The 57,118-nt window shown below is 74.8% G+C and carries 50 protein-coding genes and 1 pseudogene (1 of these 51 cut by a window edge); 23 read left to right on the forward strand and 28 right to left on the reverse strand.

From position 1 onward, the window contains the following. Window positions 1–128 precede the first annotated feature (128 nt). Window positions 129–473, reverse strand: a complete 345-nt coding sequence (locus ACI794_RS18475; RefSeq protein ID WP_456603520.1) for an oxidoreductase — start codon at window positions 471–473, stop codon at window positions 129–131. A gap of 152 nt (window positions 474–625) precedes the next feature. On the opposite strand from ACI794_RS18475, the gene lpdA reads away from it, so the two are divergent. The 3 genes from lpdA (at window position 626) to ACI794_RS18490 (ending at window position 4,899) form a co-directional block, all read left to right on the forward strand. Next, window positions 626–2,005: a dihydrolipoyl dehydrogenase gene (gene lpdA, locus ACI794_RS18480; protein WP_456603519.1), complete on the forward strand. Its 1,380-nt coding sequence runs from the start codon at window positions 626–628 to the stop codon at window positions 2,003–2,005. Window positions 2,006–2,053: 48 nt separating this feature from the next. Continuing rightward, a complete protein-coding gene (gene sucB / locus ACI794_RS18485) occupies window positions 2,054–3,907 on the forward strand; it encodes a 2-oxoglutarate dehydrogenase, E2 component, dihydrolipoamide succinyltransferase (protein ID WP_456603518.1) in 1,854 nt (617 codons plus the stop codon). An 86-nt stretch (window positions 3,908–3,993) separates the two neighbouring features. Then, the gene (locus ACI794_RS18490; RefSeq protein WP_456603517.1) at window positions 3,994–4,899 is read left to right on the forward strand and encodes a TIGR01777 family oxidoreductase; all 906 of its coding nucleotides are present in this window, start codon (window positions 3,994–3,996) and stop codon (window positions 4,897–4,899) included. Window positions 4,900–4,915: 16 nt separating this feature from the next. On the opposite strand, the gene ACI794_RS18495 is transcribed toward ACI794_RS18490, so the two are convergent. Next, window positions 4,916–6,526 (reverse strand): protein kinase domain-containing protein, encoded by a 1,611-nt coding sequence (locus tag ACI794_RS18495; RefSeq protein ID WP_456603516.1) that lies wholly within the window; start codon window positions 6,524–6,526, stop codon window positions 4,916–4,918. Window positions 6,527–6,619: 93 nt separating this feature from the next. Here ACI794_RS18495 and ACI794_RS18500 point away from each other — a divergent pair, with 93 nt between their 5' ends. The 4 genes from ACI794_RS18500 to ACI794_RS18515 all read left to right on the forward strand — a co-directional run bounded on the left by ACI794_RS18500 (window position 6,620) and on the right by ACI794_RS18515 (window position 9,996). Continuing rightward, on the forward strand, window positions 6,620–7,867 hold the full coding sequence (locus ACI794_RS18500) for an NAD(P)/FAD-dependent oxidoreductase (RefSeq protein WP_456603515.1): 1,248 nt from the start codon (window positions 6,620–6,622) through the stop codon (window positions 7,865–7,867). Then, window positions 7,867–8,601: a Type 1 glutamine amidotransferase-like domain-containing protein gene (locus ACI794_RS18505; RefSeq protein WP_456603514.1), complete on the forward strand. Its 735-nt coding sequence runs from the start codon at window positions 7,867–7,869 to the stop codon at window positions 8,599–8,601. Before ACI794_RS18500 ends, ACI794_RS18505 begins: the two co-directional genes overlap by 1 nt. 75 nt (window positions 8,602–8,676) lie before the next feature. Continuing rightward, window positions 8,677–9,330 (forward strand): lipoyl(octanoyl) transferase LipB, encoded by a 654-nt coding sequence (gene lipB, locus ACI794_RS18510; protein WP_456581842.1) that lies wholly within the window; start codon window positions 8,677–8,679, stop codon window positions 9,328–9,330. 72 nt (window positions 9,331–9,402) lie between these two features. Further along, window positions 9,403–9,996 carry a carboxymuconolactone decarboxylase family protein gene (locus ACI794_RS18515; RefSeq protein ID WP_456603513.1) on the forward strand — a complete coding sequence of 198 codons (594 nt, stop codon included), beginning with the start codon at window positions 9,403–9,405 and terminating at the stop codon, window positions 9,994–9,996. A gap of 49 nt (window positions 9,997–10,045) precedes the next feature. Here ACI794_RS18515 and leuS read toward each other — a convergent pair whose 3' ends face one another. Beyond that, window positions 10,046–12,988 (reverse strand): leucine--tRNA ligase, encoded by a 2,943-nt coding sequence (gene leuS, locus ACI794_RS18520; RefSeq protein WP_456617085.1) that lies wholly within the window; start codon window positions 12,986–12,988, stop codon window positions 10,046–10,048. Window positions 12,989–13,201: 213 nt separating this feature from the next. Here leuS and ACI794_RS18525 point away from each other — a divergent pair, with 213 nt between their 5' ends. Then, on the forward strand, window positions 13,202–15,526 hold the full coding sequence (locus ACI794_RS18525; protein ID WP_456617086.1) for a putative bifunctional diguanylate cyclase/phosphodiesterase: 2,325 nt from the start codon (window positions 13,202–13,204) through the stop codon (window positions 15,524–15,526). Window positions 15,527–15,532: 6 nt separating this feature from the next. Here the strand turns inward: ACI794_RS18525 and ACI794_RS18530 are convergent, their stop codons facing one another. After that, a complete protein-coding gene (locus tag ACI794_RS18530) occupies window positions 15,533–16,225 on the reverse strand; it encodes a winged helix-turn-helix transcriptional regulator (RefSeq protein WP_456603510.1) in 693 nt (230 codons plus the stop codon). Between the two features lie 180 nt (window positions 16,226–16,405). Here ACI794_RS18530 and ACI794_RS18535 point away from each other — a divergent pair, with 180 nt between their 5' ends. Then, window positions 16,406–17,464, forward strand: a complete 1,059-nt coding sequence (locus ACI794_RS18535; RefSeq protein WP_456603509.1) for a class I SAM-dependent methyltransferase — start codon at window positions 16,406–16,408, stop codon at window positions 17,462–17,464. A gap of 18 nt (window positions 17,465–17,482) precedes the next feature. Here ACI794_RS18535 and ACI794_RS18540 read toward each other — a convergent pair whose 3' ends face one another. Next, window positions 17,483–18,412: an LLM class F420-dependent oxidoreductase gene (locus tag ACI794_RS18540; protein ID WP_456603508.1), complete on the reverse strand. Its 930-nt coding sequence runs from the start codon at window positions 18,410–18,412 to the stop codon at window positions 17,483–17,485. 114 nt (window positions 18,413–18,526) lie between these two features. On the opposite strand from ACI794_RS18540, the gene ACI794_RS18545 reads away from it, so the two are divergent. The 3 genes from ACI794_RS18545 to ACI794_RS18555 all read left to right on the forward strand — a co-directional run bounded on the left by ACI794_RS18545 (window position 18,527) and on the right by ACI794_RS18555 (window position 21,632). After that, window positions 18,527–19,630, forward strand: a complete 1,104-nt coding sequence (locus ACI794_RS18545; protein WP_456617087.1) for a hypothetical protein — start codon at window positions 18,527–18,529, stop codon at window positions 19,628–19,630. An 83-nt stretch (window positions 19,631–19,713) separates the two neighbouring features. Next, on the forward strand, window positions 19,714–20,700 hold the full coding sequence (lipA, locus tag ACI794_RS18550) for a lipoyl synthase (RefSeq protein WP_456617088.1): 987 nt from the start codon (window positions 19,714–19,716) through the stop codon (window positions 20,698–20,700). Window positions 20,701–20,783: 83 nt separating this feature from the next. Next, complete coding sequence (locus ACI794_RS18555; RefSeq protein WP_456603505.1) at window positions 20,784–21,632, forward strand: DUF4191 domain-containing protein; 849 nt, start codon at window positions 20,784–20,786, stop codon at window positions 21,630–21,632. Window positions 21,633–21,826: 194 nt separating this feature from the next. On the opposite strand, the gene ACI794_RS18560 is transcribed toward ACI794_RS18555, so the two are convergent. Next, a complete protein-coding gene (locus tag ACI794_RS18560; protein WP_456603504.1) occupies window positions 21,827–22,246 on the reverse strand; it encodes an RDD family protein in 420 nt (139 codons plus the stop codon). Window positions 22,247–22,432: 186 nt separating this feature from the next. On the opposite strand from ACI794_RS18560, the gene glnA (ACI794_RS18565) reads away from it, so the two are divergent. Continuing rightward, window positions 22,433–23,866 carry a type I glutamate--ammonia ligase gene (glnA, locus tag ACI794_RS18565; RefSeq protein WP_456603503.1) on the forward strand — a complete coding sequence of 478 codons (1,434 nt, stop codon included), beginning with the start codon at window positions 22,433–22,435 and terminating at the stop codon, window positions 23,864–23,866. 114 nt (window positions 23,867–23,980) lie between these two features. Here the strand turns inward: glnA (ACI794_RS18565) and ACI794_RS18570 are convergent, their stop codons facing one another. Continuing rightward, on the reverse strand, window positions 23,981–24,451 hold the full coding sequence (locus ACI794_RS18570; protein ID WP_456603502.1) for an anthrone oxygenase family protein: 471 nt from the start codon (window positions 24,449–24,451) through the stop codon (window positions 23,981–23,983). A gap of 273 nt (window positions 24,452–24,724) precedes the next feature. Between ACI794_RS18570 and ACI794_RS18575 the strand changes: the two genes are divergently transcribed. Beyond that, the gene (locus ACI794_RS18575) at window positions 24,725–26,824 is read left to right on the forward strand and encodes a cutinase family protein (protein ID WP_456617089.1); all 2,100 of its coding nucleotides are present in this window, start codon (window positions 24,725–24,727) and stop codon (window positions 26,822–26,824) included. Between the two features lie 12 nt (window positions 26,825–26,836). Here ACI794_RS18575 and ACI794_RS18580 read toward each other — a convergent pair whose 3' ends face one another. Both ACI794_RS18580 and ACI794_RS18585 read right to left on the reverse strand, forming a co-directional pair. Further along, complete coding sequence (locus tag ACI794_RS18580; RefSeq protein WP_456617090.1) at window positions 26,837–27,241, reverse strand: DUF1353 domain-containing protein; 405 nt, start codon at window positions 27,239–27,241, stop codon at window positions 26,837–26,839. A gap of 165 nt (window positions 27,242–27,406) precedes the next feature. Further along, a complete protein-coding gene (locus ACI794_RS18585; protein WP_456617091.1) occupies window positions 27,407–28,249 on the reverse strand; it encodes an SDR family NAD(P)-dependent oxidoreductase in 843 nt (280 codons plus the stop codon). 75 nt (window positions 28,250–28,324) lie between these two features. Here ACI794_RS18585 and ACI794_RS18590 point away from each other — a divergent pair, with 75 nt between their 5' ends. Beyond that, entirely contained in the window at window positions 28,325–29,338 is a 1,014-nt protein-coding gene (locus ACI794_RS18590; protein ID WP_456603498.1) for an iron-containing redox enzyme family protein, read from the forward strand. Window positions 29,339–29,350: 12 nt separating this feature from the next. On the opposite strand, the gene ACI794_RS18595 is transcribed toward ACI794_RS18590, so the two are convergent. From ACI794_RS18595 to ACI794_RS18625, 7 genes are all read right to left on the reverse strand, one after another. Further along, window positions 29,351–30,244, reverse strand: a complete 894-nt coding sequence (locus ACI794_RS18595; protein WP_456603497.1) for a bile acid:sodium symporter family protein — start codon at window positions 30,242–30,244, stop codon at window positions 29,351–29,353. A gap of 103 nt (window positions 30,245–30,347) precedes the next feature. Continuing rightward, window positions 30,348–30,671: a CDGSH iron-sulfur domain-containing protein gene (locus tag ACI794_RS18600; protein WP_456603496.1), complete on the reverse strand. Its 324-nt coding sequence runs from the start codon at window positions 30,669–30,671 to the stop codon at window positions 30,348–30,350. A 57-nt stretch (window positions 30,672–30,728) separates the two neighbouring features. Then, complete coding sequence (locus tag ACI794_RS18605) at window positions 30,729–31,802, reverse strand: AMIN-like domain-containing (lipo)protein (protein WP_456603495.1); 1,074 nt, start codon at window positions 31,800–31,802, stop codon at window positions 30,729–30,731. A 93-nt stretch (window positions 31,803–31,895) separates the two neighbouring features. Continuing rightward, window positions 31,896–35,009: a bifunctional [glutamine synthetase] adenylyltransferase/[glutamine synthetase]-adenylyl-L-tyrosine phosphorylase gene (locus ACI794_RS18610; RefSeq protein WP_456603494.1), complete on the reverse strand. Its 3,114-nt coding sequence runs from the start codon at window positions 35,007–35,009 to the stop codon at window positions 31,896–31,898. Then, on the reverse strand, window positions 35,006–35,737 hold the full coding sequence (locus ACI794_RS18615) for a type 1 glutamine amidotransferase (RefSeq protein ID WP_456603493.1): 732 nt from the start codon (window positions 35,735–35,737) through the stop codon (window positions 35,006–35,008). The genes ACI794_RS18610 and ACI794_RS18615 overlap by 4 nt, the downstream gene beginning before the upstream one ends. 98 nt (window positions 35,738–35,835) lie before the next feature. After that, a complete protein-coding gene (gene glnA, locus ACI794_RS18620) occupies window positions 35,836–37,176 on the reverse strand; it encodes a type I glutamate--ammonia ligase (protein ID WP_456581864.1) in 1,341 nt (446 codons plus the stop codon). 123 nt (window positions 37,177–37,299) lie between these two features. Beyond that, window positions 37,300–37,734: a MarR family winged helix-turn-helix transcriptional regulator gene (locus ACI794_RS18625; RefSeq protein WP_456603492.1), complete on the reverse strand. Its 435-nt coding sequence runs from the start codon at window positions 37,732–37,734 to the stop codon at window positions 37,300–37,302. Between the two features lie 151 nt (window positions 37,735–37,885). Here ACI794_RS18625 and ACI794_RS18630 point away from each other — a divergent pair, with 151 nt between their 5' ends. The 3 genes from ACI794_RS18630 (at window position 37,886) to panB (ending at window position 41,554) form a co-directional block, all read left to right on the forward strand. Further along, a complete protein-coding gene (locus ACI794_RS18630; protein WP_456603491.1) occupies window positions 37,886–38,749 on the forward strand; it encodes a universal stress protein in 864 nt (287 codons plus the stop codon). Between the two features lie 142 nt (window positions 38,750–38,891). Further along, the gene (locus tag ACI794_RS18635; protein WP_456603490.1) at window positions 38,892–40,727 is read left to right on the forward strand and encodes an NAD+ synthase; all 1,836 of its coding nucleotides are present in this window, start codon (window positions 38,892–38,894) and stop codon (window positions 40,725–40,727) included. Next, window positions 40,724–41,554 (forward strand): 3-methyl-2-oxobutanoate hydroxymethyltransferase, encoded by an 831-nt coding sequence (panB, locus tag ACI794_RS18640; RefSeq protein WP_456603489.1) that lies wholly within the window; start codon window positions 40,724–40,726, stop codon window positions 41,552–41,554. Before ACI794_RS18635 ends, panB begins: the two co-directional genes overlap by 4 nt. A gap of 91 nt (window positions 41,555–41,645) precedes the next feature. Here panB and ACI794_RS18645 read toward each other — a convergent pair. From ACI794_RS18645 to ACI794_RS18660, 4 genes and pseudogenes are all read right to left on the reverse strand, one after another. After that, window positions 41,646–41,903 (reverse strand): annotated as a pseudogene (locus tag ACI794_RS18645) (DUF2784 domain-containing protein); the annotation flags it as partial. Between the two features lie 39 nt (window positions 41,904–41,942). Beyond that, window positions 41,943–42,689, reverse strand: coding sequence for a helical backbone metal receptor (locus tag ACI794_RS18650; protein ID WP_456603488.1), 747 nt, complete (start codon window positions 42,687–42,689; stop codon window positions 41,943–41,945). An 83-nt stretch (window positions 42,690–42,772) separates the two neighbouring features. Then, complete coding sequence (gene npdG / locus ACI794_RS18655; protein ID WP_456603487.1) at window positions 42,773–43,468, reverse strand: NADPH-dependent F420 reductase; 696 nt, start codon at window positions 43,466–43,468, stop codon at window positions 42,773–42,775. Window positions 43,469–43,528: 60 nt separating this feature from the next. Next, window positions 43,529–43,723 carry a hypothetical protein gene (locus ACI794_RS18660; protein WP_456581872.1) on the reverse strand — a complete coding sequence of 65 codons (195 nt, stop codon included), beginning with the start codon at window positions 43,721–43,723 and terminating at the stop codon, window positions 43,529–43,531. 173 nt (window positions 43,724–43,896) lie between these two features. On the opposite strand from ACI794_RS18660, the gene ACI794_RS18665 reads away from it, so the two are divergent. Together ACI794_RS18665 and ACI794_RS18670 are read left to right on the forward strand one after the other, a co-directional pair. Then, window positions 43,897–45,018, forward strand: coding sequence for a diguanylate cyclase (locus ACI794_RS18665; protein ID WP_456603486.1), 1,122 nt, complete (start codon window positions 43,897–43,899; stop codon window positions 45,016–45,018). 57 nt (window positions 45,019–45,075) lie between these two features. Next, on the forward strand, window positions 45,076–46,374 hold the full coding sequence (locus ACI794_RS18670; protein ID WP_456603485.1) for a M24 family metallopeptidase: 1,299 nt from the start codon (window positions 45,076–45,078) through the stop codon (window positions 46,372–46,374). Window positions 46,375–46,417: 43 nt separating this feature from the next. Here ACI794_RS18670 and ACI794_RS18675 read toward each other — a convergent pair whose 3' ends face one another. Beyond that, window positions 46,418–46,846, reverse strand: coding sequence for a ChaB family protein (locus ACI794_RS18675; protein WP_456581875.1), 429 nt, complete (start codon window positions 46,844–46,846; stop codon window positions 46,418–46,420). Window positions 46,847–47,005: 159 nt separating this feature from the next. Here ACI794_RS18675 and ACI794_RS18680 point away from each other — a divergent pair, with 159 nt between their 5' ends. Beyond that, entirely contained in the window at window positions 47,006–47,554 is a 549-nt protein-coding gene (locus ACI794_RS18680) for a DUF4240 domain-containing protein (RefSeq protein ID WP_456581876.1), read from the forward strand. Window positions 47,555–47,561: 7 nt separating this feature from the next. On the opposite strand, the gene ACI794_RS18685 is transcribed toward ACI794_RS18680, so the two are convergent. From ACI794_RS18685 to ACI794_RS18700, 4 genes are read right to left on the reverse strand one after another with little or no spacing between them, the layout of a single operon-like run. Then, entirely contained in the window at window positions 47,562–47,945 is a 384-nt protein-coding gene (locus ACI794_RS18685; RefSeq protein ID WP_456603484.1) for an acyl-CoA thioesterase, read from the reverse strand. A gap of 1 nt (window position 47,946) precedes the next feature. Beyond that, on the reverse strand, window positions 47,947–48,177 hold the full coding sequence (locus tag ACI794_RS18690; RefSeq protein WP_456581878.1) for a hypothetical protein: 231 nt from the start codon (window positions 48,175–48,177) through the stop codon (window positions 47,947–47,949). A 1-nt stretch (window position 48,178) separates the two neighbouring features. Continuing rightward, a complete protein-coding gene (locus ACI794_RS18695; protein ID WP_456581879.1) occupies window positions 48,179–48,436 on the reverse strand; it encodes a DUF2795 domain-containing protein in 258 nt (85 codons plus the stop codon). Window positions 48,437–48,480: 44 nt separating this feature from the next. Then, window positions 48,481–49,614 carry a baeRF2 domain-containing protein gene (locus tag ACI794_RS18700; RefSeq protein ID WP_456603483.1) on the reverse strand — a complete coding sequence of 378 codons (1,134 nt, stop codon included), beginning with the start codon at window positions 49,612–49,614 and terminating at the stop codon, window positions 48,481–48,483. A 174-nt stretch (window positions 49,615–49,788) separates the two neighbouring features. Between ACI794_RS18700 and ACI794_RS18705 the strand changes: the two genes are divergently transcribed. Beyond that, window positions 49,789–50,133, forward strand: coding sequence for a hypothetical protein (locus ACI794_RS18705; protein ID WP_236825644.1), 345 nt, complete (start codon window positions 49,789–49,791; stop codon window positions 50,131–50,133). Window positions 50,134–50,377: 244 nt separating this feature from the next. Here ACI794_RS18705 and ACI794_RS18710 read toward each other — a convergent pair whose 3' ends face one another. After that, entirely contained in the window at window positions 50,378–52,165 is a 1,788-nt protein-coding gene (locus ACI794_RS18710) for a bifunctional metallophosphatase/5'-nucleotidase (RefSeq protein ID WP_456617092.1), read from the reverse strand. A gap of 198 nt (window positions 52,166–52,363) precedes the next feature. Here ACI794_RS18710 and ACI794_RS18715 point away from each other — a divergent pair, with 198 nt between their 5' ends. After that, window positions 52,364–54,982, forward strand: a complete 2,619-nt coding sequence (locus tag ACI794_RS18715; RefSeq protein ID WP_456617093.1) for an ExeM/NucH family extracellular endonuclease — start codon at window positions 52,364–52,366, stop codon at window positions 54,980–54,982. A 66-nt stretch (window positions 54,983–55,048) separates the two neighbouring features. Here the strand turns inward: ACI794_RS18715 and malQ are convergent, their stop codons facing one another. Both malQ and hrpB read right to left on the reverse strand, forming a co-directional pair. Continuing rightward, window positions 55,049–56,878 carry a 4-alpha-glucanotransferase gene (malQ, locus tag ACI794_RS18720; protein WP_456583080.1) on the reverse strand — a complete coding sequence of 610 codons (1,830 nt, stop codon included), beginning with the start codon at window positions 56,876–56,878 and terminating at the stop codon, window positions 55,049–55,051. Between the two features lie 37 nt (window positions 56,879–56,915). Then, window positions 56,916–57,118: the 3' end of an ATP-dependent helicase HrpB gene (hrpB, locus tag ACI794_RS18725; RefSeq protein ID WP_456603248.1), read on the reverse strand. Its footprint extends 2,299 nt past the window's final position; the window shows 203 of its 2,502 coding nt (coding positions 2,300–2,502); its start codon lies beyond the right edge, outside the window — the gene reads right to left on this strand; its stop codon occupies window positions 56,916–56,918.

Here is a 57,118-nt window from a genome sequence, read left to right on the forward strand (position 1 = left end):
ACGGGCATTAGCGTGGGACAACGAGACCTCCGGGCGGTTGGTGAGGCGTCAGCACCCACACCTTCGCTCGGAGGTCTCCTGCTTGATCAGTTAGGCGGCGCCGTCAACAACGCCCGTGGTCATTACACCTAGAGCCGGTCGCGCTTCTGGCGGGCGCTGTAGTCGCGCATACGCTGCGGGTAGCCGGTCACCTGGGCGTCGTACACCGGGATCGACAGCTCCTGGGACAGCCGGCGGGCCACGTCGGGGCCGCCGATGCGCCGCCGGGTCCACTCCCCGTCGGCCGCGACGAGCACGATGGTCGCCTCGGTGACCGCCGTCCGCGGCTCCACGAAACCCTCGACGCCCCGCCGGCTGGCCACGAACTCCTCCAGGTGCCGCAGGTCGCCCCGCTGTGACGCGCGGTCGAGCGTCGGGCGGCCGGCGCCCCCCGCAGGACCCCGTCGTCCGCGCCACCGGTCGAACAACCCCATGCACCTTCTCCGTCCTCCCGGGGTCGCGTGATCACCGCGACGCTCGCGAGGGCAACGGTGGTCCGGGCCAGGTCGTTCCCGGAGTGGCAGGATGTGCAGCAGCCCCCGCCCGCTCGAGCGGGGACGCCGCCCGTCGCATTCGAGGAGCATCCGTGAGCGCACCCACCTCCCCCGCCGACCTGGTCATCCTCGGCGGTGGCTCGGGCGGATACGCCGCCGCGTTCCGCGCCTCGGAGCTTGGCCTGAACGTCGTCCTCATCGAGAAGGACAAGGTCGGCGGCACCTGCCTGCACCGCGGGTGCATCCCGACCAAGGCCCTGCTCCACGCCGGCGAGGTCGCCGACCTGGCCCGTGAGGGCGAGCAGTTCGGCGTCAAGACGTCGCTGGCGGGCATCGACATGGACGGCGTCAACAGCTACAAGGACGGCGTCATCTCCAAGCTTTACAAGGGGCTGCAGGGCCTGGTGAAGGCCCGCAAGATCACCTACGTGGAGGGCGAGGGCCGGCTCACCTCGCCGACCACCGTCGAGGTGAACGGTGAGACCTACGAGGGCAAGCACGTGCTGCTGGCCACCGGCTCCTACCCCCGCTCGCTGCCGGGCCTGGAGATCGACGGCACGAAGGTCATCACCAGCGACCACGCGCTCAACCTCGACCGCGTCCCCAGCTCCGCGATCATCCTGGGCGGCGGTGTCATCGGCTGCGAGTTCGCCAGTGCCTGGAAGTCCTTCGGCGTCGACGTCACGATCGTCGAGGCCCTGCCCCACCTGGTGCCGCTGGAGGACGAGGCCGCCTCGAAGCTGCTGGAGCGCGCGTTCCGCCGCCGGAAGATCGCCTTCGAGCTGGGCAGCCGCTTCTCCGGCGTGCAGTCCACCGAGAACGGCGTCAAGGTCTCGCTGGAGAACGGCAAGGAGATCGAGGCCGAGCTGCTGCTGGTCGCCGTCGGCCGCGGGCCGGTCAGCTCCGGCATCGGCTACGAGGAGGTGGGCGTCGCCATGGAGCGCGGCTACGTCCTCGTCGACGAGTACATGCAGACCAACATCCCGACCGTCTCGGCCGTCGGCGACCTGGTGCCCACCCTGCAGCTGGCGCACGTCGGCTTCGGCGAGGGCATCCTCGTCGCCGAGCGGGTCGCCGGGCTCGAGCCCGCGCCGATCGACTACGCCGGCGTCCCGCGCATCACCTACTCCGACCCCGAGGTCGCCTCGGTGGGCCTCACCGAGGCCCAGGCCAAGGAGCGCTACGGCGAGGTCAAGACGCTCACCTACGACCTCGCGGGCAACGGCCGCAGCCAGATCCTGAAGACGACGGGCGCGGTCAAGCTCGTGCAGGCGCCGGACGGGCCGGTCGTGGGCATCCACATGGTCGGCAGCCGCGTCGGCGAGCTCATCGCCGAGGCCCAGCTGATCTACAACTGGGAGGCCGAGGCCGACGACGTCGCCAGCCTCATCCACCCGCACCCGACGCAGAGCGAGGCGCTCGGCGAGGCCCACCTGGCCCTCGCCGGCAAGCCCCTGCACGTGCACGGCTGATCCCCGCTCTACCCCCACCCACCCAGCGCCAGAAGGAGCACCGCCCCGATGCCGACCTCCGTCACCATGCCCGCCCTGGGCGAGAGCGTCACCGAGGGCACGGTCACCCGCTGGCTCAAGCAGGAGGGGGACCAGGTCGAGGTCGACGAGCCCCTCCTCGAGGTGTCGACCGACAAGGTCGACACCGAGATCCCCTCCCCGGCCGCCGGTGTGCTCACCAAGATCCTCGTGGCCGAGGACGAGACGGTCGACGTCGGCGCGGAGCTCGCGGTGATCGGTGGTGGCGACGGGGACGAGGGCGCGGGCAGCCCCCCGGCCTCGGCGGAGGACGCGGACACCAGCCCGCAGACCCCCGACCAGCAGGTCGAGGACGCCGGCACCGAACCGGAGCAGCCCGCCGCCGAGCCCGAGCCGCAGGAGGCGCAGACCTCGGAGTCCGGCTCGGGGGGCGGCTCCGGCGGTGGCGACGGGACGCCGGTCACCATGCCGGCCCTGGGCGAGAGCGTCACCGAGGGCACGGTCACCCGCTGGCTCAAGGCCGTCGGCGACGAGGTGACCGCGGACGAGCCGCTGCTCGAGGTCTCCACCGACAAGGTCGACACCGAGATCCCCTCCCCCGTCAGCGGCACGCTGCTGGAGATCACGGTCGGGGAGGACGAGACCGTCGACGTCGGCGCGCAGCTCGCGGTGATCGGCAGCGGCGCGTCCGGCGGCGGCAGCGCCGCCCCGCAGCAGGAGGCCCCCGAGCAGGAGGCGCCCGAGCAGGAGGCCCCGAAGCAGGCGGCGCCGGCGGAGCCCGAGCCGCAGGCAGCCCCCAAGGCCAAGCAGGCCGACCCGGCCAGCGAGCAGCCCGGCGGCGACTACGGCGCGAGCGGCGCCCTGCCGTCGGACTCGCCGACCTCCGCCCCCGCCCCCCAGGTGGCCCCGCAGGCACCGGCCCCGTCGGGCGACGGCGGTGGTGGGCAGTACGTGACCCCGCTGGTGCGCCGCCTGGCCGCCGAGCACGGCGTCGACCTGAACGCGGTGTCCGGCACCGGCGTGGGTGGTCGGATCCGCAAGCAGGACGTCCTCGCGGCAGCCGAGAAGCCCGCCCCGGCGGCTCCCGCGCAGCCCGCGGCGTCGGCGCCGTCCGGCGGCGCGCGCACCCCGTCCCCGGCCGCGACCCCGGACACCTCCGTCCGCGGCCGCACCGAGAAGCTCTCCCGCCTGCGCGGCGTGATCGCCCGCCGCATGGTGGAGTCGCTGCAGGTCAGCGCCCAGCTGACCACGGTCGTCGAGGCCGACGTCACCCGCATCGCGCAGCTGCGCCAGCAGGCGAAGAAGGACTTCGAGGCCCGCGAGGGCGTCAAGCTCTCGTTCCTGCCGTTCTTCGCCAAGGCAGCGGTCGAGGCGCTCAAGCAGCACCCGTCGGTGAACTCCTCGATCGACCTCGAGGCCGGCACCGTCACCTACCACGACAGCGAGAACCTCGGCGTCGCCGTCGACACCGAGCGCGGGCTGCTCGTGCCGGTGATCCACGAGGCGGGCGACCTCAGCCTCGGCGGGATCGCGCGCAAGATCAGCGACCTGGCCGAGCGCACCCGCACCAACAAGGTGACGCCGGACGAGCTCGGTGGTGGGACGTTCACGCTGACCAACACCGGCAGCCGCGGCGCCCTCTTCGACACCCCGATCATCAACCAGCCGCAGGTGGCGATCCTGGGCACCGGCTCGGTCGTGAAGCGGCCGGTCGTGGTGCAGGACGCCGAGCTGGGCGAGGTCATCGCGGTGCGGTCGATGGTCTACCTCGCGCTGACCTACGACCACCGGATCGTCGACGGCGCCGACGCCGCCCGCTTCCTCACCACGGTGCGCGAGCGCCTGGAGGCCGGTCAGTTCCACGGCGAGCTCGGCCTCGGCTGAGGGAGCCCGGCCACCCACCGCTCGCCGGCTCGCGGCGGGTCCCCTGCACGGGGGCCCGCCGCTGCCCGCACCCACCAGGAGGGTCCGTGAAGGTCGCCGTCTCCGGCGCGTCCGGGATGATCGGCAGCGCCCTGCTGCCCGTGCTGCGAGCGGACGGCCACGAGGTGGTCCAGCTGGTGCGCCGCACCCCTCGGACCGCCGACGAGCACCGCTGGGACCCGCAGCACCGGCGCATCGACCCCGGCGTCCTCCGCGACGTCGACGCGGTCGTCAACCTCTCCGGCGTGGGGGTGGGTGACCGGCGCTGGAGCGAGCGGCACAAGCAGGCGGTGCTCAGCAGCCGGGTGGACAGCACCGCCACGCTGAGCGAGGCGCTGGCCGAGGCCGCCACCGCCGACCCCGACCGGCCCCGGGCGCTCCTGAACGGATCCGCGGTCGGCTGGTACGGCGACACCGGCGACCGCGTGGTCGACGAGTCCGACCCGCCCGGCGACGACTTCCTGGCCCGCGTCTGCGTGGCCTGGGAGGGAGCGACCGCCCCCGCCGCCGACGCCGGGGTGCGCGTGACCACCCTCCGCACCGGCCTGGTGCTCGGCCGAGGCGGCCTCCTCGCGCGGATGCTGCCGATCTTCCGCGCCGGCCTGGGCGGGCGGCTGGGCTCCGGGCGGCAGTACGTCCCCTGGATCAGCCAGGCCGACGAGGTCGCCGCCATCCTCTTCCTGCTCACCCACCCGGTCGCCGGCCCGGTGAACCTCTGCGGCCCGGAGCCCGTCACCAATGCGGAGTTCACCGCGGCGCTGGGCCGGGTGCTGCACCGGCCCACGGCGCTGCCGGTGCCCGGCCCGGCGCTGTGGGTGGTGCTCGGCGAGTTCGCCCAGGTCGGCGTCCTGGCCGGCCAGCGGGCGGTGCCCCGCGCGCTCACCGAGGCCGGGTTCCGGTTCACCCACACGGACGTCGACGCCGCGGTGCGGGCCGCGGTGGCCCGGGACTGAGCCTCCGCCGCCGAGGTCAGGCCACGCGCTCCGCGCGGTCGATCCGCCAGCCCTCCGGTGTGCGGACGAGGACCATCCGCACCTGGGCCTCGCCCCGGCCGGCGACCGTCCGCCCCGCCGGGCCACCCGGGTCGTCGGCGGACACCACGCGGTAGCCCGGCCAGCGGTCGGTGAGCAGCAACTCGGCCCGGTCGGCCGACGCCTCGACGACGGCGACGTCCACCACCTCCGGGGCGAACCCGCTGAGCGCCTCCTCCGCACCGGCCAGGCCACGCGCGTACTCCTGGTCCGCCGCCAGGAGAGGGCTGCCCGGCAGGTGGACGGACTGCAGCCGGTCCGGCGCACCGCTGAGCCCCTCGGCACGCCGGGCGTAGAGCTCGGCCACCAGCGCCCGCCACCCCTCCGGGGACGTGGGCGCCGCGGCCCCACCGGCCGACGGGGCCGGGAGGACGGACGCCACTCCCGGAGGCGAGGTCGGCGTCGCGGTCGGAGCCGGGGTGCGGGACCCGGCCGGCGTCCCGGCGGCGGTGGAGCCCGGCGCCTCGGCGCCACCCCAGCGCGCGCCCAGCCAGGCGGTGACCGCGAGCGCCGCCACCACCAGCGCGGTGACGAGCAGCCCGCGGGCCACGCGAGCCGAGCCGGCCGCCGCACGCACCGACCACCGCCGCCGCGCCGGCGGCACCACCTCCGCCGGGCCGGGTCCAGGGCGTCGCCCCGGCACCACGTGCGTCAGGGCGGCCGACCCGTCCGGGCGGCCGTGGCCGCCCGGGGAGGCGGTGCTCAGCGCCACGGGCTCCGCTCGGCAGGCGTGCCGCAGGTCGAGGGCGAACTCCGCCGCGGTGCCGCGCTCGTGCGGGTCGGCCGCCAGCCCGCGGGCGATCACCTCGACCAGCCGCGGCGGCGCGCCCGGGGCGAGCTCCGCCAGATCGGGGAGGTGACCGGCGGCGGCCACCGCGAGCGTGCCGGTGGGGGTGGCGGCGTTCCACGGGGCGATGGCGGTCAGGGCGTGGAACGCGGCGGCGGCGACGCCGAAGACGTCCGAGGCGGGACCGGGGGCGCCACCCCGGGCCACCGCCGGGTCGACGTAGGCCGGGGTCACCTCCGCCGCCGCCGTCTCGCCCAGCACCCGGGCCACCCCGAGGTCGGTGAGCACCGGCCGCCCCTCGGCGGTGAAGACGATGTTCCCCGGAGCGAGGTCCCCGTGCACCACGCCGTGGTCGTGGGCGTGCGCCAGGGCCGCGGCGACCGGCGCGATCGCGGTGACGACCTCGCCGGGGCGCAGCCGGCCACGTCGGGCCAGCAGCGCGGCGAGGCTCCCGCCGGGCAGCAGCTCGAGCACCAGCGCCACCCGGGCGACCCCGCCCCGGCGCGGCTGGTGCACCACCTCGATCAGCCGGACCAGGTGCGGGTGGTCGAGCTCGCCCAGGAGCGCCGCCTCGCGCGCCTGACGGGCAGGGTCCCCGGCGACGAGCACCTTCACCGCCACCGGGTCGCCGCCCTCGCGCGGGACCGCCTGCCAGACCTCCCCCGACGCACCGCGGCCCAGCAGGGCCTGCAGGACGTAGCCCGGCACGGCCGGGGGCGGCGGTGAGCCCGGCGCGGCGGGCGGGGGGACGGGGATCGGCACGAGGGAGCACGCTAGGGGCACCCGGCCCGCCGGCGCTCCCGTCGTCCACAGGCCTGGGCCACGCGGACCTCCGGTGCCCGCTACCGTCGGGCGGTGTCCACGTCGCCACGGGCCGAGGTCCTCGTCGTCGGAGCCGGCCTGGCCGGGCTCTCCGCCGCCACCCGGCTGGCCGCCGCCGGTCTGGACGTGCACGTCCTGGAGGCCGGGGGCCACACCGGCGGGCGGCTCGCGACCGAGCGCATCGACGGCTTCCTGGTCGACCGCGGCTTCCAGGTGTTCAACACCGGCTACCCGCGCGCGGCCGACCTCGATCTCGCCGCCCTGGATCTCGGGTGGTTCGAGCGTGGCGCGGTCATCCGCGTCGACGGGCGGGCGCACCGGGTGGTCGACCCCCGCCGGCAGCCGACCGCCGTCGTCGGCACGGCTGTGGCACCGCTGGGCTCGGTCCGTGAGAAGGCGGCCCTGGTCGCCTACTCCCTGCGCGCCGGCTACTCCCCCGTCGACCGCCTGCTCCGCGCCCCGGAGACCACGGCGGAGGCGGCGCTGCGCGCGGCCGGCGTGGGCGACGCGGCGCTGGACCGCTTCCTCCGCCCGTTCCTCGCCGGTGTGCTGCTGGAGCATGAGCTCGCCACCTCCAGCCGATACCTCGGCCTGTTGTGGCGCAGCTTCGTCCGGGGGGCGACCGGCCTGCCCGCCGCGGGCATGCAGGCGGTCGGCGAGCAGCTGGCCGGGCGTCTGGACGCCGGGCGGGTGCACCTGCACACCGCGGTGCGGTCGGTCTCCCCCGGATCCGCGGCCACCGACGAGGGAACCTGGTCGGCCGACGCCGTCGTCGTCGCCACCGACCCGGCGACGGCGTCGCGGCTGCTGCCCGGCGTCGAGGCGGACGCGCCCCGGGAGGTGACCACCCACCTGCACGTGCTGCCCGGCTCGCCGTGGCCCACGCCGCTGATCGTCCTGGGGCAGCCGCGCGGCCGGCTGGTCAACACCGCCGTGGTCTCCGACGCCCAGCCCCGCTACAGCCCGGACGGCCGCGCACTGGTGGCCAGCTCCACCCTCGACCGCACCCGGGAGGAGGAGGTGCGCGGCGAGATCGCCGCCGCGCACGGCGTCGCCCGCTCGGACCTCGAGCACCTGACGTCGGTCACCGTGCCGGGTGCCCAGCCGGCCGCGCTCCCGCCCCTGCAGCTGCGCCGGCCCGTCGACCTCGGCAACGGGCTGTTCGTGTGCGGGGACCACCGGGACACCCCGTCCATCCAGGGCGCGATGGCCAGCGGCGCCCGGGCGGCCCGCGCCGTGCTCCGCCGCCTGCGCCCGGCCGGAACGGGAGGAGCCGCCTGATGCCCGCGACCGCGCCGACGATCCTCGCCACCAGCATGGGTTTCGCCCCGCGCGGCCGCGGCCCCGCCGACTGGCGGCCCGGACCGGTGTTCGACCTCGCCGTCGAGCTCGCCGGCGCCCCCGAGCGCCCGAGGCTCTGCTACCTGGGCACCGCCACCGGCGACGACCCGGCCCGCGTCGCCGCCGTCTACGGCGCCTTCGCCGGCAGCCGGGTCCAGGCCAGCCACCTCAGCCTCTTCCCGATGCCCACGGTGCCCGACCTGCGGGCGCACCTGCTCGCGCAGGACGTCGTGTGGGTCGGGGGCGGGAGCGTCGCCAACCTGCTGGCCGTCTGGCGGGTGCACGGGCTGGACGAGGTTCTCCGCGAGGCGTGGGAGGCCGGCGTCGTGCTCTCCGGCGTCTCGGCGGGATCGCTCTGCTGGCACGTGGGCGGCACCACCGACTCCTACGGCCCCGATCTCCGGCCGGTCACGAACGGGCTCGGGTTGATCCCGACCAGCAACGGCGTGCACCACGACTCCGAGGCGCAGCGGCGCCCGCTGTACCACCGGCTGGTCGCCGACGGCACGCTCCCCGGTGGGCACGCCACCGACGACGGCGCCGGGCTGGTCTACCGGGGCACCGCGCTGGTGGAGGCGGTCAGCGACCGCCCCGGCGCCGCCGCCTACCGGGTGGAGCGCGGCCCCGACGGCACCGCGGTCGAGACCCGCCTCGAGCCGCGCCGCCTGGCGTGACCGGCCCCGTCCAGGGGCTCGTCGCGAGCGCGCGAGCGATGAGGAGGACGGGGTCCTTTCTATAGGCTGGCGGCCGTGAGCGAGCTGCGGATCATCCGGGCGGGCACCGTTCCCTACGAGGAGGCGTGGGCGCAGCAGCGCGAGCTGCACGCCCGGCGGGTCGCCGGCGAGGCTCCCGACACGCTCCTCCTGCTCGAGCACCCGCCGGTCTACACCGCCGGCAAGCGCACCGAGCCCCACGAGCGACCGTTCGACGGCACGCCGGTCATCGACGTCGACCGCGGCGGGAAGATCACCTGGCACGGGCCCGGCCAGCTGGTCGGCTACCCGATCGTCGCGCTGGCCGACCCGGTCGACGTGGTCGCCTACGTCCGGCGGCTGGAGGGCGCGCTGATCGAGGTGTGCGCCGGGTTCGGGCTGGAGACGGTCCGCGTGGAGGGCCGCAGCGGCGTCTGGGTGGCGGCGGACGGGGCTCGCCCCGAGCGCAAGGTGGCGGCGATCGGCGTCCGCGTCGCCCGCGGCGTGACGATGCACGGCTTCGCCCTCAACTGCGACCCCGACATGACCGCGTTCGCCAACATGATCCCGTGCGGCATCCCCGATGCGGGGGTCACCTCGCTGTCGGCCGAACTGGGCCGAGACGTCACGACGGCCGAGGCGATCGCGCCGGTCGAGGAGGCGATGCGCGCCGTCCTCACCATCGGCGCGACGACGACCGCGGCACGCTAGCCCGTCCGCCGGAACCGCGCCCGCGGGAAATCTCAGCGCTAAGGTAGTCCTCCCGCCGGGAGGAGAACCGAGATGCCCAGGATCGAGCCGTTGCCGCGCGAGTCGCTGCCGGAGTACGAGGAGACCTTCCGTGCCGTGGAGGCCGCGCTGGGGGTCCTGCCCAACAGCACGCTGACCATGGCCCGGCGGCCCGACATCATGGAGGCGTTCGCCCGCCTCAATGCGGTGGTCATGGCCGAGGGCACGGTCGGAGGCGTGCTCAAGCAGTTGGTCGCGACCGTCGTCTCCGGTGCCGCCGGCTGCGCGTACTGCCAGGCACACACCTCGCACGTGGCGGAGCAGCGGGGTGCCGACGCGGAGAAGCTGGCCGCGGTCTGGGACTTCGAGGCCAGCCCGCTCTTCACCGACGCCGAGCGGGCCGCCCTGCGCGTTGCCCGTGGCGCGGGCCTGACGCCGAACGCCGTGACCGACCAGGAGATGACCGACCTGCGCCGGCACTTCGACGACGACCAGATCGTCGAGATCGTCGCGGTCATCGCCAACTTCGGCTTCCTCAACCGGTGGAACGACACCATGGCCACGCAGCTGGAGCGCTCGCCGCTGGCCTGGGCCACCGACCGCCTGCAGGACGCGGGGTGGGAGGCCGGCAAGCACGCCGGCTCCTGAGGACCCCGCCGGGCTGAGGTGCTGCCGCACCTCGGCCCGGCGCGGGTCCTCAGCCCAGCACGAAGTTGACCAGCCGGCCCGGGACGGCGACGACGCGGCGGATCGTCGCCCCGTCCAGGTAGCCGGCGATCTTCTCGTCCGCCCGCGCGGCCGCCTCGAGCGCGGCGGCGTCGGCGTCCGCGGGCACCGACACCTGCGACCGCACCCTGCCGTTGACCTGGACGGCGACCTGCACCGTGTCCTCGACCAGCCACCGCTCGTCGGCCACCGGGAAGGGCGTCCACGCCGAGGACGAGTCGTGGCCCAGCCGCGACCACAGCTCCTCGGCCAGGTGCGGCGCCAGCGGGGCCACCATCAGCACCAGCGGCTCGGCGACCGAGCGCGGCACCGGCCGGTCGGCCCCGAAGGCCTGCGTGAGGTGGTTGGTCAGCTCGGTGATGCGGGCGATGGCGATGTTGAACCGCAGCGTGGCGTAGCCGTCGCGGACGCCGTCGATCGCCCGGTGCAGCGCCCGCAGCGTCTCCTCGGCCGGCTCGACGTCGGCGGCCCGGACCGCGCCGGTCCCCTCGTCGACGACGACCCGCCAGATGCGCTGCAGCAGGCGCTGGGAACCGACGACCGCTTTGGTCTCCCACGGCCGCGACTGCTCCAGCGGGCCGGTGGACATCTCGTAGACCCGGAAGGTGTCGGCGCCGTAGGCGCCGATCATCTCGTCCGGCGTCACCATGTTCTTGAGGCTCTTGCCGATCTTCCCGTACTCGCGGTTGACCGGCTTGCCCTCGTAGAAGAACCGCCCGTCCTTCTCCTCGACGTCGGCCGCGGGTACGTAGAAACCCCGCTCGTCGGTGTAGGCGTAGGCCGAGATGTAGCCCTGGTTGACCAGCCGCCGGAACGGCTCCTCGCTGGAGACGTGGCCCAGGTCGAACAGGACCTTGTGCCAGAAGCGGGCGTACAGCAGGTGCAGCACGGCGTGCTCGACCCCGCCGACGTAGAGGTCCACGCCGCCGGTGTCGCCCGCGCCGCGCGGACCCATCCAGTACCGCTCCAGCTCCGGGTCGACCATGCGCTCGTCGTCGCCCGGGTCCAGGTACCGCAGGTAGTACCAGCAGGAGCCCGCCCAGTTGGGCATCGTGTTGGTCTCGCGGCGGTACTTCTTCAGGCCGTCGCCCAGGTCCAGCTCGACCGTCGTCCACTCCGTGGCCCGCGACAGCGGCGGCTCGGGCGCGGAGTCGGCGTCGTCGTCGTCGAACGTCTTGGGCGAGTAGTCGTCGACCTCGGGCAGCAGCACGGGCAGCATCGACTCGGGAACCGCGACCGGGCGGTCGTCCTCGTCGTAGAGGATCGGGAACGGCTCGCCCCAGTAGCGCTGCCGGCTGAACAGCCAGTCGCGCAGCTTGTAGGTGGTGGTCGCCTCGCCGGAGCCCTTCTCCACCAGCCACGCGGTGATGCGCGCGATCGCCTCGGCCTTGTCCAGCCCGTCCAGCGAGATCTCGTCGTTCGCCGAGTTGATCATCCGGCCGGGGCCCGTGTACGCCCGGCTGTCGGCGTCGAAGCCCTCGGGCCGCTCGACGGTCGGCACGATCTCCAGGCCGAACGTCCGCGCGAACTCCCAGTCGCGCTGGTCCTCCCCCGGCACGGCCATGATCGCGCCGGTGCCGTAGCCGGTGAGCACGTAGTCGGCGATGAACACCGGCAGCTCGCGGCCGTTCACCGGGTTGACCGCGGTGGCGCCCAGCCAGACGCCGGTCTTCTCGCGGCCGGCGTCCTGGCGGTCCAGCTCCGACCGACGCGAGGCCTGCCGCTGGTACTCCCGCACCGCCTCGGCCGGGTTCGCCGCACCGCCGGTCCAGCGCGGGTCGGTGCCGTCGGGCCAGGCCGCGGCGGTCAGCGACCCGACCAGCGGGTGCTCGGGGGCCAGCACCATGTACGTCGCGCCGAACAGGGTGTCGGGCCGGGTGGTGAAGACCTCGATCGTCTCGGCCCCCGCGGCGAACCGGATCCGCGCGCCCGTCGAGCGGCCGATCCAGTTGCGCTGCATCAGCTTCAGCGAGTCCGGCCAGTCCAGCCGGTCCAGGTCGGCCAGCAGGCGGTCGGCGTAGGCGGTGATCCGCATCATCCACTGCTTCAGGGGGCGCCGGAAGACGGGGAAGTTGCCGCGCTCCGACCGGCCGTCGGGCGTGACCTCCTCGTTCGACAGCACGGTGCCCAGGCCCGGGCACCAGTTGACCGGCGCCTCGTGCAGGTAGGCGAGCCGGTGCGCGTCGACGACGGCACCCTTCTGCACCTCGTCCAGCTCGGCCCAGGGGCGGCCGGAGGGGTTGGTGCCCTCCGCCGGCTCGCGGGTGCCGGCCTCGAGCTCGGCGACCAGCTCCTCGATCCGCCGCGCCCTGCCCGCCTCCGCGTCGAACCAGGAGCCGAAGATCTGCAGGAAGATCCACTGGGTCCACTTGTAGTAGCCCGGGTCGATCGTCGCGAAGGTGCGGCGCTGGTCGTGGTCGACGCCCAGCCGGCGCAGCTGCGCCGAAATCGCCGCGATGTTGGCCTCGGTGGTGATCCGCGGGTGCTGCCCGGTCTGGACGGCGTACTGCTCGGCGGGCAGGCCGAAGGCGTCGTAGCCCATGGGGTGCAGCACGTTGTCGCCGTCCATGCGGCGGAACCGGCTGGTGACGTCGGTGCCCAGGTAGCCCAGGGGGTGGCCGACGTGAAGCCCCGCCCCCGAGGGGTACGGGAACATGTCCATCGCGAAGAACTTGGGCCGGTCGGCGACCCGCTCGAAGCCCGCGCTCAGCCGGCCGACCGGGTTCGGCGTGTGGAAGGTGCCCTCGGACTCCCACCGGTCCTGCCAGGCCAGCTCGATCTGCTGGGCCAGCGCCGGGGTGTACCGGTGCGGCGGCACGCCGTCGCCCGTGGCCTCGGTGGCGGGGCTGTCGGTCTGGCTCATCGTCTCGTGCTCCCGGATCGTGGTGCGCGGTGCGGTACCGGTGGTGGGCAACAAAAAACCCCTCTCGCAGGAGGGGTCGCCGTGCTGTCCGAGGGGTCTCAGGTCAGCACGGCCGGCGAAGCAGGAGCCGCCCGGTCACACCCCTGAGCTTATCGCGGTGCGGCGCGGGCACCGCCCACGGGCGGCGGCGCCGGCCTCCCCCCATCGGGCCACAGCGGACGGTTTCGTCTCGACGTGCCTCCCCGCGGGGCCGATGACGGTCTCGTGCACCCCCTCGACGCGTCGGCCGGCCGTGACAGCCCACCCGCGACCGGTGGGCTGCTGCTCGCCTGCCTCGGAGCGCTGGTGGCCTACGCCTTCGGCGCGTTCGACCGCCCGTCCGGCACCACGGCCTCCGTCGTCCACGACCTCGTCCTCTACACCGCCGTCTACGTGCTGGGTGCGGCGGTCTGCCGGCGGGCCGCGCGGCGTCGCGGACGGGACCGGCTGATGTGGCAGGCGCTCGCCGTGGCCTTCGGGTGCACCGCGGCGAGCACGCTGCTCTACGTCCTCGTGCTCGTCCCCGTGCTCGGCGAGGTCCCGACCTGGCTGCGGGTGATCCTCTGGGCGCCGGCCTACCCGGCGATGGCGGTGGGCCTGGTCGGGCTGGTCCGGTCACGGGTCACCGTGATCCACCCGAGCATGTGGTTCGACGCGCTGACGGGGGCCTGCGGCGCGGTCGTCTTCGCCGTCACCCTGCTGCCCTCGATCGCGGTCGGCCCGGTCGACGGCCCCCTCGCGGTCGTGCAGCTGTACCCGGTCACCGACACCGTCCTGCTGGCCGCCGTGTCCGCGGTCTGCGCCGTCATGGGTATCCGCCGGGACTGGCCGATGGTCCTGATCGTGGCCGGGCTGCTGTGCACCCTCACCGCCGACGCGCTCTACGTGCAGCAGGCGCTGCTCGGGGACGTCACCCCGGGCGGCTCGCTCACCCTCGTCTGGCTGACGGGTGCGGCCTTCACCGCCGTGGCCGCCCACGTCGCCGGCCGCACCGCCCGCATCGAGCCGGCGCACGCGGACCCGCTGGCGCGGCTGAGCTGGCGGGTGGCCTTCGTCCCCCTCGGCGCCGGCGTGATGAGCGTCGCGGTGCTGGTCGCCACGTGGGGTTCACCCGGTCTCGGCGTCGCGGGCTGGGCCGCCGTCACCTGCCTCCTGGCCCTCCTCGCGCGGACGGCGATGTCGGTGCAGGAGCTCCGCGGCCTGCACGAGATCCGCGCCCAGGCACGCACCGACGAGCTGACCGGGCTGCCCAACCGGCGGGACCTGCTCGAGCGGGCGCGGACCGCGCTGCGACCGGGCACGAACCGGCCGGTCGCGCTGCTGCTGCTCGACCTGGACGGGTTCAAGGAGGTCAACGACAGCCTGGGGCACGCCGCCGGTGACGACCTGCTGCGCATGATCGGCCCCCGCCTGTGGCCGCACCTGGGCCCCGACGACCTGCTCGCCCGGCTGGGCGGGGACGAGTTCGCCGTCCTCCTGCCGGGCTGCGGTCTGGACGACGCGGTCGCCCGCGCCGACCTGCTGCGGGCCCGGGTGCTCGAGCCGTTCGTGGTCGACGGGGTCCGGCTGCACGTCGGCGTCAGCATCGGCATCGCCACCGGCCCCGTGCCCGCGGCCACGGTGACCGAGCTGCTGCGCTGCGCCGACGTGGCGATGTACGCGGCGAAGAACGCCCGCGAGGGCGTGCGCAGCTACGTCCCCGACCCGGCGAGCGGCTCGGGCGACCGGCTCCGCACGATGGAGGACCTCCGCACCGCGCTCGACGAGGGGCAGCTCGTGGTCCACCTGCAGCCGCAGGTCTCCCTCGACGGCGGGCACGTCGTCGGCGTCGAGGCGCTGGTGCGGTGGCAGCACCCCTCGCGCGGGCTGCTCTCCCCCAGCGTCGTGCTGCCCGCCGCGGAGCAGGCGGGCCTCATGCGGCCGCTGACCGACGCCGTCCTCGGCCTCGCCCTCGACGCCGCCGCCCGCTGGTGGCGGGACCTCCCCGTGCCGGTGTCGGTGAACCTCTCCGCCGCCAACGTCAGCGACCCGGACCTGCCTGCCAGCGTGTGCACCCTGCTCCGGACCCACGGCCTGCCGCCGCAGGCGCTCACCGTCGAACTCGTCGAGGACACCCTCATGGCCGATCCCGACCGGGGGCGCACCGTGCTGGGCGAGCTCCGGCGGCTGGGCATCCGCACCTCGATCGACGACTACGGCACCGGCTACAGCTCGCTGGCCTACCTGCGCCACCTGCCGGCCGACGAGCTGAAGCTGGACCGCAGCCTCACCTACGACGTGGGCCGCGACCACCGGGCGACGGCGATCGTCCGGCACACCGTGGCGCTCGCCCACGACCTGGGGCTCACCCTCGTCGCCGAGGGGGTGGAGGACGACGAGACGCGCGCGGTGCTCGCCTCGCTCGGCTGCGACGTCGCCCAGGGGTACGCGATCGCCCGACCCATGCCGATCGACGACCTCCTCGCGTGGCTCGGGACGTCGGAGCCCCGGCGGCCGGCGGTGCCGGCCCCGCGGGGACCGGTGGGCATGCGCTTCCCCCAGGCCCGCTGACCTCGGTCACACGCCGGCCGGGACCCGGACGGGGCGCGGGGTCCGGGCGGTCGCGGAGAGCGTGAGCCAGCGTGGGAGGGCCCGGCACGCCTGCGGCTCCCCGCTGAGCACCAGGTCCCCGGAGCGGAGCGCCTCGGACCACCCGACGTCGCCCCGCCACACCTCGGTGAGGGTCCGGAGCGCGGTCTCCACCGTCACCCGGACCGGGAACCCCGGGTCGACGTCGCAGACGTCGACCCCGTCGGTGGCGATCACCAGCCACCAGCGCCCCGACGTCGCCAGCTCCGGGAAGCGGAAGAAGATCACCGTGCGGCCGTCCGGCACCGCCTCGGTGTCGACGTTGCGGTGGATGTCCCAGAGCAGCAGGTGCGGGTCCAGGTCGGCGTCGCCCAGCTCGGGGATCCAGCGGATGCCCCAGCGGCCGAGCGCGTCCACGATCGGCTCCAGCTCCCGGCCGGACTCGGTGAGCCGGTAGGTGACCCGGTTGCCGTCCTCCCACCGCTCCACCACACCGGCGCGGACCAGCGTGTGCAGCCGCTTGGACAGCAGCGCCGGCGACATGCGGGGCAGGCCCCGGCGGAGGGCGTTGAAGTGCCGGCTGCCCAGCATGAGCTCGCGGACGACGAGGAGCGTCCACCGCTCGTCGAGCAGTTCCATGGCCTTGGCGACCGGGCAGAACTGGCCGTACTGCGAGGGCATGACGGGTCCCTCCCGACGTCCCCGTGCGGGATCACCGTAGGACCGACCACGGCTTCCCGGAAGGGCCGGAGGCCCGCGGTACAGAGCGAGTACCGGGGCGGTTCAGATCCAGCACTGGAGCGGGCGCGCGGGACGGCGGGACGGTGACGGGGCCACCGACCCATCCGCGAGGAGGCCCCCATGACCACCACCGCCCCCACCCCCACGACCCCCGTCCCGAGCCCCGCGACCCCCACGCTGGCCGAGACCGCCCCCGCCGTCCTCTCGCTGATCGCCGGCTACGTCGGCCACCGCACCGTGGCGATCGGGCTGCGCGCCGGGCTGCTGGGCCGGCTCGCGGAGCACCCGGGATCCACCGCCGACGAGCTCGCCGAGGCGCTTGACCTCGACGCCTTCTACGTCTCCGTCTGGTGCCGCGCCGCCGTGGGCGCCGGGATCCTCGAGCGCACGGGGTCCGGCTTCCGGCTGGCACCGCACATGGCCACGCTGCTGCTCGACACCGGTTCCCCGGCCTTCGTCGGCGGCGTGTTCGGCGTCCTGGAGGCGCACGAGGTCTTCGGGCGGTTCGAGCAGGCCTTCGCCACCGGCGAGCGCATGTGGTGGGAGGACACCAGCCCGGAGTGGATCGCCGCCGTCTCCGGCACCGGGACGCCCTTCTACACGAGGCTGGTCCCCGGCGGGCTCGACCGCGTCCCCGGCGTCGCCGACGCGCTGGCGGCGGGCTGCCGGGTCGTCGACACCGCCTGCGGCGCGGGGGTCGGCCTGGTGCGGCTGGCCAGCACCTACCCGGCGTGCACCGTCGTCGGGGTCGACGGCGACCGGCACTCGATCGACCTCGCCCGGGCCCGCCTGGACGCGGCCGGGCTCGGCGACCGTGTCGAACTGGTGCACAGCGCCCTCGAGGACATGGAGCTCGAGACGCCGGCGCGCGTCGTCGTCAACAACATCTCGATGCACGAGTGCCGCGACATCGACCGGGTGACCGAGAACGTGAAGGCCGCGCTCGAACCCGGGGGCTGGTTCGTCATCTCCGACTTCCCGTTCCCCGACACCGACGAGGGGCTGCGCAGCGTGCCCGGGCGGATCATGAGCGGCATCCAGTTCTTCGAGGCGCAGATCGACGACCAGCTGCTCCCCCGCAGCGCCTACGACGAGCTGCTGACCCGCCACGGGTTCACCGACCCGGGCTCGGTCCAGCTGACCCCGATGCACGCGCTCACCTACGGCCGCCGCCCGTAGCCCGCGCCCGGTGGCGCCTCAGCCAAGCTGGGGCGCCACCTCGGCCGCCACGAGGTCCAGGTGGTCGAGGTCGGCGAGGTCCAGCACCTGCAGGTACACCCGCTGGGCACCGGCCTCGGCGTACCGCCCCAGGACGTCGACCGCCTCGGCCGGGCTGCCGGCGACGCCGTTCTCGCGCAGCTCCGCCACGTCGCGGCCGATCGCCGCGGCGCGGCGGGCGAGCTCGGCGTCGTCGCGGCCGACGCAGAGCACCAGCGCCGAGCTGCACACCAGGGACGACGGGTCGCGGCCGGCCTCCTCGCAGGCCTCGCGGACGCCGGCGAACAGCCGCGCGTTCTCCGCGGCGGGCATGAAGGGGACGTTGAACTCCTGCGCGTACCGGGCGGCCAGCCGGGGCGTGCGCCGCGCCCCCCTCCCCCCGACGAGGATCGGCACGCCACCCTCCTGCACCGGCTTGGGCAGCGCCGGGGAGCCGGACAGCTGGTAGTGCCGCCCGTCGAAGTCGAAGGTCTCCCCCACCGGCGTGCGCCACAGCCCGGTGATGACGGCGAGCTGCTCCTCGTACCGGTCGAACCGCTCCCCCAGCGACGGGAAGGGGATGCCGTAGGCGGTGTGCTCGGCCTCGAACCAGCCCGAGCCGAGCCCGAGCTCCACCCGTCCGCCGCTCATCGCGTCGACCTGCGCGACCGAGATCGCCAGCGGGCCGGGGAGCCGGAAGGTGCCCGCGGTCATCAGCGTGCCCAGCCGGATCCGGCTGGTCTCGCGGGCGAGCCCGGCCAGCGTGATCCAGGCGTCCGTGGGCCCCGGGAGCCCGTCACCCCCCATGGTCAGGTAGTGGTCGGAACGGAAGAAGGCGTCGAAGCCGGTCTCCTCCGTGCGCCGGGCGACGGCCAGCAGGTCGTCGTACGTGGCGCCCATCTGCGGCTCGGTGAAGATGCGCAACTGCACCGCCGGACCGTAACCAGCACCGCGCCCGGTCGCTCATCCGGCCGCGCCTCGGGGTGTGCGCACGGCCGGGACCGGGCAGGATGACCGCCAGACGTCAACTCGGAGGTGCAGCACGTGTTCCGGAAGAAGACGCGCGGCGAGATCATCAGCGCCGAAGTGCAGGAGGGCCTGACCCACCTGGGGGCGGCGGTGACCGAAGCAGGTCGCGCCGCCGCTGAACAACTCGCTCCACGCGTGGAGGCCGCCCAGCGGGCCGTGGCGCCGAAGGTGGCCGCGGCGGCCGCCGTCGCCGCCCCCGCCGTCGCCTCCGCGCGCGACACGCTCGGTCCGCGGGTGGATGCGGCGCGGGACGCCCTCGGGCCCCGCGTGGACGCGGCGTGGGACGCCTTCGGGCCCCGCATGGACGCGGCCCGCGAGGCGGCGGCGCCCAGGGTCGCCGCCTCCCTCGCGGCGGCCCAGCTGGCGGCCAACCGGGCCGCGACCGACCTCGGCCCACGGGTGGAGGCGGCGCAGAAGGCGCTCAGGGAGGACGTCGGCCCGCGGCTGACCGCCGCCCAGGCGGCGGCGCTCGGCTACGCCACCCCGCGCGTCCTCGCGGCCCGCGAGGCGGTGTCGCCGGCGCTGGAGAGCGCGCGCGGCACGCTGCTCGCGGGCGTGGACAGCGCGCGCAGCGAGCTCGAGGCACGCCGCGCCGAGCTGGCCGCCTCGGCCGCCGAGTCCACCCGCAAGGCGCGGAAGGCGGCGAAGAAGGCGCGGAAGAACGCCGGCAAGAAGCGGCGCGATTTCGAGAAGGCGGCCCTGGCCACCGCGACCACCGTCAAGCGGCGCACGGGCGTGGAGCCCGAGCCCCGCCGGTGGCCCTGGGTGTTGGCGCTCCTGGCCGCGGGTACGGCGGCCTTCGTCCTCCTCCGGCGCAGCAAGCAGGAGTCGTGGACACCCGCTCCGGCCGGTGACGGCCCGGTGCCCAGCTACCGAGAGGACCCCGTGCCCAGCTCCCCGAGTTCCAGCGACTCCGGCAAGACCGTCTCCGACGCCCAGTTCACCGCCGGCGACTCCGCGCCCAGCGAGTCCGACATGGGCGTCCGTGACGCGCAGCTCGTGGAGGGCGACGACGCCGGCAGCACCACGACCCACTCGGGTCCGCCGGAGCCCTTCACCAGCGGCGGCGGTGCCCAGGGTGAGGGCCCGACCGCAGGGCCCGACGACAAGCAGGTCTGACCGCCCGACGACGGTCCCCCGACGCAGCCCCCGCCGCCTCGCGCGACGGGGGCTGCGTCGTCTGCACGAGTACGGTGGGGATCATGAGCGAGGCGCCGGCGAGGAACCCTGAGCAGCCCCCCGTCCAGGACTCCCGGATCGAGCCGGCCGGCCGCAGGATGCTGCGCCTCGAGGTGCGCAACAGCCAGGTGCCGATCGAGCGCAAGCCCGAGTGGATCAAGACCCGGCTGAAGACCGGGCCCGAGTACACCGAGCTCAAGTCGCTCGTCCGCCGCGAGGGCCTGCACACGGTGTGCGAGGAGGCCGGGTGCCCCAACATCTACGAGTGCTGGGAGGACCGGGAGGCGACCTTCCTCATCGGCGGTGACCAGTGCACCCGCCGGTGCGACTTCTGCCAGATCGACACCGGCAAGCCCGCCGACTTCGACGCCGACGAGCCGCGGCGCGTGGCCGAGAGCGTCGCCACCATGGGGCTGAAGTACGCCACCGTCACCGGCGTCGCCCGCGACGACCTGCCGGACGGCGGCGCGTGGCTGTACGCCGAGACGGTGCGCCAGATCCACGCCCAGCTCCCCGGCTGCGGCGTCGAACTGCTCATCCCCGACTTCAACGCCGACCCCGACCAGCTCGCCGAGGTCTTCTCCTCCCGGCCCGAGGTGCTCGCCCACAACGTCGAGACCGTCCCGCGGATCTTCAAGCGCATCCGCCCCGGCTTCCGGTTCGAGCGCTCGCTGGCGGTCATCACCGCTGCGCGCGAGGCCGGGCTGGTCACCAAGTCCAACCTGATCCTCGGCATGGGTGAGGAGCCCGAGGAGGTCGTCGAGACGATGCGCGCCCTGCACGAGGCGGGGTGCGACCTGCTCACGATCACCCAGTACCTGCGCCCCTCGCCGCGGCACCACCCCGTCGTCCGCTGGGTCAAGCCCGACGAGTTCGTGCAGTTCCAGAAGGACGCCGAGGAGATCGGCTTCCCGGGTGTGCTCGCCGGCCCGCTGGTGCGCAGCTCCTACCGCGCCGGCCGGCTCTACCAGCAGGCGGTCGAGGCGCGGAAGCTCGCTCCGCAGGCCTGACCTCGGGCCCCGCTCCGCCGCAGCGGCCCGCCACGAGCATGCGCGTGGCGGGGGACGGCTGGTCCTTTCACTATCCTGGGGCCATGGCGCGCAGCAAGTCCTCTGACCCCACGGCCCCGGGCGGCGACGCCGGGCGCACCCCGAAGGACGGTGGCCGGGCCTCTGGCGCCACCGCCGCGAGCGCCGGCAAGGCCGGCAAGCGCGGCAAGGCCCCGAAGCTCGACAAGAACGGCCAGCCCAAGGTCGGGCGCTTCAAGAAGATGCGCAGCCAGGTCAGCATGATCAAGCAGGCCTACACGCTGACGCGGCGCAACGACCCGAAGCTGCCCTGGATCATGCTGATCTGGTTCGTCTCCGTGGCGGCCGTAGTCGAGCTGATCGGCATCCTGCTCAGCGCTCCGTTCCTGTTCCTCCCGCTCGCGCTCCTCCTCGGTGGCCTCGCGGCGCTGATCGTCTTCGGGCGCCGCGCCCAGCGCTCGGCCTACACCCAGGTCGAGGGGCAGCCGGGTGCGGCCGCCTGGGTGCTGGAGGGCATGCGCGGCGACTGGCGGGTCTCCTCCGGTGTGGCCGGCACGCCGCAGCTCGACGCCGTCCACCGGGTGCTCGGCCGGCCGGGCATCGTGCTCGTCGGCGAGGGGGCGCCCGGGCGGGTGCGCGGGCTGATCGCGCAGGAGAAGAAGAAGATCGCCCGCGTCGTCGGCGACACCCCGATCTACGACGTGATGATCGGCGAGGACGAGGGGCAGGTGCCCCTGAAGAAGCTCAGCAGCCACGTGATGAAGCTGCCGCGCAACCTCAGCGCCGCCGAGGTCAACGCCCTCGGCCGGCGGATGAGCGCGCTGGGCGGCCCGCGCATGCCCGTCCCCGGTGGCCCGCTCCCGGGCGGTCGGCAGATGTCGGTCAGCCAGCGCCAGGTCCGCCGCCGCGGCTGACCAGCCCGCCCAGGAGGGCCCCGTCCGAGCCGGACGGGGCCCTTCTCCGTCCGGCACCCCGACGAGCCCGCCGCGCAGCCCTGCCCCGCTGGCCATGATCAACGTCCCTGATCGTGCAGCGTCCTCCCTCACCGTGGGCGCTCGGGGAGGACGCCCGATGATCAGGGGAGCTGATCATCGGGCGGGGAGGGGGCCTAGTCGAGGACGACGGCGGTGCCGGTGAGCCGGTCGTGCAGCCCGCGGCCGTTGCCGTCCACCACGAGGGCCGGCACCAGCAGCATGAGCAGGGCGGTGCGGACGACGGCGCGCCACGGCGCGAGGCGGGCGCCGGGGATCGGGTGGGCCAGCCGCATGCCGAGCACCCGGTGGCCCGGGGTCTGGCCGAAGAGGACCAGCGTGACGACGGTGAGGACGCCGAACACCAGCAGGCTCCAGTTGCCCGGGGCGGCGGGCGCGGTGAACGCCCAGGCGATCAGCGCCGAGGCGACCGCGTCGACCAGGTAGCCGCCCACGCGCCGGGTGAACGGGGCCAGCGACCCCGGCCCGGTCGCCGGCAACCCCAGGGACGCGCCCTGGGCGGGAGCCTGAGAGGGTTGACCGGCATCACTGACCATGACCGCCAGCGTAGTAAGGGACCGCCCTCCCCCACGCCTCGCTCCGCTCGGCGCGGGCCGCTGGAGGGTGGCCGCACCCGCGACACGCCCAGCGCGTTGTTACCGCCCCGAAACACTCGGGACACGGCGGGGCAACTCCCCGCTCGTAGCGTGCCGTTCGGCAGTCAGCCCACACCCGGAGGATCGATGTTCACCAGTCCCGACGAGGTCGCCGCCTACATCCGCGACAACGACGTCGAGTTCGTCGACGTCCGCTTCTGCGACCTGCCCGGCGTCATGCAGCACTTCACCATCCCCGCATCGACGTTCGGTGAGGACACGTTCAGCGAGGGCCTGGGCTTCGACGGCTCCTCGATCCGCGGGTTCCAGGCGATCAACGAGTCGGACATGCTGCTGCTGCCCGACGCCAACAGCGCGTTCGTCGACCCGTTCCGCAAGCACAAGACGCTGAACGTCAACTTCTTCATCCACGACCCGATCACGCGCGAGGCCTACAGCCGCGACCCGCGGAACGTGGCGAAGAAGGCCGAGGCCTACCTGGCCGCGAGCGGCATCGCCGACACCGCGTACTTCGGCCCCGAGGCGGAGTTCTACGTCTTCGACTCGGTGCGGTACGACACCTCGATCAACGAGGGCTACTACCACATCGACTCGGAGGAGGGCTCCTGGCGCTCGGGGGCCGGCACCGAGCTCGACGGCAGCCCCAACCGCGGCTACAAGGCCCGCCCCAAGGGCGGCTACTTCCCGGTCGAGCCCTACGACCAGCAGAGCGACCTGCGCGCCGACATGATGAAGAACCTCATCAGCGCCGGGCTGGAGCTCGAGCGGGGACACCACGAGGTGGGCACCGGCGGCCAGGCCGAGATCAACTACAAGTTCGACACGCTGCTGCGCTCGGCCGACAGCCTGATGCTGTTCAAGTACATCATCAAGAACACCGCCTGGGCCGCCGGCAAGACCGCCACCTTCATGCCCAAGCCGCTCTTCGGTGACAACGGCTCGGGCATGCACTGCCACCAGAGCCTCTGGAAGGACGGGCAGCCGCTCTTCCACGCCGAGACCGGCTACGCGGGGCTCTCCGACATGGCCCGCCACTACATCGGCGGTCTCCTGTCCCACGCCCCGTCGCTGCTGGCCTTCACCAACCCGACGGTGAACAGCTACCACCGCCTGGTGCCCGGCTACGAGGCCCCGATCAACCTCGTCTACTCGGCCCGCAACCGCTCGGCCTGCCTCCGCATCCCGATCTCCGGCGACAGCCCGAAGGCCAAGCGCATCGAGTTCCGCGTGCCCGACCCGTCGGCCAACCCCTACCTCGCCTTCTCGGCGATGATGATGGCCGGCCTCGACGGCATCAAGAACAAGATCGAGCCGCCGGCGCCGATCGACAAGGACCTCTACGAGCTGCCGCCCGAGGAGGCCCTGGGCATCGAGAAGGTGCCCGCGTCGCTGGACGCCGCGCTGGACAACCTCGAGACCGACCACGAGTACCTCATCGACGGCGGGGTGTTCACCCCCGACCTGATCGAGACGTGGATCGAGTACAAGCGGGAGTTCGAGATCGACCCGATCCGCCTGCGCCCGCACCCGCACGAGTTCGCGATGTACTACGACATCTGATCGGAGGGGGCGGCACCGCCCCTGACCTGCTCGTCGCGCGGCCCCCGCCAGGATCTCCCGGCGGGGGCCGCGCTGCCTCCGGCGCCGGCCTGCACGTACCGGCCGGCGAGCCGATCACTCCGCGGCCAGGGCCGCGGCAGCAGCTGCCGTCCCGGTTGACAGCAGCGCGAGGCGCACCCTGTGGAGCGCGTGCCACCTGTCGCGCAGGGCCACCCAGTCGTCGGGCACCCGCTGTTCGGCGACCGAGCCGTCCCAGGTGCTCAGCCGACGGTTCACCGGCTGGATCCCGCCGGCCCACACACCGAAGGCGGCCACGTCCGCGGCGAGCGCCACGGCGCCGGGCAGCCGTCTCCCGGGCTCCCGGCGCGCGAACCAGGACGCGAGGGCCAGCGCTGCCATCGCCGAGACCTCCGGCACCCCGGCGCCCACCCGGTAGGGCCCGAGGACGCGGGTGTGGAAGTGCATCAGCCGCTCAGCGGGCAGCTCCCGCTTCCCCGGCTCCTGCAGGGCGTGACCGTAGCTGAGCCCGGCCTCCACGGCCGTGGCGGTCAGGCCGGCGAGCAGTGCGACACGCAGCTTCCTCATGGAGTACCTCCGATCCGGGTCGTCACGGTGCCGGTGGGCTGCGACACCACCGGCCGCCTTCCATGGTGACGAGCCCAGCGGGCACGGGCGCAACCCGGTCAGGGGGCAGGAACCGACCGCGGCTGCCGGTGGTGTCGCCGGCCAGGAGGGACGCGCCCCGGGCCGTAGCCGCGAAGCGCGCCGCGGCGTAGCGTCCGCACCCTCAGGCGGATGCTCACCCGGCGGCCATCACCCGCTACGCGATGCGCATCCCGGTCACGGGGGGATCGTGTCGTGGGACTTGCACGCCGGAGCGCGCTGACGGCCGTGGGGGTCGTCGCCCTGCTCACCTCCTCGGCCGTCGTGACGCTGGCCGCCGGGTCGGCCGCCGACGACTGCCCGGACGTGGTGGTCGTGGGCGCGCGCGGCTCGACCGACCCGATCACCACCACCAACCGCGGCATGGGCGCGAACGTCGACTACTTCGCCGACTCCCTCGAGCGGGAGCTGACCGCACGGTACGGCGGCACGCTGGTGGTGCAGAGCCTGGCCGTCGCCCACTCCCCCACCTCCGTCGGCGTGCTCACCCCGTCGCGGACCGAACTGACCGCCCTCGCGGACCCGGCCCGGCGGGACGCGGCGATGCAGCGCTACCGGACCGGCAACCTCGGCTCCTACACCCGCAGCGTCGACCAGGGCGTGACCTCCGCCGTCGAGCAGATGTCCGCCCTGCACGCCCGCTGCGCCGACGCCGCCTTCGTCCTCGCCGGCTACTCCCAGGGCGCCATGGCGGTGCACGGGACGCTGACCCGGCTCGCGGACACCGGCCGGGGGGACGTGCTCGCGCGGGTCTCCGCGGCCGTGCTGGTCGCCGACGGGGACCGGGTGGGCCAGACGGCCGCCACGCGACGCGGCACCGCGCCGGCGACCGCGCAGGGGGTGCGCACCGCGCTCGAGCCGGTCGGGCGCGACGTCGCGGCGACGCCCCCGGTGCTCGACCTCTGCCTCGCCCGCGACATCGCCTGCGACTTCGACGCGGCCCGCCTCCTCCACGGGGGCGTCAGCCCGTCCCTGTCGGCGCTGAAGGAGGCGTCGAAGATCCACACCGGCACCGGCTACCGCCCGCTGCTCCTGCAGGCGGCGCGGGACATCGCAACCGCGATCGTCCCCGCGCCCACCCCCACGCCGACGACGTCGTCGCCCGCGCCGACCACCACGGCTCCCACCACCACTGCCCCGAGCACCACCACGACACCCACCACGACGACGACACCGACGACCACGGCCCCGACCACCACCACGGCGACCACGACCACGGCACCCACGACCACGGCACCCACGAACACGACGCCCCCGCCGACCGGCTCCGACGCCCTGGCCGCCTTCCGCGCCGCCCGCGCCGACAGCGCCGCCGGACGCGGCACGCTGGACGTCGTCGTCGTCGGCGACTCGGTCACCGAGGGGCGCGACGTCGGCATGGGGAACCGGTGGGTCGACGTGCTGCTGCGCCTGCTCCGGGACCGCCACCAGCCGGCCGACGTACCCGGCGGCGAGGGCTACGTGCCCGCCTACTACGCCGCCGGCGGCATGGCCGACCGCTTCACCTTCTCCGGCAGCGCCACGCTGGGCTCCCAGTACGGCTTCGGCATGCGCGCCAACCACATGCCTTCCGGCGCCGGCAACTCGATGACCACCACCTTCACCGGTACGTCGTTCGAGCTGCACTACGCCGCGAGCCTCAACACCGGCACGATCACCGTCTCCGTCGACGGCGGCCCCGGCATCCCGGTGGCGACCAACGGCGGGGGCTGGACCCCGGCCGACGGGGGCAGCTGGACTTCCCCGCCGCTCCCCCGCGGCACGCACACCGTCACCCTCACCAACACCAGCGGACGCACCGTCCTGGTGGAGGGCATCAGCGTGTACGACGGCGACGAGGCGGCCGGCGTCCGCCTCTGGGAGGCGGGCCACTCCGGCTGGCAGGCCGAGGACTACGCCAACCGCCCCACGGCGCCGCAGCACGGTCAGGCCGTCGCGGCCGCCGCGCCGCACCTGGTCGTGGTTGCGCTCGGCTACAACGACGTGGTCGCCGGGTTCACGGCCGCCCAGTTCCGGGAGTACCTCACCGCGACCGTCGCGCACCTCCTCGGCCCGGACGTCGGCCCCGACCCGTCGGTCGTGGTCGTCGGCTACCCGCGGCGCACCGACGTCACGGCCGCCGCGTGGCAGGCCTACCTCGACGCCATGGCCGGCGTCGCGGCCGAGCAGGGCTACGCCTTCGCCGACCTCTCCACGATCCCGAACTTCGGGATGTCCGGCGACGGGGTCCACCCGACCGCGACCGGCCACGCGCAGCTCGCCGAGGCGCTCGACCGCTTCCTGGCCGCCGGCTGAGGCGCGCCGGCCTCAGGTCCGCATCGAGCCGGCGTCCTCCGGCGGGCGGCCGGTGACCAGCCCCACGGTGGTCTCGGCCAGGCCGTAGACCGTCAGCGCCACCGCGATGAGCGCGGCCGGTGGCACGACCACCGGCGCCGCGACCAGCGAGATGGCCAGCACCCCGGGCGCGCTGCGCCACCACCCCCTCCCCCGGACCGGGTGCCCGAAGGTTCCCCACCGCACGGCGCACCACATCAGCCAGCGGCGCAGCACCGGCACCCCGCTCTCCCGCAGCACCCGCCGGAAGATGCCGTCGGCCTCACGCGGGCTCACCGCCCCGCTGGCGATACCCGCGGTGACCAGCCAGTCGTGCAGGATCGCCGCGGCGGTGCAGCGCCCGAAGCGCGGCACCAGCCAGACCACGACGCGGGGCACCGTCGGAAGTCGGTGGGGGCGGCCGGCACGACGAACCGGTCGCGGTCGCCCCGGAACACCAGCGGCTCGACCACCGACCAGCGGACGTCGTCCAGGCGGCGGACGACGACGTCGTCGGACTGGAACGGCACGGGCGGATCGTGCCAACCCAGCCGCCGGGCGCGCTCAGATCCTCCGGCGCACCGCCCGCTCCGCCGCGGCGCGGATCCGGCCGGCGTTCGCCGACAGCACCCGGTCGAGCACGCGGTTGACCGGGGCCATCTCGCCCAGCCGGGCCAGCCCCGACCAGCGGGGGACGGCGATCGTCCGCCCCCGGTCCGAGACCAGGCACTCGGCCACCCGGTCGGCGACCCGGTCCGGCGAGATGCCGCGGGACAGCCGCCCGCGCGCGTCGCCGTCCGACTCAGGGGCGTGGCCGTGGCCGCGTGCCAGCCACTCGGTCTGGACGAAGAAGGGGTTCACCGTGTGCACGCGGATCCCCCGGGTGGTCACCTCCCGCCGCAGCCCCGTCACGAACCCGTGCACCCCGGCCTTGGTCGCCGAGTAGACGGTCAGCGGCGGCACCTGCGACCAGGCGGCCACCGAGGACACCGTGACGACGTCGGCCCGTCCCCGCTCGGCGGCCGACCGCAGGAGGTGCGGCAGCGCCAGCCGGGTCAGGTCGACGACAGCGGTCAGGTTGGTGGCGACGATGCCCTCCACCACCTCGCCCGGCGTGTCCTCCACCAGGCCCGCCCAGCCGAGCCCGGCGTTGTTGACGACGGCGTCGAGGCGGCCGTGCTCGGCCAGCACCCGGTCCACCAGGGCGGCGCGGTCGGCGGCATCGGCGACGTCGGCCTCCGCGGTGGTGACCCCGGGCAGGCCCGCCACCGCCTCCCGCAGCCGTTCGCCGTCGCGGGCGCAGGTCACCACGCGGGCGCCGTCCCCGGCGAGCCGGGCGACCGTGGAGCGGCCGATGCCGGCGCTCCCGCCGGTGACGAGGACGACGCGGTCGGACAGCGATGTCATGGGCGCCTCCTACCCCCGGGCGACATCACACCCACCGGTGCATCGTTTCCCGGGCCGCTGGGCATGCTGCTGATCATGCGCCTGCCCGAACCCCGCGGCCCGCTCACCGACGCCCTCGCCCGCGACCTGGCCACCCGCCCCGCCCTGTCGGCGGCGACGCGGGAGTGCGCCGAGCGCCTCGCCGTCGACCCCGCCGGCGCGCTCGTCGACGACGACCTGCAGCTCGCGCTCGCCGTCTGCTACGAGCTGCACTACCGCGGCTTCGACGAGGTCTCCGAGGACTGGGAGTGGGACCCGGAGCTGCTCCGCCTGCGGGCCGGGCTGGAGCGGCGCCACCTCGCCGCTCTGCAGGAGCTCGTCGGCGACGTCCCCGACACCGGGGACCCGATCGACCGGCAGCTGACCACCCTCATCGCGGCGGACGACAGCCCCTCGCTCTCGGCCTACATGGCCAAGCACGGCACGCTGGAGCAGTGGCGGGAGTACCTCGTCCTCCGATCGGTCTACCACCTCAAGGAGGCCGACCCGCACACCTTCGCCGTCCCCCGCCTCTCCGGCCGCACGAAGGCCGCCATGGTCGAGATCCAGGCCGACGAGTACGGCGGCGGGTCGGCCGAGCGCATGCACAGCGAGCTGTTCGCCGGGCTCATGCGCGACCTGGACCTCGACGCCGGCTACGGGGCGCTCTGGGACGACGCCCCCGCGGTGGCGTTCGCCTCGGTCAACACGATGTCGCTGTTCGGGCTGCACCGCCGCTGGCGGGGCGCGGCGCTGGGGCACCTGGCCACGGTGGAGATGACCTCCTCCGAGCCGAGCCGCCGGTACTCGGCCGGGCTTCGCCGGCTCGGCTTCGACGGGCGGACCACCGTCTTCTACGACGAGCACGTGGAGGCCGACGCGGTGCACGAGCAGATCGCGTCGGTGGACATGTGCGGCTCGCTGGTGGCCACCGAGCCGGAGCTGGTGCCCGACGTGCTCTTCGGGGCGGCCAGCTCGCTGGCCATGGACGGCCTGGCGGCGACCCACCTGCTGGGCGCCTGGGAGGCCGGCCGCACCGGGCTGCACCGGCGCCCGGCCCTCGCGGCCTGAGGGGGCGCGCCGTCAGCCGGCCGGCACGGCCTCGTCGCGCTCGGCGGCGGCGGTGCGGTTGCGGGTGATCAGCCACCCGAACGCCGCGGCGACGGGGAACATCAGCACCCCGTAGACCGCGGCGGGCACGGCCAGCTCGACGCTGTCCAGCACGCTGATGGCGACCGCGATGGCCAGCGTGCTGTTGTGGATCCCGATCTCGAAGGAGCTGGCGATCGCCTGCCTCCGCCGCACGCCGAGCAGCCGCGGCACCGTGAACCCGATGGCCAGGCTGCAGAGGCAGAAGACCAGCGCCGGCAGGCCGACGTCGCGCAGGTAGCCCCCGATGTTCTCCCGCTCGGCCAGCATGGTGCCGACGATGACCAGCGCCAGGACCACCGCCGAGAGGATGCGCACCGGCTTGTCGGAGCGGTCGGCGAAGCCCGGGGCCGACCGGCGCACCAGCATGCCGAGGGCAACGGGGACGAGCACGATCGCGAAGACCTGCAGCGTCTTGCCGAACTGCAGCCCCAGGCTGCCGGCGTCGGCCGGGTCGAACCACGCGATCGCCAGGTTGGTGACCACCGGCAGGGTGACGACGGCGATGACCGAGTTGAGCGCCGTGAGGCTGATGTTGAGCGCCACGTCCCCCCGGTAGAGGTGGCTGAACAGGTTCGCCGTGGTGCCACCGGGCGAGGCGGCGAGCAGCAGCATGCCGACCGCCAGCAGCGGGGGCAGGTCGAACAGCAGCACCAGCCCGAAGCAGAGCACCGGCAGCGCGAGCAGCTGGAGGGCCAGGGCGATCACGACCGCCTTGGGCTGCCGGGCGATGCGGGCGAAGTCGTCGGTGGTGAGCGAGAGCCCCAGGCCGAACATGACGACGGCGAGCGCCAGCGGCAGCGCGACGGCGGTGAGCGCGGAATCCATGGGTCCTCCGATCGGGCACCGGCCGGGGAGCCCGCCGGCGAGACGTCCCGCGCATCCTGTGCGATCGGGGTCACGGAAGGCAACCGACCCGCCCGGAGGCTGGTCAGTCCTCCCGACGCGCCTCGCGGAGGAGCTGGGCGGGCCGTGGCCGGCTCGGCGCGCTGGGCGCGGAGAACCCGGAGCGCTTGTGCGAGCCGTCGCAGAAGGGCTTGATGCCCGACTTGCCGCACCGGCACAGCGCGATGGTCTCGCGCCCGGGGTCGATCTCGGCGCCGTCCTGGTCCTGCAGCCGGAAGTTGCCGCGCACGATCAGCGGCCCGTCCCGGTAGGGCGTGATCGTGGCGCCCTCCGCGCGTTCCTCGCCGGGACCGAGGGCTGCGGTGGGGTCCTCGGACGGCTCGGGCTCGGCCGTTGGTGATGGTGACACGCACCCCAGCATGCCCCGCCGCCACTCGGGCGCGACCCGGCGGTCACCCATCGGTGGTCAGCCGCCGTCCGGGAAGGTCAGCGAGCCGACCATGCGGTCCAGCACCTCGACGTTGCGCGGGTAGTCGAACCGCGGGAGCCCCACCGTGTCGGCGACGAGGGTGCGCGGTTCGCCGCCCTGGCTCCCGAGGTCGACGACGTAGCTGGTGATCGGGACCCCTTCGGGCCAGAGCCCCTCGCCCGCCGTGACCTTCTCGATCCGCACGGCCGGCCGGTCGTCGACCGTGACCTCCTCCCGGCTCAGCTCCTCCCCGGCCCCGGTGGAGGCCACCTGGTCGAACGGGATGCCCTCCACCCGCAGGCTCACCGGGGCCACCCGGGCGTCCGAGGCCGGCGGCAGGGTGAACGACTCGGGGGCGAAGCGGGAGCAGGCCGGCACCTGCGTCCCCGGGTTCACCGACCACTCCTCCGGATAGGAGATCGCGAAGCCGACCGGGCTCTCGCAGCGCTCGGCGAGGGCGACCGGCTCCGCGGGCTCCTCGTCGAGCAGGTCGATGACGATCCGTTGCGGCGAGCTCAGGGGCGCGACGGCGAACGGGCGCCGCGCGTCCAGACCGGCGAAGAACGTGTACCGGCCCTCGAACACCGTGTCCCCGACCAGCGTGTCGAGCACCGTCGCGTCGGGGACCGACTGCCGCTCGGGCCCCTCCCACGCCTCCGCGTCCGAGGGCGCGTCGCCCGGGAGCGCGATGTTGGTCAGCGTGATGCCGAGGACGGCGTCCCCGGGCACCTCGACCTCCGCTCCCGACCCCTGCGACCGCGGATCACCGGTGTAGGCCACCCGCCAGCCGGCCTCTCCCTCGCCCGCCAGCTCGAAGACGATGCGGTCGAACCCGTCGTGGGTGCCCAGCCGCACGTCGGTCACGGTGACGGGCGGCCCGTCGCCCGTGGCGATGGACGCGTCGGTGTCCCCCTCCCCGACGGGCTCCTGCTCCGCCGAGGTGTCCTCGGGCGGGGGCGAGGTGGTGGTGGGCGACGCGGTCGGGGCCGCATCGGTCGGCGGCTCCTCGTCGGTCCCGCAGGCGGCGGTGAGGAGCACGGCCGCGCAGACCCCGGCGGGGAGGAGGCGCATGGCTGGTCCTGACTGGAGTCGGGCAGGGAGTCCCTGACCCCATTGCCAGATCCTTCGGGCGCGAACCATCGAACGGGCGACGCCACCGGATCGTCATGCGGGTCCGGCGGCACCGCCCGGGGCCGGCTGCCCGTAGAAGACCTGCTCGACGACCGTGCGCGCGTGCCGGGTGGTGCGGCGGTAGTCGTCGAGGAACTGGCCGGGTTCGTCGTCGGGGCCGTACCCGCAGGCACGGGCGACCCCGCCGAGCTCGAGGCCCGGCCGCGGCAGCTGGTCGCTGGGGCGGCCGCGCACGAGGAAGATCGCGTTGCGCGCCCGGGTGGCCAGCTCCCACGCCGCGCTCAGTGCCTCCGCCTGCTCCTCCGGCAGCAGCCCCTCCGCCGCGAGCGCGGCCAGCGCCTCGACGGTGGAGGCCACCCGGAGCGCCGGCACCCGGGCGGCGTGCTGGAGCTGGAGCAGCTGGACGGTCCACTCGACGTCGGCCAGCCCGCCGCGGCCGAGCTTGGTGTGGGTGGCGGGGTCGGCGCCGCGTGGCAGCCGCTCCCGCTCCACCCGCGCCTTGATCCGGCGGATCTCGGCGACCTGCTCGGCGGTGAGCCCCTCCGACGGATATCGCACCGGGTCGACCAGGGCGACGAACTCCGCGCCCAGCGCCTCGTCGCCGGCCACGGGCACGGCACGCAGCAGCGCCTGCACCTCCCACACCGACACCCAGCGCTCGTAGTACTCGCGGAAGGCCGGGAGGCTGCGCACCAGCGCGCCCTGCCGCCCCTCGGGCCGCAGGTCGGCGTCGACCTCGAAGGCCGGGTCGGGTGCCGGTTCGGACAGCAGCCGCCGCAGCGTGTGGGCGACGGCGTTCGCGGCGGCCGTGGCCTTCGCCTCGTCCGAGCCCGGCCGCGGCCGGTGGACGAACAGGACGTCCGCGTCGGAACCGAAGCCCAGCTCACCGCCGCCCAGCCGCCCCATGCCGATGACGGCGAGGTCCATGGGCAGGTCGGCGACGTCGACGCGGGCCTCCTGGGCGTGCGCCCGCAGGGCGGCGTCGAGCCCGGCCTGCAGCGTGGCGGCGGCGACGTCGGTGAGCGCCCGGCCCACCCGGTGCACGTCCAGCCGGCCCAGCAGGCTCGCGGCCGCGATGCGCAGCAGCTCCTGGCGGCGCAGCCCGCGGATGACCCGCACCCCCGCCTGCGGGTCGGGGGCCCGGCGGGCCGCCTGCCGCCACGCCTTGGCCAGGGTGGCCGCCGACCGCGGCTCCAGCTCCGCGTCGTCGGCGAGCAGGCGCAGCGCCTCCGGCGTGCGGGTGAGCAGCGAGGCGACGTACTGGCTGGAGCCCAGCAGCTGGGCCAGCCGCTCGGCGACCTGCCCCTCGTCGCGCAGCAGGCGGAGGAACCACTGGTTCCCGCCCAGCGCCTCGCTCACCTGCCGGTAGGCCAGCAGCCCGGCGTCCGGGTCGGGGCAGGAGGCGAAGGTCTGCAGCAGCACCGGCAGCAGGTACTTCTGCATCGAAGCCGACCGGGAGACCCCGCCGGTCAGGGCCGCCAGGTGGCGGAGCGCCCCCTCCGGGTCGGCGAAGCCCAGGGCCCGCAGCCAGTCACCGGCCGCCTTCGACCCCAGGTGCAGGTGCTCGCCCGGGACGCGGGCCACCGCCGACAGCAGCGGCCGGTAGAAGAGCTTCTCGTGCAGCCGGCGCACCTCGCGGGTGTGCAGCGCGAGCTCCGCCCGCAGCACGTCGACGGCGTCGCCGCGGTGGTCGGGCTTGTACCCCAGCGAGCGGGCCAGCCAGCGCAGCTGCTGCTCGTCGGTGGGCAGCAGGTGGGTCCGGCGCAACCGGAGGAGCTGCAGCCGGTGCTCGACGGTGCGCAGGAAGCGGTAGGACGCGATCAGCGTCGCGGCGTCCTCGCGGCCGACGTAGCCGCCGGCCGACAGCGCCAGCAGCGCCGGCAGCGTGCCGCCGACCCGCAGGGTGGCGTCGGCGCGGCCGTGCACCAGCTGCAGCAGCTGGACGGCGAACTCGACGTCGCGCAGCCCCCCGCGGCCGAGCTTCAGCTCCCGCTCGGCCTGGGCGGGCGGGATGTTGGCCTCCACCCGGCGGCGCATCGCCTGCACCTGGCCGACGAACCCGGGCCGGTCGCCGGCCTTCCAGACCAGCGGCCACAGCGCGTCGACGTAGCCGCGCCCCAGGTGCGGGTCGCCGGCGACCGGGCGCATCTTCAGCAGCGCCTGGAACTCCCAGGTGTCGGCCCACTGCTCGTAGTAGGCCGCGTGCCCCGCCACGGTGCGCACCAGCGCGCCCGCCTTCCCCTCGGGGCGCAGCGCCGCGTCGACCTCCCAGGCCGCCTCCCGGCAGATGCGCATGAGGGAGGCCGCGACCCGCGTGGCGCCGGCGAGCGCCTGCGGCTCGGGGGCACCGGGGTCGACCGGCTCCGCCACGAACACCACGTCGACGTCGCTGACGTAGTTCAGCTCCCGCCCGCCGGTCTTGCCCAGGGCGATGACCGCCAGCCGGCAGGCGGCCGTGTCCCGCGGCTGCTCGGCGACGGCGAGCGCCAGCCCGGCGGTGAGCACGGCGGCGGCGATGTCGGCCAGCTCCGCGGCGGCGTCCTCGGCCGGCACGCCGTCGGCCAGGTCGCGCCCGGCCAGCGAGAGGATCGCCCGGCGGTAGGCGTGCCGCAGCGCCGCGATCCGCGAGGGTCCGGCGTCGGGGGCGGCGGAGCCCAGCCGGACGCCCCACGGCGGGTCGTCGGGGTCGGCGCCGACCGCGGCCAGCATCTGCTGCTCCAGCCCGTGCGGGGTGGGCCGGCTGGGGCCGTTGGCGTCGTCGAGCACCTCCCAGTCCAGCGGGTAGGCGGCGAGGTGGTCGGCCAGCCCGGAGCTCGCGCCCAGGACGGCGAGCAGGCGGCCGCGCAGGTGGCCGGAGCCGCGCAGCCGGGCCAGCAGCGTGGCGGCCGCGCCCCCGGTGTCGTCCTCGGCGTCCAGCGCCTCGACCAGCCGGTGGAGCGAGCGGACGGCGAGGTCGGGGTCGCCCGCGCGGGCCAGCGCCGCGACGACCGGCCCCGCCTCCGGGTCGGCCGGCTCGTTGCGGTCGAGATCCCAGAGCCCGAGCGCCGGGTCCGACAGCAGCCGCGCCGCGCGTTCGCCCTCCTCGAAGCCGAACCGGACGAGGCGGACCACCGCTCGCCGCGGGACCTCCGCCTGCGGCACGCTCACGCGCCCACCTGCGCCCGGGAGCGGACCAGGTCGGCGAAGCGCCCGGCGAACGGGCGCCACGCCTCGGCGACGTCGTCGTGCGCCGCGGCGGCCCGGGCGCACAGCGTCTCGACGTCGAGCGGGCTGGCCGCCACGCCGACCGGGTCGCTCGCGGCCCAGGCCCTCACCATCTCCGGCGTCGTCTCGATGTGGAACTGCAGCCCGTAGACGGCGGTGCCGACCCGGTAGGCCTGGTGCGGGTAGTGCGGGTTGCCGGCGAGCAGGGTCGCTCCCGCAGGCAGCTCGGAGATCTCGTCGTGGTGCCACTGGATGACGTCCGGCGAGAGCGGCAGCGGGCGGAACACGGGGTCGGCGTCGGCGGCGTCCCGCTTGGCGACCAGCGTCGCGCCGACCTCGGGCCCGTCCACGCCGACCCGGGTCCGGCCGCCGCCGACCTGGGCCAGCAGCTGGGCGCCCAGGCAGACGGCGAGCGTGGGCAGGTCGGCGGCGAGCGCCTGCCGGAGCAGCTCGCGCACGCCGACGAGCTCGGGGCTGGTCGCCTCGTCGTCCATCGACGACTGCGGCCCGCCCATCACCAGCAGTCCGTCGTAGCCGTCGAGGGTCGGCGGCAGCGGCTGCCCGAGCCCGAGCCGGCGCTCGTCGAGCTCCAGCCCGGCGTCGCGCAGCCACTCCCCCAGCCGAGCCGGCGGATCGGTCTCGCTGGGGACGACGACGAGCAGGTGGGCCACCGTCGCAGCCTAACGAGCGCCTGCGGAGGCAAGCCTGGAACGGCCTCGTCGCAGGGTCCCGTGCCGAGTCCGCTAGTTCGGGGGGCGACGAGGTCCTTCTAGAGCCCGGGGAGGTAGCGCCTCAGCTCGAACGGCGTGACGTTCTGCCGGTAGGAGTTGAACTCCTCCCACTTGTTGCGGAGGAAGAACTGGAACACGTGCTCCCCGAGGGTCTCGGCGACCAGTTCGCTGCCCTGCATCGCGGTCAGCGCCTCGCCGAGGCTCACCGGCAGGTCCTCGTACCCGGCCGCGCGCCGCTCGGTGTCGGTGAGCGACCAGACGTCGTCCTCGGCCTCCGGCGGCAGCTCGTAGCCCTTCTCGATGCCGCGCAGCCCGGCGGCCAGCAGCACCGCGAAGGTGAGGTAGGGGTTGCAGGCGGAGTCCGGCGAGCGGACCTCGACCCGGGCCGACTGGGCCTTGCTCGGCTTGTAGCTCGGCAGGCGGACCAGCGCGGAGCGGTTGGCCCGGCCCCAGGTCGCCGCGGTGGGCGCCTCGGTCCCGGCCAGCAGGCGCCGGTAGGAGTTCACCGTCTGGTTGGTGATGGCGGTGACCTCGCGGGCGTGGGTCAGCAGGCCGGCGATGAACTGCTTGCCGGTCGTGGAGAGCCGCATGGGGTCGGCCGGGTCGTGGAAGGCGTTGCGGTCGCCCTCGAAGAGCGACAGGTGGGTGTGCATCGCCGAGCCCGCCAGCTCGGTGAAGGGCTTGGGCATGAAGGTCGCGTGGACGCCCTGGGCCAGCGCCACCTCCCGGACGACGTGCCGCAGGGTCATGATGTTGTCGGCCATGGAGAGCGCGTCGGCGTAGCGCAGGTCGATCTCCTGCTGGCCCGGCGCGACCTCGTGGTGGCTGAACTCGACCGAGATCCCCATCGCCTCGAGCGCGAACACCGCCTCGCGCCGGAAGTCGTGCGCCACGTTGTGCGTGGAGAGGTCGAAGTAGCCGCCGGTGTCGGCCGGCTGCGGCGGGGTGCCGTCGGTGGGCAGGTCCCGGAGCAGGAAGAACTCGATCTCCGGGTGCGTGTAGAAGGTGAACCCCATGTCCCCGGCCTTGGCGAGCGCCCGGCGCAGCACGTGGCGCGGGTCGGCCCACGACGGCGAGCCGTCGGGCAGGGTGATGTCGCAGAACATCCGGGCGGTGTCGCTGGGCCGGCCCTCGCGCGCCGGCATCACCTGGAAGGTGCCGGGATCGGGCTTGGCCAGCATGTCCGACTCGTAGACCCGGGCGAAGCCCTCGATCGCCGAGCCGTCGAAGCCGATGCCTTCGGCGAACGCCGCCTCGATCTCCGCCGGTGCCACCGCGACGGCCTTGAGGTAGCCGGAGACGTCGGTGAACCACAGCCGCACGAAGCGGATGTCGCGCTCTTCCAGGGTCCGCAGGACGAACTCCTGCTGTCGGTCCATGCCGGCCATGATCCAGTCCGCTCGTTTCGGGAGTGTGACGTCGGCGCAAGCCTGCCCCGTCCGGGCGATCCGCACACCGTCCTGCGCCACGGACGACGACGTGTCGCGGTCGGCGGCGCCCGGTCAGCCGGGCGGGTGCCAGTCAGGGGGGCTGAGCACCGCCGCCATCCGGCTCAGCTCCGCCCGGTGCAGCGAGGCGAGCCGGCCCAGGATCTCCTCGCCCGCCGCGGTGAGCACCACCCGCACCGCGCGCGCGTCGTCGGGGTGCGCTGTCCGCCCGACGAGGTCCTGCTTCTGGGCGCGGTCGACCAGCTCGACCACGCTGTGGTGGCGCAGCTGCAGCCGGTCGGCCAGCTCGCGGACCGTGGCCCAGTCCCGCTCGGGGAACCCCTTGAGCGCCAGGAGCAGCTGGTACTGCTGCGGCGTGAGCCCGTGCCGGCGCACGACCTCCTCGCTGAACCGCAGGTAGCGCCGGATGCCGAACCGGAACCGGGCCAGCGCCTCGAAGTCGGCCTTGCTCAGGGGCGCCGGGTCGCAGTTCTCACCCGTCGCCGTCACCGCGCCATCACATCACGGCGCCGCGCGCAGAGGTCTGGCGACTTCTATCGTGCCGCGATACGTTCGGCCTCGTCCCGGGCGGGCTCCGCCCGGGCGTCGGCGAGGAGGACCTCGTGCGCGGACAGCCCGGCGGACCGGCGCGGGAGCGGCCATGAGCACCCGCCCGGGCTCCCCGCTGGTCGTCGTCCGGGTCACCGCCACCTCCGAGGACGCCGTCGACTGGGCGGCGGCCGAGGCCTCGATCCGCGGCCTGCCGCTGCGGCTGGTGCACCCGGTGAGCAGCACGGCCGAGGCGCTGGAGGCCGCGGCGTCCCGGGCCCGCGCGGTCGACGGTGGCCTCGCGGTCGAGAGCTCCCGGGTCAGCGGGCCGGCCCGCCGCGCGTTGCTGCGGGAGAGCCGCACGGCAGCCCTGCTGGTGCTCGGCGCCCCTGCTCGCGCGACGCTGACCCGGGTGCTGACCGCGCATGCGCCCCTGCGGCTCGCGGCCGCCGCCGCGTGCCCGGTCACGGTGGTCCGCGCCCTTCCTCGTGCCACCGATCCGCGGTCGGCACCTCGCGTGGTGGTCGGGATCGACGGCACGCGGTCCTCCGGGGCGGCCCTCGGCTTCGCCGTCCGGGCGGCCCGCCGACGGGGCCTCCCCCTCGTCGTCCTGCACGCGTGGACCGCCGACGCCCCCGCGGACCTCGAGGGGGTGTGCGCCTCCCGCGTCGTCACCGAGGCCGGCGCCGTCGGGCTGGTGGACCGGACGATCGCACCGTGGCGGGAGGAGTTCCCCGACGTCCCCGTGACCGCGGACGTCTGCTGCGGGGACGCCGCCGCCGCGCTCGTCGCGGCGTCCGACGGCGCCGCGCTCGTCGTCCTGGGGACCCCGGGCCGACGACGGCTGGCCGGGAACCTCCGGCCGGTGGGGCTGCGGGTGCTGGCCGGGGTCGCCGGCCCGGTCGTCGTCGTCGGCCACGAGGGACGTGGGACGCAGCCGAGCCGGCGGGGACTGCGCAGCGTCGCGGGCCGCTGACCGGCATCCTGCTGCCATGGCCGACGACCCTGCTCCCGGGGGCGGCTGGGCGCCGACCTGCGCACCGAGGTGGTCGCCTTCTGGCGACCGTGACCACCGGCCCCCCTCGCACCCCGGGCGGGGGCGAGACGAGGATGGGGCCGTGAGCGATCAGCAGCCGGTGCAGATGCGGGTGTCCCTGGCCCAGGTCGACACGCGGGTCGGCGACCTCGCGGGCAACAGCGACCTGGTGGTGCGCTGGGCGGCGGAGGCCGCCGGGTCCGGCGCCCACCTCGTCGTCTTCCCCGAGATGACGCTGACCGGCTACCCGCCGGAGGACCTGGTGCTGCGGGAGTCGTTCGCCCGCGCCAGCGAGCAGGCGCTGGTCGACCTCGCCGCCCGGCTGGCGGCCGACGGGCTCGGGGACCTCGCCGTCGTCGTCGGGTACCTGGCGCACACCGAGGGCAGCGGCCCCGCCCCGGTCGACGAGCCACCGACCGACGACCACCGGCCCAGCGACGCCAACCCCCGCCGGGGCGCGCCGCGCAACGCCGCAGCCCTGCTGCACGGCGGCGAGGTCGTCGTCCGCTACTACAAGCGCCACCTGCCCAACTACGGGGTCTTCGACGAGGCGCGGTACTTCGTGCCCGGCACCGAGCTGCCGGTGGTGCGGCTGCACGGGGTCGACGTCGCGCTCACCGTCTGCGAGGACCTCTGGGTCGAGGGCGGACCGTGCGGGGTCGCCGGGCAGGCCGGGGTCGACCTGGTGGTCTCGCCCAACGCCTCTCCCTACGAGCGGGCCAAGGACGACCTGCGGCTGCCGCTGGTGCGCCGCCGGGCCGCCGAGGCGCGGGCCGCGATCCTGTACTGCAACCAGGTCGGCGGGCAGGACGAGCTCGTGTTCGACGGCGACTCGATGGCCGTCTCCCCCACCGGCGAGCTGCTGGCCCGCGCGCCGCAGTTCGTCGAGCACCTGCTCACCGTCGACCTCGCGCTGGACCCCGCCGCGGTGCCGCAGCGGCGCGAGGGCCGGATCGGGCCGATGACCGTCACCCGGCACGTGCTGTCGGAGGCCCCGGTGCCGGCGTACGAGGCGCGGCCGGCGACCGTGGCCGAGCCGCTCGGCGACTGCGAGGAGGTCTGGCGGGCCCTGGTCCTCGGCCTGCGGGACTTCATCGACAAGAACGGCATGCCGTCGGTCGTCCTGGGCCTCTCCGGGGGCATCGACTCCGCGGTCTGCGCGGCCCTCGCCGTCGACGCCCTCGGCGCCGACCGGGTGCACGGGGTCGGGCTGCCGTCGAAGTGGTCCAGCGAGCACTCGCTGGCCGACGCCGAGGACCTCGCCCGCCGCACCGGCCTGCACTACTCGGTCGTGCCGATCGCGCCGATGGTCGACGCGTTCGAGGCCTCGGTGGAGCTCTCCGGCGTGGCGGCGGAGAACCTGCAGGCGCGGGTGCGCGGCACGCTGCTCATGGCGCTGTCCAACCAGCACGGGCACCTGCTGCTGACGACGGGCAACAAGAGCGAGGTCGCCGTCGGCTACTCCACGCTCTACGGCGACTCCGCCGGCGGCTTCGCCCCCATCAAGGACGTGCCCAAGACGCTGGTGTGGGAGCTGGCCCGCTGGCGCAACGCGCACGCCGCCGGGCGCGGCGAGACCGAGCCGATCCCATGGAACTCCATCGACAAGCCGCCGTCGGCCGAGCTCGCGCCCGGGCAGGTCGACAGCGACTCGCTGCCCTCCTACGAGGAGCTGGACGCGGTGATCGCCGACTACGTCGACCGCGACCTCGGCATGGCCCAGCTGCTCGAGCGCGGCCACGACCCGGAGGTGGTGGCGCGGGTCCTCCGACTGGTGGACAGCGCCGAGTTCAAGCGCCGCCAGTCGGCGCCCGGCACCAAGATCAGCCTCAAGGCGTTCGGTCGCGACCGGCGGCTGCCCGTCACCAACCGGTGGCGGGAGACCGTGCCCACCGTGCGAGAAGGAGCACAGGCATGAGCGAGTCGGTCCTGTACGGCGGGCAGTCGACGGCGCGGGTGCGCATCCACCACCTGCAGCAGGCCAAGGAGCGCGGCGAGAAGTGGGCGATGCTCACCGCCTACGACACGTACAGCGCGGCCATCTTCGAGGAGGCCGGCATCCCGGTGATGCTGGTCGGCGACTCGTCCGGCAACGTCGTCCTCGGGCACACCAGCACCGTGCCGGTGACCGTCGAGGACATCCTGCTGATGACCAAGGCGGTCACCCGCTCCACCAAGCGGGCGCTCATCGTGGCCGACCTGCCCTTCGGGTCCTACGAGTCGGGGCCGCAGCAGGCCTTCGAGACCGCCGTCCGCATGATGAAGGAGGGCGGCGCCCAGGCGGTCAAGCTCGAGGGCGGGCTGCGGGTGGGGCCGCAGATCAGGCTGCTCCACGACGCCGGCATCCCGGTCATGGCGCACGTCGGCTTCACGCCGCAGAGCGAGCACGCGCTCGGCGGGTTCCGGGTGCAGGGCCGGGGTGCCGGGGCCGAGCAGCTGCTGGCCGACGCGCACGCCGTGCAGGAGGCCGGCGCCTTCGCCGTCGTCCTGGAGATGGTGCCGGCCGCCGTCGCCGCGCAGGTGACCAAGGAGCTCTCCATCCCGACGATCGGCATCGGCGCCGGCGTGGACTGCGACGCGCAGGTGCTGGTGTGGCCGGACATGGCGGGGCTCAACGGCGGCCGGGTGCCGAAGTTCGTGAAGAAGTACGCGGACCTGCGAGGCGAGCTGCTGCGGGCGGCGAGGGAGTACGCCGACGACGTCCGCGGAGGGGTCTTCCCGGGGCCGGAGCACTCGTTCGACTGAGGGCGTACCGGAGCGCCAGCAACCCGTAGCCGAGCCCGTTGAGGCCGAGCGCGGTGGCGTAGGTGCCGGCCTGCGTGCCGGTCGCGTCGACGTCCAGGCCCAGCGGGTCGAAGACGTAGTGCCCCAGGAAGCCGCCCTCGTATCCCGGTGCGCCGGCCCGCTCGCGCAGCCACAGCTCGAGGTCGGTGAGCGGGCAGTCGGCGCCGGCCAGGTTGACGACGAGGATCACCAGTGCGACGGGGGCGTGCAGCAGCACGAGCCGGGGCCACCGGAGGGCGAGCAGGGCGCCGACCAGCATGAACAGGACGGCGGCGGCGTGCACGAGCGCCACCGCGTTCGCGAGCAGCACTCCTCCACTGTGCCACCCGGGGCGGAGCTCGGGCGCCGGTCAGCCGGCGAGCTGGGCCAGCAGCACCGCCGGCGCCTCGGCCAGCGAGGGGCCGTACCAGGTGAGGTGCCGCCCGCTGACGAACACCGGCCGGGCCTGCGGCCACGCCTCCGGGCCGTCCTCGGGCGTGAACGCGTAGGGCTCGTCGGGGAGCACGACGAGCTCCGCCGGCACCGTCGCGGGCTCGTCCGGGCGGAGCTTCGGGTACCGGTCGGCGTGCTCCGCGAGCACGTTGCGGACGCCGAGCCGGGCCAGCACGTCGCCGGCGAAGGTGTCACGGCCCAGCACCATCCAGGGACGACGCCAGATCGGGACGACCGCCGGCACGTCCGGCAGCCGCGCCGGCGCGGTCCACGCCGCCCGCGCCGCGGCCAGCCAGCCGGGGTCGGGGCGGTCCAGCACGGCGCAGAGCCGGGTCAGCGAGTCCAGCGCCTGGTCGACGGTGGCCGGCGCCGTGACCCACACCGGCACGCCCGCAGACCGGAGCGCCGCGACGTCGGGGTCCCGGTTCTCCTCGGCATTGGCGACCACCAGGTCCGGCGCCAGGTCGAGCACCCGGCCCACGTCCGGCCACTTGGTGCCGCCGACCCGCGGGACGTCGAGCCCTGCCGGGTGGCTGCACCAGTCGGTCGCCCCGACCAGCAGGCCGACGTCGGTGGCGGCGATCGCCTCGGTCAACGACGGCACCAGCGAGACCACCCGCCGCGGCGGCGGCCCCGCGTAGAGCCGCCGCTGGTCGTCCCACATGCCGCCGCCGGTGAGGTGCCGGAGCGGCCCCCTGCAGGGCCCCGCCGCGCGCGTGCGAGCGGTGGGGGGCAGGGGGTCCTTCATCAGACGTCGGTGATCCGGACGCCCGCGTGCACCTTGTACCGGCGGTTGACCGACACGAGGTTGATGGTCAGCGCCTCGACCTGGCGGGCGTTGCGGAGCCGCCCGGCGTAGATGCCGCGCATCCCCGGCAGCCGCCCCGCGAGGGCCTGCACCGTGTCCATCGCCGCCCGGTCGTCCCCGACGACCATCACGTCGCCGTCGATGGTCGGCTGGGAGAGGTCCTCGAGGAGCTTGGCCGACAGGTGGTGGAAGGCGCCGACGACGTGCGAGTCGGGCAGCAGCGCGGCGGCCTGCTGGGCGGCGCTGCCCTCCTCGACGTCGAGCACGTACGCGCCGAGCTCGTCGAAGCCCATGGGCACGACGCAGTCGACGACGATCTTGCCGGCCAGCGGGGTGGCGAGGTCGCGGAGCGTGTCGCCGTGCCCCGCGAAGGGGACGGCGACGATGACCAGGTCCGCCGCGCCCGCGACGTCGACGTTCGAGCCGCCGGTGACCGACACCTCGACGCCGCCGGCCACCGTCGCGGCGCGCTCGGCGACCTCGGCGGCCACCTCGGCGGCGCGCTCGGCGTCGCGGGAGCCCAGCAGCACCCGCTGCCCCTGGGCGGCCAGCCGCACGGCCAGCCCGCGCCCCTGCGGACCGGTGCCGCCCAGCACACCCACGACCAGTTCCTCGACCGCGCGACCGTCCGTCACGTCCACCCCTCCCGCGGCGCCGGACAGCCCGGCTGCTCGGACCGATCATGCCCCGCCCGGTCAGGACGGCGGGGGGTCGCCCCGCCACTCGCGGTCCTCGGCGTCCAGCTCCTCGTTGCGCTCGGCGATGGAGGCCAGCGCGTGCTCGGCCTCCTCGCGGGTCTCGTACGGGCCGAGCCGGTGCCGCTCGGCGCAGCCCTCGCGCGGCTCGACGGTGTGGTGCCTGAGGCAGAAGAACCAGGGCCCCTCGCTCATGCGCGACCTCCTTCGCTCGTCGGACGTCCCCAGCCTTCCACCGGTCGCGCGGGCCCGCTCGGACGGCGGTGGCGCCGGCGCGACGCCTCCGACCTCACCCGGAAGGGCGCCGGAGGGTGACGGTGAGGGAACGGGGGGTGTCGGAACGCCGGTCCGTGCGGCATCCTGCACCGGTGACCGGCCGGGACGTGCGCGCCTCTGACCAGGCCACCGTCACCCCGGAGCCGGCGACCCCGCACGGTTCCGAGCACCGCGTCGCCGCCCTGACCGTCGCCGTGCTGCTGGCCACCGGCGCCGTCATGGGATCGATCAACCTCGTCGTGGACGGCGTGCTGCGGGAGGGCGCCGCCCGGTGGGCCTACGCCGGCACCATGCTCCTGCTGCTGACCCTCGCCGTCGCGCTGGGCATCCGCGGCCGGCTGGGGCCCGGGTACACCCTCGCCCTGGTGCTGCTCGGCGACCTGATCTACCTCGTGGTGGTGCTCTGCATCGAGGACCCGCTGCGCTACGCCACGCCGCTCATGCTGCTCTTCCCCGCGCTCGCGGCCGCCTGGTTCCTGGAGGCGCGGGCGCTCACCGTGCACATGGCGGTGACGACCGCCGTCTGCCTGGCCGCCCTCTGGCCGAGCTACGACGGCGCCATGGCACTCGGCGTCCAGGTGGGGGTCAACGCCTGCACGCTGAACGGCGCGGCGACATCGGTCTTCCTGCTGCGCCGGCGGGTGCAGCGTCTCCTGGCGGCGACCGAGACGCTGACCCGGATCGACCCCCTCACCGGGTTGCACAACCGCCGCTACCTCGTCGAGCAGGCCGAGCGGCTCTGGCGGCAGGCGCGGCGGGACGGCACCCGGGTGTGCGCCATGGTGCTCGACCTCGACCACTTCAAGCGGCTCAACGACGAGTTCGGGCACGCGGTCGGCGACGCCGTCCTCAGCGCCGTGGCGACCTCGCTCGCGGCCGCCGTCCGCCCCGCCGACGTGCTGGCGCGCATCGGTGGCGAGGAACTGGTGGTGGTGGGCTCGGTGAGCGACGCGACCGAGGCCGGCCGGCTGGCCGAGCGGCTGCGGTCGGCGGTCGCCCGGGGCCACGGCGCCGGTGGGCACGGCGTCACCGCCTCCGTGGGTCTTGCCGTCACCCGGCCGCTCGACGGCGAGGACGCGGTGGCGGCGCTGTGGCGGCTGGTCGACGAGGCCGACGCCGCCATGTACCGGGCCAAGCGCGAGGGCCGGGACCGGGTGGCCACCGCGGGCGTCCCCCGCGCCCGCAGCCCGCGCGCCGAGGAGACCAGCACCTAGCCGCCCGGGTGCGTTCCTCGACCGGTGGATTCCGCGGTTCTCTGCTTCCCTAGGGGCATGCCGCAGGCCGCGCCCGCCCCGACGCGCACGCTGCCGCCGCCGCTGCGCGAGCAGGCCGACGTCCGCGACCGGTGGCTGACCCAGCGGCTGCTCGACGTCCTGCCGGGGCTGATGGACCAGGCGGGCATCGACCTGTGGATCGTGGCCGGCCGCGAGTACAACGAGGACCCGGTGCTCGCCACGCTGCTCCCGGCGTCCTGGCTCTCCGCCCGGCGGCGCACGATCCTGCTGCTGCACCGCAGCGACGACGGCGTGACCCCCGCGGCGGTCTCCCGCTACCCGGTCGGCCAGTTCCTCCCCGCCTGGACCGCCGAGACCCGCGAGCCCGCCGGGCGCGACCAGTGGGCGGAGGTCCGCCGCTTCGTGGAGCAGGCCGATCCGCGACGGATCGGCATCGACGTCTCCGAGCACTTCGCCCTCGCCGACGGTCTCTCCCACTCCGAGCACCGGCTGCTCAGCGAGGCGCTGGGCCCGTACGCCGACCGGCTGGTCTCCGCGGAGCGGCTGGCGGTGAGCTGGCTGGAGACCCGCCTGCCCGAGGAGATCGAGGCGCTGCGCGGGATGAACCGCCTGGTGCACCAGGTGATCGCCGAGGCCTTCTCACCCGCCGTCGTGCGGGCGGGCGAGACGACCGCCCTGGACCTGGCCTGGTGGCTGCGGCAGCGCTTCCACGACCTCGGGGTGGAGCCGTGGTTCCAGCCCTCGGTGCTGCTGCAGCGCGCCGGGGTGCCGCTCGCGGAGGACGAGGGCACGCTGCTGCCCGCCGTCCCCCGCGACGCGGCGGTGCTGCCCGGCGACCTGGTGCACTGCGACGTCGGGCTGAGCTGCCTGGGCCTGCGCACCGACACCCAGCGCAACGCCTACGTCCTGCGGCCGGGCGAGACCGACGCTCCCGCCGGGCTGCGCGCCGCGCTGCGGGCGGCCAACCGGCTGCAGGAGCTCACCGCGGCCGCGCTCCTGCCGGGCCGCACCGGCAACGAGGTGCTGGCCGCCGCCCGCGCCGCCGCGGCGGACGAGGGCATCGACGGCGACGTCTACTCCCACCCCATCGGCTACCACGGGCACGGCGCCGGCCCGGCCATCGGCCAGTGGGACCAGCAGCACGGCGTGCCGGGGGCCGGGGACTACCCGGTGCGCCCCGACACGGCCTACGCGCTCGAGCTCGCGGTGCGCCGGCCGGTGCCGGAGTGGGGCGGCCAGTGCGTCCGGCTGGGGCTCGAGGAAGGCGTGGCCCTCACCGCCGACGGCGTCGAGTACCTCGACGGGCGGCAGACCGCGTTCGTCCTGATCGGCTGACACCCCGCCGCCCCCGCGGACGGGAGCGGCGAGAGCCGGGCGGTCATTTCTGGCGCGACTTCGCCGTCCGCTTGTCATTGGCCTTCTGGATGGCGTCGACGAGCTGCTTCTTCTTCATCTTCGACCGGCCGGAGATGTCGAGCTTCTTCGCCAGGTCGTACAGGTGGCTCTTCGAGGCGTTGGCGTCCACGCCCCCCTTGGTCTTCCGGTCGGTGTCGCGACCACCGGCGGCCTGGGCGTCGGAGGGTCCCTTCTTGCCGCCCTCCTTCTTCTGCCAGCGGTCCCCGACCTTCTCGAACGAGTGCTTGACCGCGGCCCACGCCGTCCGGGCGGCCCGCTCCTCGTCGTCGTACTCGTCCACCGCGGAGTCGTAGGCCTTGGCGTAGGTGCGCTGTGCCTTCTTCGGCGAGCGCTGCAGGGTGCTCGGCAGCTCGGACTGCTTGGCGTCGCCCTTCTTCGTCGTCTTCGGCATCGCTCTCTCCTCTCGTGTCCGCCAGGCCCTACCCCGGGCGCCGCGGACGATCACATCCGTCGAGCCGTCACGAGCCGCTCACCAGCGGATCCGCGAACCGGCCCGTCAAGCGGGCTCGGCGAGCTCCACGCGGCCCTCCTGCGCCGGTAGGTTCCGCCCGTGGACGAGAGCACCTTCTGGACGCTGGTCGAGGACACCCGCGCGGAGGCCGCCGAGACGGCGCGTGGCTCGGTGGTCGCCGAGCACGTCGCCACCCTCACGGCCGCCCTCGAGGAGCTCTCCGACGACGACGTCCTCGGCTTCTACCGCCAGCTGATGACCGCCCGCGCCCGGGCGAACCGCTGGGACCTGTGGGCCGCCGCGTACCTGGCGCTCGGCGGCGCGAGCGACGACGCCTTCCTCGACTTCCGGAACTGGCTGATCAGCCTGGGGCGGGACGCCTACGAGCGGGTGCTCGCCGACCCGGACGCCGTGGCCGACCTCGAGTGGGACGAGGACGAGGACGACTTCGGCTGCGCCGAGGAGTGGGCCTACGCCCCGCTGGAGGTGCTGGACGACCGCGGCTTCGCCGAGGAGGACCTGGACCCGGGCCCCGACGAGGTCGACGACCAGTTCGGCAAGCCCGCGGGCGAACCGTTCCCGGAGGACGACGACGAGTGGTTCGCCGCCCGGTTCCCCCGGCTCTGGGCGGCCTACGGCCAGGTCTAGCCGGGGTCTAGCCGTCCAGGTACCGCGTCCAGTGCGCCCGCTCGGCGTCGGTCATCGCCCGGCTGGCGTTGGCCGCGAAGTCGAACACCACCAGGACGCAGTCCGCACGGATCGCGACCCGGCCGTCCTGCTCCAGCTCCTGCCGGAGGGTGAAGGACTTCGTGCCCAACCGGGTCACCCAGCTCCGCACGCAGAGCTCCTCGCCGACGCGGTAGTAGAGCTGGCGCAGGTAGTCGACCTCGAGGCGGGCGAGGATCAGCCCGCCACCGGTGTGGTCGCCGCCCAGCGCCAGCCGCGCGTCCTCGAGGAGGCTCAGCGCACGGGCGTGGTTGACGTGGCCCAGCATGTCGGGGTCCGACCAGCGCAGCCGGACCGGGTGCTCGTGCCGCACGTCAGGGCAGGTCCGCGGTCTCGGCGGACTGCCGGTGCGCCCCCTGCGCATCGTCCGGGTCGGGGTGGACCGTCCGCTCCTCCGACTCGGCGAGGATGACCTCGGCCGCGACCTCCTCCATGCCGCTGCCCCGCAACGCCTCCTCCTCCGGCAGCAGCTGCGACCGCGTCCCGACGTTGTCCTCGGTGACGTTGTCCAGTGCCTCCGGGCTCGGCTTCTTCTGCGTGGTCACGTCAGAACCGCTGCTGCTCGGTGCCGATCCCCAGGGCGCGGGCGACCTCCTGGACGTTCTCGAACCGCTGCCCGGCGGGCAGCCGCCGCAGGTCCGACAGCACCCGGTCGGTGGGGTTGCCTTCCTGCGCCTTGGCGATCAACTGGTCGCGGTCGGCGGGCCACACCTCCTTGCCGAGGGCCTCGGCGAGCGCGGCACGGTGCTCGATGTCGCGCTGGTCGGTGCCGGGCGCGGTGGCGGCCTGGTGGGGGTCGGTCACGGGGATCTCCTTCGTCGTGGCGGTGGAATGTCGGGGTGCCGGGGTCAGTTGCCGGCGTCGGTGGAGGCGTCGGTGTAGCGCAGGATCGCGGCCACCGGCTCGTCGTCGGGCAGCGCCGCCCGCGGGACGGCGAGCACGCCGGCGGCGCTGGCCACCGCGGCCTCGACCAGGGCGGCGCCGGCCGGTGCGACCTCGCCGTGCACGCCCAGGGCGTCCATGTCCTGCTGCTTGACACCGAGCTCCAGCGGGCCGCCGCCGACCAGCAGGGTGGCGTCGGCGTCCTGCTCGTCGGTGAGGAGGAGGGTCTCGACCTGGCCCTTGCGCAGCGCCTCGACGACCGCGTCGGTACCGGTGACGGCCAGCCCGTGGGCGCCCGCGGCCTGCACCTTGTCGACGGCGTCGGCGATGTCGCGGGCCTCGTGCTCGGCGATCAGCTCGGCGGCGCGGCGCTGGACGGGCTCGCGGTCGGCGCCGGCGGCGCGACCCCCCTCGTCCATGGACACGACGAGGTCCGACCACGCCGCATGCGCCTTGTCGCTCAGGATCTGGCGGGCGCGCACGTCACCGGCGAGCAGGATGAACCGGATCGGCAGTCGCCGGACGAACGAGTCGATCTCGTCGGCGACCCGGCCGGCGTTCTCCTCCCACTGGTTCTCGGCGGTGTGCATGTAGGTGTTGTGCGCCCAGCCGCCGACCTTCACCTTGCGCATGTGGAAGGTGTCACCCTCCACCTGCCGCTCCTCGTCCGGCCGGCCGGAGAGCCCGGCGACGGTGAGATCGGCGCCCACCCGGTCGGCGACGACGACGATGTGCGGCACGCGGCCGGCGAGCTGGCGCAGCACCGGGAGCAGATCGGGGTGCGCCGACCACTGGGCGGTCTCCCGGGCGGGGCTGTCGGCCAGCACCTCGTCGAGCACGACGGACCCGTCCGACGCGACGACGACGGCGCGCCCCTTAAGCGTGCCGGCCTGGCCGCCCTCGTTGCCCTCGAGCAGCCGGGCGCGCACGGCCTCGGTCACCACCTCGGGGGCGCCCTGCTCGGTCAGCTGCTCGGTCAGCGCCCGCACGCGCAGGTCCAGCTCGGTGTCGGCGTTCTCGGTCGTGTGCGTGACGTCGGCGCAGACCGTGGCGTAGGGACCAGCGGCGGCGAACACCGGCTCCAGGAAGGACACGTCCATGTCGGGGGGACAACTCCTCGGTCGATCGGGGGTGTTCGGTGGGCGGGGCCGGCTCTCGGAGCCGCGGCTCCCGCCGTCGCCGCCTACCCACCGACCGGCCCCTCACACCCGGTGTCGATTTCGGAGGGCGGGGGTAGGCGGTCCCGCGACACGGAACCGCAGAGAGGACGAGGCATGACCGAGCACGACCAGCTGCCCCTGCCCGACTACGACCACCTGCCCGTGGAGGGCCTGGCCTCGCGGATCCGGACGCTGGACGCCCAGGGTCTGGAGACCCTGCTCGAGTACGAACGCGCCCACGCCGACCGCGTCCAGGTGGTCACGATCATGGAGAACCGCCTGCAGTCGCTCCGCGAGGGCGCCCAGCCCTCCGGCGGTGACCCGGCCGCGCCGGCCGCCGACGACCCGTCGCACGCCGCGGGGGGCTCGAAGGTCTCCGAGGCGACGACCGGCCCGGCCATGAACCCGCCGTCGCAGGGCGACCCGACCAACCCCGCTCAGCCCCGCTCCACCGGCTGACCCTCGACCTGTCCGGGGGGGGGGGGGGGGGGGGGGGGGGGGGGGGGGGGGGGGGGGGGGGGGCGCCGCCGGCCGCCCCCCCCCCCCCCCCCCTCACACCCCCCCACCCCCCCCCCCCCCCCCCGCCCGACAGCGTCCCCCCCCCCCCCCCGCCCCCCCCCGCCCCCCCCCCCCCCCCCCCCCCCCCCCCCCCGCCCCCCCCCCCCCCCCCCCCCCCCCCCCCCCCCCCGTCCGGGGTGCTGCGTCAGGCGGCGGGCGTGATGCGACCCTCGCCGCCGACGGGGTAGTCGGCAGCGCTCACGACGCCGCCGAGGTCCTCGACCAGGTAGGTCTCGAGGGCCTCCTGGTAGGTCACCGGCAGGACGGTGAACCCCACCCCGTCGAAGGGGTAAGCGTCGCCGCCGCGGAGGAGGAAGTCGATCGTGGCGACGGAGATGGTCTCCAGCGCGCCGGTCGGCGCGCCGTCCTCCACCAGGACCGTGCCGTCGTCCAGGACCAGGTCGACGACCCGGGACCCGACCGGCTGGGTCACGTCGTAGGTGACCCGGTAGCCGGCGGCCTGGGCGAACTGGCCGGCCGCCCCGGGCAGGCCCGACAGGCCGCGCTCGACGCCGGCGACGAACGTCTCGACCGGCATGGCCGGGGCGACGCCGACGAAGTTGGAGAACGGCAGGATCGAGTAGGTGTCCAGCGCGGTGACGTCGCCGGCCGGGATCACCGCGTTGTTGCGGATGCCGCCGCCGTTCTGCAGCGCCACGACCGGTGCGGTCACCCCGAGGGCGGCCGCCTCCCGCTGGCCGGCGGCCAGCAGGGCGTCGGTGGCGAGGTTGCCGAGGTTGGTCTCCTGGCTCCGGACGTCGTCGCGGACGCCGTTGAGGTCGACCGCCGAGGTGGCCACGACCTGCTCGGCGAGGTCCGCGACGTACTCCTGCACCGGCTGGACGACCCGCCGGTTCACCGCCTGGTTCGGCGCGACGGCGTCGGGACCCTGGGCCGCGACCGGGATGGCGCGCGAGACGTCGTCGTGCACCGTCAGGAGCTCACCGGCCGCGTCGAAGGACACGACGAGGCGGCCCACGTAGCTGTAGAGCGCCGCCGTCGTGACGACGGGGACGACCTCGCCGTCGGCGTCGGTCGGGGTCAGCGGGTAGGAGCCGTAGACGTCCGTCTCGTCGGGCACCCGCGGGTCGCCCTCGTCGGTGAGCAGCTCGTGCCCGCCGCCGCCGATGATGACGTCGACGCCGCTGAGCTCGGCGGCGAGGGCCACCTCGTTGTCGATGTCCTGCAGGTGCGAGACCAGCACCACCTTGTCGACGCCTGCGGCCGCGAACGCCGCGGCCTGGGTGTTGGCGATCCCGGCGAGGTCGGGGTCGACCGCCACGTCGCGGGAGCTGGTGAGCCGGGCGAGGTCGGGCGTCGTGAGCCCGATGAAGCCGATCTTCTCCCCGCGCTCCTGGACGACGTGGGAGGTCACGATGGTGCCGTCGGCCACGCGGGCCAGCAGGGCCGGCTCCTCCTCGAAGCCGAGGTTGCTCGACACGATCGTCGTCTGCGGGCGGATGTCGCCGATCCACTCGGCGAAGAAGTCCGGGCCGAGGTCGAAGTCGTGGTTGCCCGGGATCGACACGTCGAAGCGGGCGGCGTTGAACACGGTGGCGTCGTAGACGGGGCGCCCGGAGTCCTCGCTGGCGGCCAGCTGGGGGCCGGGGAGGAAGTTGTCGCCGGCCGAGACCGTGACGACGCCGCGCTTCTTGGCCATGTCCGCGGTCCGCGGGCCGGTCAGGGCGAGGATCTGCTGCTGGCGGATGAGCTCGACGAAGCGGTCGGCCCCGCCGTAGGTGCCGCCGTCCTCGGTGGTGATCGGCAGCAGCGCGGACTCGAGGTCGTTGGCGTGCAGCAGCGTGAGGGTGAAGTCGGGGCGGGGTTCCTGGGCGGGCGCGGCGACGGCGGTCCCCGTCAGGGTGCCGCCGGCCAGGCTGGCCGCGGCCACGGTGGCCACGACGGTGCCGCGGCGGAAGTGCTTCAGAGACATGACGCTCCGGGGTTGGTGGGGGGAGCTTGCCGGGGGAGCGTCACACCGAAGCGTGAACACGGAGTAGCCATCCCGGGAAACTGTGACAAGGAACACAGTCTGCGCGGCGTGTCACTCAGATGTCACCTTCCGTAGTCGCGGGTGTCACTCGGTCGGCTTACGGTCACGGCGTCTCACCCTCCGTCCGGAAGGACCCCCGTGCTCGTACGCATCGGCAGTCCGCGCGTCCTCGCGCGCCGTACCGCCCTCGGCACCCTCGCCGCCTCCGTGGCGGTGGTGGGCCTGCCCGCCTTCGGCCAGGCGGCGCCGTCGACCACCCCGTTCATCTCCGAGCTCCACTACGACAACGCCGGCACCGACACCGGCGAGTTCGTCGAGGTGCACCTGCCCGCCGGCACCACGTCCGCGGGGCTGTCCCTCGTCCTCTACAACGGCAGCAACGGCGCCTCCTACGGGACCGTCGGCCTCGGGGACGTGACCGCCCCCGCTGACGCCCCCGCCGTCGTGGCCGTCGATGCCCCGGGCCTGCAGAACGGGGCACCGGACGGCGTCGCGCTGGTCCGCGGCGACGAGGTGCTCGAGTTCTTGTCCTACGAGGGGACCCTCACGGCCACCAGCGGCCCGGCTGCCGGTCTGACCAGCACCGGGATCGGCGTGAGCGAGGCCGGGAACGAGCCCGCCGGGCAGTCGCTGTCCCGCGCCTACGACCCCGTCTCTGACGCCCTCGTCTGGTCCGGCCCGGCGTCGAGCACCAAGGGCGAGGTGAACCCGGCGCCCGATCCGGTCGAGCCGCCGCCGCCCGCCGTCGACGTCTGCGAGACCCCGGTGACGCACGAGATCGGCGCCGTCCAGGGCGAGGGTGCGGAGACCCCGCTGGCCGGGCAGCAGGTGACGGTCCGCGGCACCGTCGTCGGCGACGTCGAAGGCCTCTCCGGCTTCTACCTGCAGGACCCGGACGGCGACGGGGACGCCGCCACGTCCGACGGCATCTTCGTGTTCAGCGGCGTCGCGGTCGACCTCGGCGACACCGTCGCCGTCACCGGCGCAGCCCAGGAGTTCGGCGGCCAGACGCAGATCTCCTCGCGCACCGACGTCCAGGTCTGCGCCGCGGGCGAGCTGCCCGAGCCCGCCGTGCTCGAGCTGCCGGCCGGCGACGAGGCCCGCGAGCGGCTCGAGGGCATGCTCGTCGCCCCCGCCGACACCCTGACCGTCAGCGAGGTCTTCGACCTCACCAGCTTCGGCGAGCTCACCCTCTCCGAGGGCGGCCTGCTGGTGCAGCCGACCGAGCTCGCCCGGCCCGGCACCGCCGAGGCCGAGGCGGTCGCGGCGGAGAACGCGCTGCGCCGGGTCGTGCTCGACGACGGCGTGAGCGCGCGGGTCAGCGTCAGCACCCGCCCGTACCTGTCGCCGGAGACCCCGGTCCGCGTCGGTGACGAGCTCTCGTTCACCGAGCCGCTCGTCCTCGGCTACGGCTTCAACCAGTGGCGGCTGCAGCCGGCCGACGGCACCGCCGAAGGGGTCTTCGCGCCGCAGAACACCCGGCCGGCCGCACCCGAGGAGGTCGGCGGGGACGTGCAGGTCGCCGCGTTCAACGTGCTCAACTACTTCCTGACCTTCGACCAGTCCGTCGGCCGGGGCGCGGAGTCCCCGGCGGAGCTCGAGAACCAGGCCGGGAAGATCGTGCCGGCCATCGAGGCGCTCGGCGCCGACGTGGTGACGCTGATGGAGATCGAGGACACCGACGCCAGCGGCTACAGCCCCGGCGACGCGGACACGGCGCTGGCCGACCTCGTGAGCCGGCTGAACGAGGCCGCCGGCTACGACAAGTGGGACTTCGTCCCGCTGCCGGAGGAGCTCTACGGCGTCGACCGCGACGTCATCCGCAACGCGATCATCCACCAGGACGACGTGGTGCTCCCGGTCGGCGACCCGGCCGGCCTGGTCGACGAGGAGGTCTGGGACAACGCCCGCGAGCCGATCGCCCAGACGTTCGTGAAGGACGGCGACGCGTTCACCGTCGTGGCCAACCACTTCAAGTCCAAGAGCCCGGGCCGGCCGACCGGCGACAACGTGGACACCGGTGACGGCCAGGGCGCGTGGAACGGCGACCGCGTCCGGCAGGCGGCGTCGCTCGCGGAGTTCGCCGCGGAGCTGCGGGAGTCCACCGGCGACCAGGACGTGCTGCTGATGGGCGACCTCAACGCCTACACGCAGGAGGACCCGATCCAGCTCCTCGAGGACGCCGGCTGGACCGACCTCGGCCTGCGTTTCGACGAGGGCTCCTACAGCTACGTGTTCGACGACATGTCCGGCTCGCTGGACCACGCGCTGGCCACGGCGGAGCTGACGGCGAAGGTCACCGACGTCACGCACTGGAACATCAACGCCGTCGAGTCCTTCGCCTACCAGTACTCCGGCGACCCGGCGCTGTACGCGCCCAGCCCGTACCGCTCCAGCGACCACGACCCGCTGGTGCTCGGCATCGACCTGGAGGAGCGCTGCCAGGGCCTGCTGCCGACCATCCGGGGGACCGACGGCAGCGACGTGCTCAGCGGCACGAACGGCCGGGACGTGATCATGGGTCTCGGTGGGGACGACGAGATCCGCGGTGGCAACGGTGACGATGTCGTCTGCGGTGGCGCCGGCGACGACCGGATCGCCGGTGAGAACGGCGACGACGTCCTCTCCGGCGGCTTCGGCGACGACCGGCCGGACGGCGGGAACGGCAGCGACGTGCTCATCGGCGGGCCGGGCACCGACCGGCTCGACCAGGGCCGCGGGCAGGGCACCGCAGAGCAGGAGGGTGCGGAGTCCTGATCCGCTCCCGCCCCTGACGCGCGCCGGCGCGGGCCTCTCTCCACGAGGGCCCGCGCCGGTGCCGTGTCAGCCCTTCCGGACCCCCTCGGCCAGGGTGCGGGCCACCGTCTGCAGCAGCGGGTGACCCGGCAGGTCCTCGACCGCCACGGGCAGCGGCAGGGACCAGTTGGGCCGGTCGTCCGCCCCGGGCATGTTCGGCCGGCGCTGCTCGCCGACCGCGTCGTCCAGCGTCGCCGACAGCAGCAGCGACGGCGCCGTGGCCAGCAGGGCGTGCGCCTGCTCGACCGCCTGCTCGACCGTGGCGTCGTCGGAGAGCCCCGGCAGGTGCGCCAGCAGCGAGCTGCGACCGCGCTCGAGCTCCTCGTCGGTGCCGGTGCCGTGCTCGCGCTGCTCGTCGACGTCGGCCTCGGTCCACAGTCCCGCCACCGTCGGCAGGTCGTGCGTGGTGATCGCCGCCATCGCCTCCGCCGGCCACGCCGCGGGCTCCTCGTCCTCGAACCAGAGCAGCCGGTAGGAGAGCACGCCGTGCTCGGCCATGGCCTCGCGGACGCCGTCCTCGACCGTGCCCAGGTCCTCGCCGACGACGAGCGCCTGCGCGCGGTGGCTCTCCAGCGCGACGATGTTCAGCAGGTCCTCGGCCGGATAGCGGACGTAGGCACCGTCGGCGGCGCTGCCGCCGGCGGGGACCCACCACAGCCGGAAGAGCCCCATGACGTGGTCGATCCGCAAGCCCCCCGCGCCGGCCATCGTGGCCCGGATGGACTGGACGAAGGGCTCGTAGTCGGCGTCGCGCAGCCGCCACGGGATGAGCGGCGGGGAGCCCCAGTCCTGCCCGGCGGAGTTGAACGCGTCCGGTGGCGCGCCGACGCTGACGCCGTCGGCCAGCACCTCCTGCCACGTCCAGGCGTCGGCGCCGCCGCCGGCGAAGCCGATCGGCAGGTCCTGGATCACGGTCATGCCGGCGGCGGCCGAGGTCAGCTGCAGCTCCAGCGCCCACTGCAGCCAGGCGTGGAACCCGACCACGGCCCCGTGCCGCTCGGCGTAGGCGGCGACGGCGGGGGAGTCGGGGCGGCGCAGCTCCTGCGGCCAGGTGTGCCAGTCGGCCCCGTGCTCCTCGGTGATCGCCGCCCAGGTGGCCCAGTCCTGCAGCGTCCGGCCCTGCTCCTCCCGCCAGCGGGTGAACGCCTCGCCGCCGCCGTGGGCGAAGAAGATCCGCATGAGCACCTCGCGCTTGCGGGCCCAGACGGCGTCGCGGTCGATGAGCGGGCCCTCGGACAGCGCCCGCCCGGCGTCGGCCTCGAGGTCGACGCCGTCGGCGCCGGGGACCTCGTCGACCCGCAGGTAGAGCGGGTTGCGGAAGCGGCGGGTGGCCGGCAGGTAGGGGCTCGCCTCCTGCGTGGCGAGGGGGGCGACTGCGTGCAGGGGGTTGATCAGCAGGAACCCGGCCCCCTGCTCGGCCGCCATCTGCCGCAGCGTCCGCAGGTCGCCCAGGTCGCCGATGCCCCAGCTCTCCCGACCGCGGGTGGCGTACAGCTGCACCGCCCACCCCCAGGCCCGCTCCTCGGGCAGCCAGCACCGCCCCGGGGAGACGATCAGCCGCCGGCGGGGCCCCTCGGGGGACTGCAGCCAGTGGTAGCCGAGCGGGAAGTCCGGGGGCAGCTCGCCGTCGACGTGCCGCACCTCGCCGTCCTCGCAGACGACGTCGGCCTCGTCCACCTCCAGGGCGTCGCCGGGGCGGGCGACGATGGGCGCCCGGTCCTCCAGGTCGGCCGGCGGCTCACCGATGACGGCGCGCAGCGTCTCGATCGTCTCCCGGGCTACCCGGTGCTCCTCGTCCAGCGCGTCCAGCCAGCTGGCATCGATGCCCCATCCGTCGGTCGTCGGCTTCGTCGTCACCCCGCGATCCTCGCCGGGGTGGAGGAAGCCCGCAGCCTCAGCTGCCGGGCCGGGCGCGTGACGTCGCTCGCTTCGTGGCAGCCGCGGTCGCCGGGTCCTCCGGCCACGGATGGCGGGGATAGCGACCCCGGAGCTCGCTGCGGACGGCGGGGTAGCCGGTGGTCCAGAAACCGGCGAGGTCGGTCGTGGTGGCGACGACCCGCTGGGCGGGGGAGAGCAGCTGCAGCCGCAGCGGTCGCC

Source organism: Blastococcus sp. SYSU DS0541 (assembly GCF_054050875.1).

Excerpts from the sequence above, each read along its gene's own strand:
- ACI794_RS18560 (WP_456603504.1), bottom strand. The coding sequence starts at position 22,246 with ATGGTCAGTGATGCCGGTCAACCCTCTCAGGCTCCCGCCCAGGGCGCG.
- ACI794_RS18650 (WP_456603488.1), bottom strand. The coding sequence starts at position 42,689 with ATGTGGGACGACCAGCGGCGGCTCTACGCGGGGCCGCCGCCGCGGCGG.
- lipA (WP_456617088.1), top strand. The coding sequence starts at position 19,714 with ATGAGCGAGGCGCCGGCGAGGAACCCTGAGCAGCCCCCCGTCCAGGAC.
- glnA (WP_456581864.1), bottom strand. The coding sequence starts at position 37,176 with ATGGACCGACAGCAGGAGTTCGTCCTGCGGACCCTGGAAGAGCGCGAC.
- ACI794_RS18705 (WP_236825644.1), top strand. The coding sequence starts at position 49,789 with ATGACCGAGCACGACCAGCTGCCCCTGCCCGACTACGACCACCTGCCC.
- ACI794_RS18570 (WP_456603502.1), bottom strand. The coding sequence starts at position 24,451 with ATGAGGAAGCTGCGTGTCGCACTGCTCGCCGGCCTGACCGCCACGGCC.
- ACI794_RS18530 (WP_456603510.1), bottom strand. The coding sequence starts at position 16,225 with ATGCCCTCGCAGTACGGCCAGTTCTGCCCGGTCGCCAAGGCCATGGAA.
- ACI794_RS18505 (WP_456603514.1), top strand. The coding sequence starts at position 7,867 with ATGCCCGCGACCGCGCCGACGATCCTCGCCACCAGCATGGGTTTCGCC.
- glnA (WP_456603503.1), top strand. The coding sequence starts at position 22,433 with ATGTTCACCAGTCCCGACGAGGTCGCCGCCTACATCCGCGACAACGAC.
- ACI794_RS18535 (WP_456603509.1), top strand. The coding sequence starts at position 16,406 with ATGACCACCACCGCCCCCACCCCCACGACCCCCGTCCCGAGCCCCGCG.
- ACI794_RS18605 (WP_456603495.1), bottom strand. The coding sequence starts at position 31,802 with ATGCGCCTCCTCCCCGCCGGGGTCTGCGCGGCCGTGCTCCTCACCGCC.
- ACI794_RS18590 (WP_456603498.1), top strand. The coding sequence starts at position 28,325 with ATGCGCCTGCCCGAACCCCGCGGCCCGCTCACCGACGCCCTCGCCCGC.
- ACI794_RS18670 (WP_456603485.1), top strand. The coding sequence starts at position 45,076 with ATGCCGCAGGCCGCGCCCGCCCCGACGCGCACGCTGCCGCCGCCGCTG.
- ACI794_RS18630 (WP_456603491.1), top strand. The coding sequence starts at position 37,886 with ATGAGCACCCGCCCGGGCTCCCCGCTGGTCGTCGTCCGGGTCACCGCC.
- ACI794_RS18710 (WP_456617092.1), bottom strand. The coding sequence starts at position 52,165 with ATGTCTCTGAAGCACTTCCGCCGCGGCACCGTCGTGGCCACCGTGGCC.
- ACI794_RS18555 (WP_456603505.1), top strand. The coding sequence starts at position 20,784 with ATGGCGCGCAGCAAGTCCTCTGACCCCACGGCCCCGGGCGGCGACGCC.
- ACI794_RS18675 (WP_456581875.1), bottom strand. The coding sequence starts at position 46,846 with ATGCCGAAGACGACGAAGAAGGGCGACGCCAAGCAGTCCGAGCTGCCG.
- ACI794_RS18475 (WP_456603520.1), bottom strand. The coding sequence starts at position 473 with ATGGGGTTGTTCGACCGGTGGCGCGGACGACGGGGTCCTGCGGGGGGC.
- ACI794_RS18595 (WP_456603497.1), bottom strand. The coding sequence starts at position 30,244 with ATGGATTCCGCGCTCACCGCCGTCGCGCTGCCGCTGGCGCTCGCCGTC.
- sucB (WP_456603518.1), top strand. The coding sequence starts at position 2,054 with ATGCCGACCTCCGTCACCATGCCCGCCCTGGGCGAGAGCGTCACCGAG.
- ACI794_RS18660 (WP_456581872.1), bottom strand. The coding sequence starts at position 43,723 with ATGAGCGAGGGGCCCTGGTTCTTCTGCCTCAGGCACCACACCGTCGAG.
- ACI794_RS18585 (WP_456617091.1), bottom strand. The coding sequence starts at position 28,249 with ATGACATCGCTGTCCGACCGCGTCGTCCTCGTCACCGGCGGGAGCGCC.
- panB (WP_456603489.1), top strand. The coding sequence starts at position 40,724 with ATGAGCGAGTCGGTCCTGTACGGCGGGCAGTCGACGGCGCGGGTGCGC.
- ACI794_RS18515 (WP_456603513.1), top strand. The coding sequence starts at position 9,403 with ATGCCCAGGATCGAGCCGTTGCCGCGCGAGTCGCTGCCGGAGTACGAG.
- ACI794_RS18700 (WP_456603483.1), bottom strand. The coding sequence starts at position 49,614 with ATGGACGTGTCCTTCCTGGAGCCGGTGTTCGCCGCCGCTGGTCCCTAC.